The organism is Rhodococcus sp. NPDC057014, from assembly GCF_042673295.1.
In the GTDB taxonomy this organism is placed as follows: domain Bacteria; phylum Actinomycetota; class Actinomycetes; order Mycobacteriales; family Mycobacteriaceae; genus Rhodococcus_F.
This window is the reverse complement of sequence record NZ_JBHUSF010000034.1, coordinates 1-43,674: the sequence shown is the minus strand read 5'-3', so window position 1 is coordinate 43,674 and position 43,674 is coordinate 1. Positions and strand designations below refer to the sequence as shown.

43 protein-coding genes and 1 pseudogene are annotated in these 43,674 nt (G+C 68.6%); 31 read left to right on the top strand and 13 right to left on the bottom strand.

The features are described 5' to 3' along the window. Nucleotides 1-64: 64 nt before the first annotated feature. From lepB to ACFTZB_RS10290, 4 genes are read left to right on the top strand one after another with little or no spacing between them, the layout of a single operon-like run. Complete coding sequence (gene lepB / locus ACFTZB_RS10305; RefSeq protein ID WP_378431421.1) at nt 65-847, top strand: signal peptidase I; 783 nt, start codon at nt 65-67, stop codon at nt 845-847. Further along, a complete protein-coding gene (locus tag ACFTZB_RS10300) occupies nt 844-1,524 on the top strand; it encodes a ribonuclease HII (protein WP_378431415.1) in 681 nt (226 codons plus the stop codon). Before lepB ends, ACFTZB_RS10300 begins: the two co-directional genes overlap by 4 nt. Nucleotides 1,525-1,561: 37 nt before the next feature. Continuing rightward, nucleotides 1,562-1,879, top strand: coding sequence for a DUF2469 domain-containing protein (locus tag ACFTZB_RS10295; RefSeq protein WP_005240496.1), 318 nt, complete (start codon nt 1,562-1,564; stop codon nt 1,877-1,879). 49 nt (nt 1,880-1,928) lie between these two features. Beyond that, on the top strand, nt 1,929-2,972 hold the full coding sequence (locus tag ACFTZB_RS10290) for a patatin-like phospholipase family protein (RefSeq protein ID WP_378431414.1): 1,044 nt from the start codon (nt 1,929-1,931) through the stop codon (nt 2,970-2,972). 51 nt (nt 2,973-3,023) lie between these two features. Here ACFTZB_RS10290 and ACFTZB_RS10285 read toward each other — a convergent pair whose 3' ends face one another. Both ACFTZB_RS10285 and ACFTZB_RS10280 read right to left on the bottom strand, forming a co-directional pair. Further along, a complete protein-coding gene (locus tag ACFTZB_RS10285; protein ID WP_378431412.1) occupies nt 3,024-4,358 on the bottom strand; it encodes an MFS transporter in 1,335 nt (444 codons plus the stop codon). Next, a pseudogene (locus ACFTZB_RS10280) lies at nt 4,355-6,072 on the bottom strand (amidohydrolase). Before ACFTZB_RS10280 ends, ACFTZB_RS10285 begins: the two are co-directional and overlap by 4 nt. A gap of 222 nt (nt 6,073-6,294) precedes the next feature. Between ACFTZB_RS10280 and ACFTZB_RS10275 the strand changes: the two are divergent. The 6 genes from ACFTZB_RS10275 (at nt 6,295) to ACFTZB_RS10250 (ending at nt 12,439) form a co-directional block, all read left to right on the top strand. After that, nucleotides 6,295-7,197: an Lrp/AsnC family transcriptional regulator gene (locus tag ACFTZB_RS10275; protein ID WP_378431410.1), complete on the top strand. Its 903-nt coding sequence runs from the start codon at nt 6,295-6,297 to the stop codon at nt 7,195-7,197. A 52-nt stretch (nt 7,198-7,249) separates the two neighbouring features. Continuing rightward, nucleotides 7,250-8,122 (top strand): LLM class F420-dependent oxidoreductase, encoded by an 873-nt coding sequence (locus ACFTZB_RS10270; protein ID WP_378431409.1) that lies wholly within the window; start codon nt 7,250-7,252, stop codon nt 8,120-8,122. A 209-nt stretch (nt 8,123-8,331) separates the two neighbouring features. Further along, nucleotides 8,332-8,688 (top strand): YraN family protein, encoded by a 357-nt coding sequence (locus ACFTZB_RS10265; protein WP_378431408.1) that lies wholly within the window; start codon nt 8,332-8,334, stop codon nt 8,686-8,688. After that, nucleotides 8,688-10,196, top strand: coding sequence for a YifB family Mg chelatase-like AAA ATPase (locus tag ACFTZB_RS10260; RefSeq protein ID WP_378431407.1), 1,509 nt, complete (start codon nt 8,688-8,690; stop codon nt 10,194-10,196). The genes ACFTZB_RS10265 and ACFTZB_RS10260 overlap by 1 nt, the downstream gene beginning before the upstream one ends. After that, a complete protein-coding gene (gene dprA, locus ACFTZB_RS10255) occupies nt 10,193-11,347 on the top strand; it encodes a DNA-processing protein DprA (protein ID WP_378431406.1) in 1,155 nt (384 codons plus the stop codon). Before ACFTZB_RS10260 ends, dprA begins: the two co-directional genes overlap by 4 nt. A gap of 312 nt (nt 11,348-11,659) precedes the next feature. Continuing rightward, nucleotides 11,660-12,439, top strand: a complete 780-nt coding sequence (locus ACFTZB_RS10250) for a siderophore-interacting protein (protein WP_378431404.1) — start codon at nt 11,660-11,662, stop codon at nt 12,437-12,439. Between the two features lie 26 nt (nt 12,440-12,465). Here the strand turns inward: ACFTZB_RS10250 and ACFTZB_RS10245 are convergent, their stop codons facing one another. Beyond that, nucleotides 12,466-13,635 carry a multidrug effflux MFS transporter gene (locus ACFTZB_RS10245; protein ID WP_378431419.1) on the bottom strand — a complete coding sequence of 390 codons (1,170 nt, stop codon included), beginning with the start codon at nt 13,633-13,635 and terminating at the stop codon, nt 12,466-12,468. 85 nt (nt 13,636-13,720) lie between these two features. Between ACFTZB_RS10245 and ACFTZB_RS10240 the strand changes: the two genes are divergently transcribed. Both ACFTZB_RS10240 and ACFTZB_RS10235 read left to right on the top strand, forming a co-directional pair. Further along, nucleotides 13,721-14,647, top strand: a complete 927-nt coding sequence (locus ACFTZB_RS10240; RefSeq protein WP_378431403.1) for a tyrosine recombinase XerC — start codon at nt 13,721-13,723, stop codon at nt 14,645-14,647. A gap of 125 nt (nt 14,648-14,772) precedes the next feature. Further along, entirely contained in the window at nt 14,773-15,798 is a 1,026-nt protein-coding gene (locus ACFTZB_RS10235; RefSeq protein WP_378431417.1) for a MinD/ParA family protein, read from the top strand. A gap of 54 nt (nt 15,799-15,852) precedes the next feature. Here ACFTZB_RS10235 and ACFTZB_RS10230 read toward each other — a convergent pair whose 3' ends face one another. Further along, the gene (locus ACFTZB_RS10230; RefSeq protein WP_378431402.1) at nt 15,853-16,380 is read right to left on the bottom strand and encodes a M23 family metallopeptidase; all 528 of its coding nucleotides are present in this window, start codon (nt 16,378-16,380) and stop codon (nt 15,853-15,855) included. 316 nt (nt 16,381-16,696) lie between these two features. On the opposite strand from ACFTZB_RS10230, the gene rpsB reads away from it, so the two are divergent. The 6 genes from rpsB (at nt 16,697) to ACFTZB_RS10200 (ending at nt 21,713) form a co-directional block, all read left to right on the top strand. Next, nucleotides 16,697-17,563, top strand: coding sequence for a 30S ribosomal protein S2 (gene rpsB, locus ACFTZB_RS10225; RefSeq protein WP_015890299.1), 867 nt, complete (start codon nt 16,697-16,699; stop codon nt 17,561-17,563). Between the two features lie 112 nt (nt 17,564-17,675). Next, nucleotides 17,676-18,500: a translation elongation factor Ts gene (tsf, locus tag ACFTZB_RS10220; RefSeq protein WP_072937822.1), complete on the top strand. Its 825-nt coding sequence runs from the start codon at nt 17,676-17,678 to the stop codon at nt 18,498-18,500. A gap of 178 nt (nt 18,501-18,678) precedes the next feature. After that, complete coding sequence (pyrH, locus tag ACFTZB_RS10215) at nt 18,679-19,407, top strand: UMP kinase (protein WP_015890300.1); 729 nt, start codon at nt 18,679-18,681, stop codon at nt 19,405-19,407. Between the two features lie 81 nt (nt 19,408-19,488). Further along, nucleotides 19,489-20,046 (top strand): ribosome recycling factor, encoded by a 558-nt coding sequence (frr, locus tag ACFTZB_RS10210; protein ID WP_015890301.1) that lies wholly within the window; start codon nt 19,489-19,491, stop codon nt 20,044-20,046. Nucleotides 20,047-20,074: 28 nt separating this feature from the next. Then, nucleotides 20,075-21,001: a phosphatidate cytidylyltransferase gene (locus ACFTZB_RS10205; RefSeq protein ID WP_378431401.1), complete on the top strand. Its 927-nt coding sequence runs from the start codon at nt 20,075-20,077 to the stop codon at nt 20,999-21,001. Nucleotides 21,002-21,011: 10 nt separating this feature from the next. Beyond that, entirely contained in the window at nt 21,012-21,713 is a 702-nt protein-coding gene (locus tag ACFTZB_RS10200) for a class I SAM-dependent methyltransferase (protein ID WP_378431400.1), read from the top strand. A 9-nt stretch (nt 21,714-21,722) separates the two neighbouring features. On the opposite strand, the gene ACFTZB_RS10195 is transcribed toward ACFTZB_RS10200, so the two are convergent. Then, nucleotides 21,723-22,574 carry an HpcH/HpaI aldolase/citrate lyase family protein gene (locus ACFTZB_RS10195; protein WP_378431399.1) on the bottom strand — a complete coding sequence of 284 codons (852 nt, stop codon included), beginning with the start codon at nt 22,572-22,574 and terminating at the stop codon, nt 21,723-21,725. 82 nt (nt 22,575-22,656) lie between these two features. Next, a complete protein-coding gene (locus tag ACFTZB_RS10190) occupies nt 22,657-23,070 on the bottom strand; it encodes a lipopolysaccharide assembly LapA domain-containing protein (protein ID WP_378431398.1) in 414 nt (137 codons plus the stop codon). Nucleotides 23,071-23,184: 114 nt separating this feature from the next. Between ACFTZB_RS10190 and rlmN the strand changes: the two genes are divergently transcribed. Next, complete coding sequence (gene rlmN / locus ACFTZB_RS10185; protein ID WP_015890306.1) at nt 23,185-24,294, top strand: 23S rRNA (adenine(2503)-C(2))-methyltransferase RlmN; 1,110 nt, start codon at nt 23,185-23,187, stop codon at nt 24,292-24,294. 81 nt (nt 24,295-24,375) lie between these two features. Here rlmN and ACFTZB_RS10180 read toward each other — a convergent pair whose 3' ends face one another. Beyond that, a complete protein-coding gene (locus ACFTZB_RS10180) occupies nt 24,376-24,645 on the bottom strand; it encodes a DUF2631 domain-containing protein (RefSeq protein ID WP_378431397.1) in 270 nt (89 codons plus the stop codon). 120 nt (nt 24,646-24,765) lie between these two features. Here ACFTZB_RS10180 and dxr point away from each other — a divergent pair, with 120 nt between their 5' ends. The 8 genes from dxr to ACFTZB_RS10140 all read left to right on the top strand — a co-directional run bounded on the left by dxr (nt 24,766) and on the right by ACFTZB_RS10140 (nt 32,522). Next, nucleotides 24,766-25,923: a 1-deoxy-D-xylulose-5-phosphate reductoisomerase gene (gene dxr / locus ACFTZB_RS10175; RefSeq protein ID WP_378431396.1), complete on the top strand. Its 1,158-nt coding sequence runs from the start codon at nt 24,766-24,768 to the stop codon at nt 25,921-25,923. 6 nt (nt 25,924-25,929) lie between these two features. After that, entirely contained in the window at nt 25,930-27,150 is a 1,221-nt protein-coding gene (locus ACFTZB_RS10170) for a M50 family metallopeptidase (RefSeq protein WP_378431394.1), read from the top strand. A gap of 41 nt (nt 27,151-27,191) precedes the next feature. Then, on the top strand, nt 27,192-28,349 hold the full coding sequence (ispG, locus tag ACFTZB_RS10165) for a flavodoxin-dependent (E)-4-hydroxy-3-methylbut-2-enyl-diphosphate synthase (RefSeq protein WP_072937829.1): 1,158 nt from the start codon (nt 27,192-27,194) through the stop codon (nt 28,347-28,349). A gap of 94 nt (nt 28,350-28,443) precedes the next feature. After that, nucleotides 28,444-29,280, top strand: coding sequence for a GNAT family N-acetyltransferase (locus ACFTZB_RS10160; RefSeq protein ID WP_015890310.1), 837 nt, complete (start codon nt 28,444-28,446; stop codon nt 29,278-29,280). A 54-nt stretch (nt 29,281-29,334) separates the two neighbouring features. Beyond that, nucleotides 29,335-31,149, top strand: coding sequence for a penicillin-binding transpeptidase domain-containing protein (locus ACFTZB_RS10155; protein WP_378431416.1), 1,815 nt, complete (start codon nt 29,335-29,337; stop codon nt 31,147-31,149). Nucleotides 31,150-31,307: 158 nt separating this feature from the next. Further along, complete coding sequence (locus tag ACFTZB_RS10150; protein WP_124392798.1) at nt 31,308-31,613, top strand: hypothetical protein; 306 nt, start codon at nt 31,308-31,310, stop codon at nt 31,611-31,613. Between the two features lies 1 nt (nt 31,614). Then, nucleotides 31,615-32,097, top strand: a complete 483-nt coding sequence (locus tag ACFTZB_RS10145) for a GyrI-like domain-containing protein (RefSeq protein ID WP_378431393.1) — start codon at nt 31,615-31,617, stop codon at nt 32,095-32,097. Continuing rightward, on the top strand, nt 32,094-32,522 hold the full coding sequence (locus tag ACFTZB_RS10140; RefSeq protein ID WP_378431392.1) for an AraC family transcriptional regulator: 429 nt from the start codon (nt 32,094-32,096) through the stop codon (nt 32,520-32,522). The genes ACFTZB_RS10145 and ACFTZB_RS10140 overlap by 4 nt, the downstream gene beginning before the upstream one ends. 17 nt (nt 32,523-32,539) lie before the next feature. Here ACFTZB_RS10140 and ACFTZB_RS10135 read toward each other — a convergent pair whose 3' ends face one another. Together ACFTZB_RS10135 and ACFTZB_RS10130 are read right to left on the bottom strand one after the other, a co-directional pair. After that, nucleotides 32,540-33,961 carry an APC family permease gene (locus tag ACFTZB_RS10135; protein ID WP_378431391.1) on the bottom strand — a complete coding sequence of 474 codons (1,422 nt, stop codon included), beginning with the start codon at nt 33,959-33,961 and terminating at the stop codon, nt 32,540-32,542. A 54-nt stretch (nt 33,962-34,015) separates the two neighbouring features. Continuing rightward, a complete protein-coding gene (locus ACFTZB_RS10130; protein ID WP_378431390.1) occupies nt 34,016-34,882 on the bottom strand; it encodes a response regulator transcription factor in 867 nt (288 codons plus the stop codon). Between the two features lie 116 nt (nt 34,883-34,998). On the opposite strand from ACFTZB_RS10130, the gene ACFTZB_RS10125 reads away from it, so the two are divergent. After that, nucleotides 34,999-36,618, top strand: a complete 1,620-nt coding sequence (locus ACFTZB_RS10125) for an AMP-binding protein (RefSeq protein ID WP_378431389.1) — start codon at nt 34,999-35,001, stop codon at nt 36,616-36,618. A 65-nt stretch (nt 36,619-36,683) separates the two neighbouring features. Here ACFTZB_RS10125 and ACFTZB_RS10120 read toward each other — a convergent pair whose 3' ends face one another. The 4 genes from ACFTZB_RS10120 to ACFTZB_RS10105 are packed head-to-tail and all read right to left on the bottom strand — an operon-like array spanning nt 36,684 to nt 40,555. Then, a complete protein-coding gene (locus tag ACFTZB_RS10120) occupies nt 36,684-37,469 on the bottom strand; it encodes an ABC transporter permease (RefSeq protein WP_378431388.1) in 786 nt (261 codons plus the stop codon). Further along, nucleotides 37,444-38,349: a 2-aminoethylphosphonate ABC transporter permease subunit gene (locus ACFTZB_RS10115; protein WP_378431387.1), complete on the bottom strand. Its 906-nt coding sequence runs from the start codon at nt 38,347-38,349 to the stop codon at nt 37,444-37,446. The genes ACFTZB_RS10120 and ACFTZB_RS10115 overlap by 26 nt, the downstream gene beginning before the upstream one ends. Then, nucleotides 38,346-39,515, bottom strand: coding sequence for an ABC transporter ATP-binding protein (locus ACFTZB_RS10110; RefSeq protein WP_378431386.1), 1,170 nt, complete (start codon nt 39,513-39,515; stop codon nt 38,346-38,348). Before ACFTZB_RS10110 ends, ACFTZB_RS10115 begins: the two co-directional genes overlap by 4 nt. A 2-nt stretch (nt 39,516-39,517) precedes the next feature. Continuing rightward, the gene (locus ACFTZB_RS10105) at nt 39,518-40,555 is read right to left on the bottom strand and encodes a 2-aminoethylphosphonate ABC transporter substrate-binding protein (protein WP_378431385.1); all 1,038 of its coding nucleotides are present in this window, start codon (nt 40,553-40,555) and stop codon (nt 39,518-39,520) included. A gap of 184 nt (nt 40,556-40,739) precedes the next feature. On the opposite strand from ACFTZB_RS10105, the gene ACFTZB_RS10100 reads away from it, so the two are divergent. The 3 genes from ACFTZB_RS10100 to ACFTZB_RS10090 form a co-directional block, all read left to right on the top strand. After that, nucleotides 40,740-41,447 (top strand): GntR family transcriptional regulator, encoded by a 708-nt coding sequence (locus tag ACFTZB_RS10100; RefSeq protein WP_378431384.1) that lies wholly within the window; start codon nt 40,740-40,742, stop codon nt 41,445-41,447. 58 nt (nt 41,448-41,505) lie between these two features. Further along, nucleotides 41,506-42,363, top strand: a complete 858-nt coding sequence (gene map / locus ACFTZB_RS10095; RefSeq protein ID WP_378431383.1) for a type I methionyl aminopeptidase — start codon at nt 41,506-41,508, stop codon at nt 42,361-42,363. Then, nucleotides 42,360-43,674: cobyric acid synthase (locus ACFTZB_RS10090; protein ID WP_378431382.1), on the top strand; the 1,315-nt coding region annotated here is incomplete at its 3' end. The genes map and ACFTZB_RS10090, both read left to right, overlap by 4 nt.

Here is a 43,674-nt window from a genome sequence, read left to right as displayed (position 1 = left end):
GCACTGCGTACTCGCAGTGCCGGGCTAATCTGATTTCGTGACAGATTCTTCGAAGGAGCGGGCATTGTCGTCGGAATCCGAGACCACCGGCGATTCGGCCGCCACCTCCGCAGTGAACGGCGGTGCGGCGGAACCCGAGAAGAAGCCCCGCTCCTTCCTCCGCGAGCTGCCGATCCTGATTCTGGTCGCGCTCGTCCTGAGTTTCCTGCTGCAGACGTTCGTCGCCCGCGTCTACCTCATTCCGTCGGAATCGATGGAACCGACGCTGCACGGGTGCGCGGGCTGCACCGGTGACCGCATCGTGGTCGAGAAGATCGGTTACCGCTTCGGGGATCCGCAACCCGGCGACGTCATCGTGTTCCGCGGACCCGATTCGTGGTCACAGGATTTCGTGTCCACCCGTTCCTCCAACGTGGTGATCCGCGGTGCGCAGGAAGTCGGTTCCCTCGTCGGCCTCGTCCCGCCGGACGAGAACGACCTCGTCAAGCGTGTGATCGCCACCGGCGGTCAGACCGTCGAATGTTGCGACGATCAGGGCCGCATCCTGGTGGACGGTCAACCACTCGACGAGCCCTACGTCGTCATGGATTTCCCCTTCGTCCCCGGATCCCAGACCTGCGACACGGCCCTGAAGTCGGCACGCTGCTTCGGCCCCGTCACCGTCCCCGAGGGACACCTGTGGGTGATGGGTGACAACCGCAGCAACTCCGCGGATTCGCGGTACCACGTGGGCGACGACATGCAAGGCACCATCCCGCTCGACAACGTGATCGGCAAGGCGGTTTTCATCGCGTTGCCGCCGTCGCGGATGGGCACGATCAGTTCACCCGATATCCAGGGCAAGTGACTTCCTGGCCTCCACGCATCGTCATTCGCAGGTCGTCCGGTCTGCGGACGATGGAGTCGGCCCTGGTCCGCAGCGGACTCGGGCCGGTGGCCGGTGTCGACGAGGCAGGCCGGGGCGCGTGTGCGGGCCCGCTCGTCGTGGCGGCGTGTGTGCTCGCACCGAAGCCGTACCCGGCGCTGGCGCGGCTCGACGATTCGAAGAAGCTCACCGAACGCACGCGCGAAGAGCTGTTCCCGGCGATCACCCGCCTGGCCGTGGCGTGGAGCGTCGTGTCCTTCCCGGCCGAGGAAGTCGACCGCATGGGGGTCCACGTCGCCAACATCGAGGGCATGCGGCGTGCGGTCGCCGGGCTCTCGACCACCCCCGGCTACGTTCTCACCGACGGCTTCCGCGTGCCGGGGCTCCCGGCTCCGTCGCTGCCGGTGATCGGAGGCGACGCCGCGGCGGCGTGCATCGCGGCGGCGAGCGTCCTGGCCAAGGTGTCGCGGGACCGGGTGATGGTCGCGATGGACGACACGCACCCCGGCTACGGCTTCGCGATCCACAAGGGGTACAACACGCCCGCCCACCTGGCGGCGCTCGAGGAGCTGGGCCCGTGCCCGGAGCACCGCCGCTCGTGGTCGAACGTCGCGGCGCTGCTACACCGAGTGGATAACAGTTCCGGAAGTGCGAGATGATGACAATTCACACCAGAGCAGGAGGACTCCGAGACCGATGAGTGCCGAGGATCTCGAGAAGTACGAAACCGAGATGGAGCTGTCGCTCTACCGCGAGTATCGGGACATCGTCGGTCAGTTCTCCTATGTCGTGGAGACCGAGCGCCGGTTCTATCTGGCCAATTCGGTGGAGTTGCTGCCGCACAACGCGGACGGCGAGATCTACTTCGAGCTGCGCATGTCCGATGCCTGGGTGTGGGACATGTACCGTCCCGCGCGATTCGTGAAGTACGTCCGCGTCATCACGTTCAAGGACGTGAACATCGAGGAACTCGACAAGCCGGACCTGCGTCTCCCCGACAACGGTCTGTCCTGACGGTCCGCGCTGTGCCGTCTGCGGTGTGCCGGCCGCGTACGATCAGCCGATGACCGGACCGAGGCGCGTCGCGCTGGCTCTGGGCAGTGGCGGCGCCCGGGGGTACGCCCACATCGGCGCGATCCAGGTACTCGAGGAGCGCGGATTCGAGATCGTGGGGGTCGCCGGGTCGTCGATGGGCGCCCTCGTGGGCGGCCTGCACGCCGCGGGCACACTCGACGATTTCACCCGGTGGGCGATGGGTCTGACCCAGCTGGACGTCGTGCGGCTGCTCGACCTGTCGGTGTCCGCACCCGGCGCCATCCACGCCGAGAAGATCCTGCACCGGGTCCGGGAGATCCTCGGCGAGATCCGCATCGAAGACCTTCCCATCCCCTATACGGCCGTGGCCACCGATCTCGCTGCCGGCCGGTCGGTGTGGTTCCAGCGCGGCCCCGTCGACGCGGCGATCCGCGCGTCGATCGCCATCCCGGGTGTCATCACGCCGTATGTGCTCAACGGCAGGGTCCTCGCCGACGGTGGCGTACTCGACCCGCTGCCGATGGCTCCGCTCGTCTCGGTGAGCGCCGACCTGACCGTCGGAATCAGCCTGGGTGCCGAGGATCGGGACGGCCGTTCACTGGCCCCGGAGAACGTCAGCGCGGACTCGCGGCCGGTGGACGAGTGGATGGCCCGCTTCCGCCGCAGCGCCGCGCAGCTGCGTGACCTGGACATCGTGCGGTCGGTCGTGGGACGGTTCGGCGCCGCGCACACCGACCCGGACCCGTCGGAGGAGCAGGACGGCCAAGCGGTCGGTGATCAGCCCGGGGTCGAGGGCGATGCGGTGGTTGTCCCGAAGTTCAGCCGGTTCGCGGTGATGAACCGCTCACTCGACGTGATGCAGGCGACCCTGGCCCGGTACCAGCTCGCCGCGTATCCACCGGACGTACAGGTCCGGGTTCCCCGGAACGCGTGCCGCAGCCTCGACTTCCATCGTGCGGCCGAGATGATCGAATTGGGCCGGGTGCTCACCGGGCGTGCGCTCGACGACGCCGGACTCACCTCGACGACGGCCGCCGCGTCTCCGGCCGATTCTGACGGCGAGCCCGGCTGACGGCGGAACGGCCGGTGCGGCGCAGCACCGACCCTTCCCGTCTCGGGGGTGTCAGCTGGTGGTCTGCGCCCGCGCGGCGCCGAGGTCACCCACGGATTCGCCGTCGACGTGGTCGACGTGCTGCGGAGCCACGAGCAGGCAGACGATGCTGACGGCGCACATGCCGATCAGGAGTCCGATCACCGGCCACACGCTGCCGGTGGCCTGGTACATCAGCGTCGAAACCAACGGCGACAGTCCACCGAAGAGCGCGCCCGCACCCTGATAGGCGAGGGAGATGCTGGTGTACCGGGCCTGCGGCCGGAACATCTGCGACAACACCGCCGCGATCGGACCGTACGTCGCGGCCAGGACGAGCCGCATGGCGGCGAAGGTCAGGAAGATCAGGACCACCGAGCCGGACTTCAGCACCAGGAACTGCGGTGCCGCGAGCACCGCGACGGCGAGTAGTCCGTAGATCACCACGCGGATTCGGCCGACTTTGTCACCGAGCCACGCGACGCCGAGTGTGGCGATCAGTTCCACCACCGCCGCGACGCTGAGCGCGTTGAGGATCAGTGTCTCGGACAGTCCGACGTCCGGGTCGGTGGCGTAGGCGGTGATGAACGTGGTCACCAAGTAGTAGCCGCCGACCGCGACGGGCAGGATGCCCATGCCGAGCAGGATCGGGCGCCAGTTGGTGACGATGGCGTACCTCAGTGGGAGCGTGTCGGGTTCGGTGGCCGTCTGCACCTCGGATTCGAAGACCGGCGATTCTTCCACCTTCAGCCGCACCAGCAAGCCGACGCCGATCAGCAGTGCCGAGCACAGGAACGGCAGCCGCCACGCCCAATCGCGCAGTGCGTCGTCTCCGAACGTCGAGAGGACGCTGAAGAAGCCGGTGGCGAGCAGCGCGCCCGCGGGGTTTCCGAGCTGCGCGAATCCGCCGTAGAACGTCTTCTTGTCCTCGGGTGCGTGTTCGACGGCCATCAGGACGGCGCCGCCCCATTCGCCGCCCACCGCGAAGCCCTGCACGAATCGCAGGACCACCAGCAGCAGCGGAGCCCAGAAACCGATCTGCGCGTACGTCGGCAGCGCGCCGATCAGGAATGTGCCCGCGCCCATCAGGGTGAGCGTCACGACCAGTGCGGTTCGCCGGCCGAGCCGGTCGCCGACGTGCCCGAAGACGATGCCGCCCAGGGGGCGGGCGAAGAAGCCCACCGCGTAGGTGGCGAACGCGGCGGCGATGCCGGTCAGGCGGTCGGTGTCGGAGGGGAAGAAGATCTCGCCGAACACCAGTGCCGCCGCCGTGGCGTACACGTAGAAGTCGTACCACTCGATGGTGGTGCCGACGAAGGCCGCGAACCCCGCTTTGCGGGCCTTGGCGATCTGGGTGTCGTGACTCATGGCCGATCCTCGGTGGCTGCAGAGGTCGACACTAGGTCGCTGCGGGTGGAATGCGCCAGTTCGCCGTCGATCCACGTTTCCCGGACCTCGATCTCGGCGATGGTGTGCGGATCGACGGTGAGCGGGTCGGCGCCGAGGACCACGAAATCGGCACGCTTGCCGGGGGAGATGCTGCCCAGTTCGGATTCCCGTCCGAGTGTGCGGGCACCGTTCAGCGTGTGCGCGGTGAGAGCCTGGGCGGCCGTCAGCTGCAATGCGTTCGAGCCGAGTCGATGTCCCTGCCGGGTGACGCGGGTGACGGCGGCCTGGATGGCCTCGAGCGGTCGGGGCTCGGCCACCGGCGCGTCGGAACTGATCGTGACCGGCACGTCGGCTTCGACGAATTCGCCCAGCGGATTGAACCGCTCACCCGGGGTTCCGATGGCGGCGGTCACGCCCTCGCCCCAGTTGTAGTAGTGCTGCGGCTGGTTGACGGGGTACACGCCGAGCGCGTGCATTCGCGTGATCTGCTCGGGGGTCGGCAACCCGCAGTGCTCGATGCGGTGGCGGGCGTCGGCGTCGGGACGCGCGTCCTGCGCGGCCTCGATGGCGTCGAGAACCATGTCGATCGCGGTCGGCGACTGCGCGTGCGTCGCCGTTTGCAGACCGGCCGCGTGTGCCTTCGCGATCAGGGCCGCATAGTCGGCGGGCTCGTGGTAGAGCTGCCCGGTCCGGCACGGGTCGCCCACGTATCCGTCGGGGAAGTATGCGGTCCATCCGCCGAGAGTGCCGTCGGCGTAGAACTTGATCCCGCCGAACGCGAGTCGCGAGTTGCCGAACGCGCCGTGCAGTCCGGTGTCGAGCGCGTGATCGAGCAGGTGGCTGAGCAGGTACATGCTCACCCGGGTCTCGAGTCGACCCTGCTCCGCCAGGCGCAGGTACATGTCGAATTCGCGCCGGGTCACCTGGCAGTCGCCGATCGTGGTGACGCCGCCCTCGAGGAATTTCTCCTGCGCAACGGAGAGTTGCCGCAGATGCTCCTCGGGTTCGTCCTCGAGGTGGAAGTTCGGGCCGTGGTGCCCGACTTTGACCCCGTTCACGCCGGTGAGGATGTTGCACGCGGCGTCGGACAGTTCGCCGGTCGGTTCGCCGTCGGCGTCGCGGAAGAACTGGCCACCGGGCGGATCGGGGGTCTCGCGCGTGACGTCGTGGAGTTGCAGCGTGAAGGTGTTGACGACGCCGCCGTGGCCGCTGGCGTTCATCAGGTACACCTCGCGGTCGGTCCCGACCAGGTCGAGTTCCTCCTTCGTGGGGTGCCGGCCCTCGACGAGATTGCGATGCTCGTAGCCGTACCCGCGCACCGGGATCCCGGCCGGCTGGTTCCGGGCCGCCTCCTGCAGCAGCGCGACGATCTCCGGAATGCTGCGCGCCTTCTCCGGGCCGCAGTCCACCCAGCTGAGCATCTGACCGTACATCAGGGGGTGCGCATGCGGGTCGACGAACCCGGGCACGACGGTCGCCCCGGCGAGGTCGATGACGTCGGTGGTCGGGTACCGATCCGCCGCGCCTCCTCATGACATTCCGCGACGGTGCCGACGGCGGCGAACCGATTGCCGAAGACGAGAAAGGCCTCGGCGCCCTCGGTGTCTGCGTCCACGGTGCGGAGCGTGCCACCGGTGAAGACGGTGGCGGTGGCGTCGAGGGGAGACGCCTCGTGGTGAAACAGCTTGCGCATGGGGATCCTTCGAGGTGGTGGTGTGGGTCACGTTCCGATTGCGAGGGAAATTACGCCCTGACCAGGGCCTGCGCAATACACCAAAGTTGCAGACTGCGCGGTCTGCAACGGATGTGTTCGGGAATCGAAGCATATTCGCACCAATTCGCTGTTTTGCAGGATTCATGCGATTCTTCTCCTCTGCCGTCGGTGCAGAAAGAAGTTGGGGAAATTCGGGGCATTATGGGTGTCGAACTGGATTCCAGGCTCATCGCGGCGTTGCAGGCGAACGGTCGAGCGACCTACCGGGAACTCGCCGCGACCGTCGGCGCGCCGCGCGCCGCCGTGTCCGCGCGCGTCCAGGCGTTGCTCGACTCGGGCACGGTCAGCGTCGTCGCCGTCGCCCATCCCGAGTTGCTGGGCATCACGGCGATGGCGCACGTGTCCGTCGCCGTCTCGGGTCCGGTGGGCCCCGTGGCGGAGGCGCTCTGCGCGGTGGAGGCCGCCGTCTACATCTCCGCCGTCAGCGGGCAGTACAACATCATCGCCGAACTGCGCGTCCCCGGCAGGCAGGACCTCTACGACGCCATCGCCGCCATCCGTACGGTGAGCGGTGTCCGCACCGTCAACACGCTGTTCTATGCCGAGGTCATCAGGGGAATCTTCATGCCCAAGAGCGCATTACGGGCCGACGTGCGACTGGACTCGAAAGACGTCGCGCTCATCGAGTTGCTGGAGCGGAAGGGCCGGATGCCGTTTCTGGAACTGGCCGAGCGGACCGGTCTCTCACCCAGCGCTGCGCGGAATCGGGTCAACCATCTGATCGACAGCACCGCACTGCGCGTCGGTGCGGTCGTGAAGCGCCGCGGCGGCGGCCGGACCCTCGCCATGGGCATCGGTGTCAACCTCGGATCGCGGGACCGGGAAGCGTGCGCGCAGATCGAGGCGTTGCCGGGTATCGAATTCCTGGCGCGATCGCTCGGCAGATTCGACTTGATCGGCACCGTCGCCGCCGATTCGTCGGGCGATCTCTACTCCCTCGCCGAGCACATCCGGACGATCGACGGGGTGATGGCGCTGGAGACCTGGACGCACCTCGAGGTATTCAAGGAGCACTACGCCAGGAGCCTCGACGTGCGCGGATAGGTGCGTCCCGGAACCGGGCACTCCGGCCGGGCAACTGTGAGACGATCGGCCGATGCGCCTCGGGTTGCACGCCCTCGGAATCGGCACCGGCGCTCGCCGCGCCGTGATCGACGCGGTCGCGGTAGCCGCAGAGAACAGCGGATTCGCCACGCTGTGGGCCGGCGAACACGTCGTGATGGTGGACCGGTCGGCGTCGCGGTACCCGTATGCGGACGACGGAAAGATCGCCGTCCCCGCCGTTGCGGACTGGCTCGACCCCATGATCGGGCTGAGCTTCGCCGCCGCCGCCACTCACACGATCGGCGTCGCCACCGGGATACTGCTGCTGCCCGAACACAATCCCGTGCTCATGGCCAAGCAGGCGGCGACGCTGGATCTGATGAGCGGTGGCAGGCTCACCCTCGGCGTCGGCATCGGCTGGTCCAGGGAAGAATTCGCTGCACTCGGCATTCCGTTCGAGCGCCGCGGCGAGCGCGCAGCCGAATACGTCGCGGCGATGCGCACCCTGTGGAACGACGACGTCGCGACGTTCGACGGCGAGTTCGTCCACTTCGATTCCGTCCGGGTCAACCCGAAACCCGTCCGCGATCGCCGGATCCCGGTCGTGCTCGGCGGCAACAGCGACGCAGCGCTCCGCCGAATCGTGGCATGGGGCGACGGCTGGTACGGATTCAACCTGGACGGCGTCGACGCCGTCGCCGAACGGATCCGGACACTGCAGGCATTCTGCCGGGACAGCGGGCGAAATCCGGCCGAGTTGCACCTGGCCGTCGCCCTGCGCGACGGGGACCCGTCCCACGTCGATGCCCTGGCCGGCGTGGGCGTCGACGAACTCGTCCTCGTCGAATCACCACCCGAGGATCCGGGTGACGCCGCCGAGTGGGTGGCCGGTCTCGCGCACCGCTGGATGCCGGCCGTCGGCTGACCGTTCGAATACCGTATTGACAGCCTTGGCCTGCGTTTTCCTGGTGAGCCTGCGCCGCGGAGTATCGAGTTGTCCACAACCCGTACGTCATCCACAGCCCAAAGTGTCGGCCCAGTTCGCGGAGTTCTTCCGTAATCCGGGTCGGCCACGGTGGTGAGAGAGGCGCGGTTCGCATCGGTGGGCCGCCGCGGGACGGGGTGGAGGCTGCTGTGGCGCACAATCTCGCGCTGGGTGCACATGGAGAGGATCTGGCCGCCCGGTACCTCACCGAGGCGGGCATGGAGATCGTCGACCGCAACTGGCGATCCCGGTACGGCGAGGTCGATCTCATTGCGGCCGAGGGGGACTGGCTCGTCTTCGTCGAGGTGAAGACACGGCGCGGCCTGGGATACGGCACTCCCGCCGAGGCGGTGACGTTCTCCAAACAGCGACGCATCCGCCTGCTGGCGGTGGAATGGCTGCGGGAATCGAACCGGCACTGGTCGCGGGTGCGGTTCGACGTCGTCGCCATCATGATCGGGCACGGTCCGCAACCCCGGATCGAGCACGTCCGGGACGCGTTCTGATGGCGTTGGGGCGCGCGCATTCGGTGGCTGTGACCGGGGTCGACGGTCAGCTGGTCGAGATCGAGGCCGACATCGGCCGTGGGCTTCCCGCAGTGCATCTGGTCGGGCTGCCCGACACCGCGCTGTCGGAGGCGCGCGACCGGATCAGGGCCGCGGTCGCGAATTCGGGTGAGGAGTGGCCGGATTCGAAGGTGATCCTCGCGTTGTCGCCGGCGACGCTGCCGAAGGTCGGGTCGGTCTACGATCTCGCGCTGGTCGCTGCGGTGCTCGATGCGGCCAAACAGGTGAAGCGGCAGCGACTGCGCGAGACCGTTCTGCTCGGCGAACTCGCGCTGGACGGGCGGCTCCGGTCGGTGCGCGGGATCCTTCCCGCGGTGCTGGCGGCGAAGAATGCGGGATGGGCAACGGTGGTGGTCCCGGTGCAGTCGTTGCCCGAGGCGGGTCTGGTCGGAGGTGTCGAGGTGCTCGGCGCGCACGATCTGAGGGCGGCGATCGCGTGGTTGCGGGAGGAGCGTGAGCTCGAGTACCCCGAGCCGGCACAGTGGGTTGCGCAGCCGGTGCGAGCCGATCTGAGCGAGGTGGTGGGGCAGATGGAGGCGCGCTGGGCCATCGAGGTGGCGGCGGCGGGAGCGCACCACCTCATGCTCACCGGACCACCCGGCGTGGGGAAGACGATGCTGGCGCAACGTCTTCCGGGAGTTCTGCCGCCACTCACCGAGACCGAATCGCTCGAGGTGACGGCAATCCACTCCGTGGCGGGGCTCCTGCCGCCCGAGCGCCCCCTCATCGATGTGCCGCCGTTCATCGCACCCCACCACACCGCGTCGGTGAGTGCGCTCGTCGGCGGCGGCAGCGGTGTCGCGAAACCCGGTGCGGTCAGTCGCGCCCACCGCGGGGTGCTGTTCCTCGACGAGTGCGCCGAGATCGGAACCAAAGTGCTCGAGGCGCTGCGGACGCCACTCGAGGACGGGGAGGTGCGGATCGCGCGACGGGACGGGGTTGCCCGATACCCGGCGCGGTTCCAGCTGATCCTCGCGGCCAATCCGTGCCCGTGCGCGCCCCCGCGGGAGGCGGACTGCGTGTGCGCACCGACCGCCCGGCGACGCTACCTCGGGAAGTTGTCGGGACCACTGATGGACCGCGTGGACCTGCGGGTGCGGATGCAGGCCGTCGCGACAGGGGCGTTCATCGACGACGTCGGCGAGAGCACGGAGGACGTCCGGCAGAGGGTGGCCGAGGCGCGCGCCGCCGCAGGCGAGCGGTGGAGCGACTACGGGTGGCGCACCAACGCGGAGGTGCCGGGCCCGGCGCTGCGGCAGAAGTTCCGGTTGGCGCGCCCGGCGCTGGCGCCGGTGGAGCGAGCACTGCGCAAGGGGCTGATCACGGCCCGAGGGGCCGATCGTGCGTTACGGGTGGCATGGACGGTGAGCGATCTGGCCGGGCTCGCGATGCCGGGCCCCGAGCAGGTGGTCACCGCACTGGGATTTCGTGATCGGAGCTTTCAATGACGGTGGAAAGTCGAAGTGAAACAGGCGATCCGGGTGGATTCCCTGATCCCCGCCGGTTGGCGTGGGCGTATCTGTCGAAGGTGGTGCAGGGGCCGTGCCCGGCGCTGTCCCTTCTCGTGGAGGAGGTGGGGCCGGAGGAGGCCGCGCGGGCGGTACGGGAGCGGGACCTGTCGGACGTGCTGGGGGAGCGCACGGTGGCCCGTGCCCATGTGGACACGGCCGCGGACGATCTGGAGCTGGTGGCAGGGATGGGTGGCCGGCTCGTGACGCCGGACGACGACGAGTGGCCGCAGTGGCGGCTTCTCGGTTTCGGGAATTTGTCGCGGTCGCGGGACGAGGGTCCGCCGCTGGCGTTGTGGGTGCTCGGTTCGCGCCCGGTGGCCGAACTCACCGATCGGGCGATCGCGATCGTGGGGACACGGGCGGCGAGTGGATACGGCGAGCACGTGACGGCGGAGATAGCGGGTGATCTCGCCGTCGACGGGTGGACGATCGTGTCGGGTGCGGCGTTCGGAGTCGACGGCGCCGCGCATCGTGCGGCGCTGGGTGTCGGGGGTCTGACCGTGGCGGTGCTGGCGTGTGGTGTGGATCGTGCGTACCCGGCGGGGCATGCGCGGATGTTGCGGCAGATCGCGCAGAACGGTGCGGTGATCAGTGAGTACGCGCCCGGCACGACTCCCGCGAAACATCGCTTCCTGGCGCGGAACCGGTTGGTGGCGAGCCTGTCCGACGGGGTGGTCGTGGTGGAGGCGGGCTGGCGCAGCGGCGCCCGGAACACGGTGAGCTGGGCTCGCAAGCTGGGGCGCCCGGTGATGGCGGTGCCGGGTCCGGTGACGTCGGCGTCGTCGACCGGGTGCAATCGCATGATTCGGGAGGGTGAGGCGCGGTTGGTCGCGAACGCCGGCGACGTGGTGGAGGAGGCCGGACCGATCGGACTGCGGGAAGGTCCCGAGGTGGTCCGCGATCTCGACGCGCTGTCGGGCGACGCCCTGCTGGTGTACGAGGCGCTGCCCGCCGCCGGACCGCGCGGAGTCCGGGAACTGTCCGAACTGTCCGGGGTCGCGGTGGAGCAGGTCCGTGCCGTGCTCCCGCTGCTGGAGATGGAGGGCTTCGTCGGCTCCGACGACACGGGGTGGTCCCGGCAGCGGTGAGGCGGGGCGGGTCCGGCGCGTTTCGGTTCGGCCTGCGCACACGGCGAGTCGAACCGGCCGATCGGCGACGACGTGGAGTAGAAACGTCTCAGGAACGCGCCTCACACACCGCATGCGATACCCACGGGTGGATCAGCGTCACGTAAGGAGTGAGATATGGGGTCAGCCGAGGACTTGTGGCGGAACTTCGTCGCGCAGGTGTTGAGCCTGTTGATCGCTTCCGGCTCGTAACGACGCCGGCCGCGGCCGGCGGTCTCTCCTGTACCGTAGTTAGGTAACACTAACCAACTTGAGTTCATTGGAGAGATGCCTGTGGCAAAGCCGACTGCAACACTGACCGTGCTCCGCACCGAATGGCTGACGCCGCACATGGTGCGGGTAATCCTCGGCGACCCGGGATTCGACAGCTTCGTTCCCAACGCCTTCACCGACGCGTACGCGAAACTCGAATTCGGAAGCCCCGAAGCGCCGGTGCTGCGCACCTACACGATCCGTTCGGTGGACCCGGCGGCGCGTGAGATCGCCATCGACTTCGTGGTCCACGGCGACGCCGGGGTCGCGGGACCGTGGGCCGCGTCCGCGAGGGCCGGTGACGTCCTGACACTGCGCGGCCCCGGAGGGGCGTTCGCACCGGATCCGGCGGCCGACTGGTACCTGTTCGCCGGCGACGAGACCGCCATCCCCGCCATTTCGGCGTCCGTCGAGAAACTCGACGCGTCGGCGGTGGGACGGGTGATCATCGAGGTCGCAGGCCCGGACGACGAGATCGCCTTCGACGCACCCACGGGTGTCGACGTCACATGGATCCACCGCGGGGACACGGCCGACCAAATCGGGGAAGCGGCGTCGGGAGACAACGCCCCGCTCGTCGCTGCGGTCCGCGACACCGCATGGCTGCCCGGAGACGCGCAGGTGTTCATCCACGGTGAGGCGCAGGCCGTGATGCACAACCTCCGCTCCTACGTGCGCAACGAGCGGGGCGTCCCCGCGCGTTCCGCGTCGATCTCCGGATACTGGCGCCGCGGCCGCACCGAGGAAGGCTTCCGGGTGTGGAAGTCCGAGCTCGCCGCGAGCGAGGGTGCCTCCCGCTGACACGCTGACCCGATGCGGCGGACGCGCTACGAGCTGTGCGTCCGCCGCGTCAGCACCAGCAGCGACAACATGGCCACCGCGCCCGCTGACGGGATCGCGACGGCCATCGGGACGGCGGTGTCGGGTCCGGCGATGCCGACGAGCGGCGAGACCACCGCGGCGAGCCCGAACTGGCCGGCCCCGAGGAGTGCGGACCCGGTGCCGGAAGCTTTCGTCACCTCGCCCTGAGCCAGCGCCGTCGCGTTGCCCATCACGAAACCGATGCTCGACACGGAGACGAACAGTGGGAGCAGGATCGCCCACCAGGGCGGCGAATCGATCGCTGTCGCGGCGACCAGCAGCACGACACCCGCCGCCAGGAGCAGCGTGACCCCGAAACCGAGCAGCTGCCGGGCATGGAACGTGCCCACGAGCCGCGTGTTCACGATCGCGGCGCTCACCATTCCCGCTGCGTTCACCGCGAACACCATCGAGAACTGCCCCGGGCTGAGGCCGAGGACGTTCTGCACGACGAACGGGGACGCGGAGATGTACGAGAAGAGAGCGACGAACCCGAACATGAACGTGAACGCGTAACCCAGGTACACGCGGTTGCCGACGACGTAGTGCAGGTTCCGGACGAGGGCCGTGAGCCCGCCGCCGTGCCGGTGCTGCTCGGGAAGCGTCTCCGGGACGAGAATCAGCACGCCCGCGAACATTGCCACCCCGGCGGCGGTGAGGACCCAGAAGATCCCTCGCCAGCCGACCGGCCCGAGCAGGGCCCCGCCCAGCAGCGGCGCGACCACCGGTGCGACTCCGCCGATGATCATCATGATGCTGAAGAGGCGGGCGGCGCTGTCTCCTCGGGCCCGGTCGGCGATGCAGGCCCGTGCGAGCACGATCGCCGCGCCCCCGCTCAGTCCCTGGAACAATCTTGCGGCGATGAGGGTTTCGACGGTCGGGGCGAGTGCGCAGGCCATCGCGGCGAGCGTCGTCACGACGGTGGCGCCGATCAGCAGGCGCCGCCGTCCGAGACCGTCCGACAGCGGTCCGACCACGAGCTGGCCGATCCCGAGCCCGGCCATGAACGTGGTCAAAGTCAGCTGCACGCTCGGCGCCGACGTGTTCAGGCTCTCCGTCATCAGCGGGAGGCCGGGGAGATACATGTCGGTGGCCAGGGGGGCGATCGCGGACAGTAACGCCAGAACACACAACATCGGGATGGGGATCGTTCGCTGCACAAAGGAACTCTAGCGGCGCGGCTGCTTGATTTATGTCCCGCCCGAGTCGACTGTTGCCTCTATGAGCAGCGACCTTCCGGCCCCGTTGGAGCTGGTACTCGACGAGTACACACGGCATCTCGGGCTCGAGCGCGGCCGATCGCCGCACACCGTGAAGGCGTACGTCGCGGACGCGAAGTCGCTGCTGCAACACTGGTTGTCGGCGTCACCGGACGCGCACCTCGGGGAGCTCGACATCCAGGTGCTGCGGTCGTGGCTGGCAGGCCAGTCCGCGGCCGGCGTCGCCCGGACGACACTCGCCCGGCGGACGTCGTCGGTGCGCAACTTCACAGCCTGGCTGCTGCGAACCCGGCGAATCGCCACAGACCCCGGCGCCCGGCTGGGTGCCGCGAAGGCTCACCGGGCGCTGCCCCCGGTGCTGCGGCAGTCGCAGGCGGCCGACGTGATGGACGCCGCCGAATCGGGCGCGCAGCAGAACGATCCGATCGCACTTCGCGACCGCCTCATCGTGGAACTGCTGTACGCGACCGGAATACGGGTGGGGGAGCTGTGCGGCCTCGACCTCGGATCGGTGGACCGCGAACGACAGCTCCTGCGCGTGATCGGCAAGGGAGACAAGGAGCGCTCGGTGCCGTACGGGAAACCGGCCGCCGCCGCCATCGACCTCTGGTTGCACGTCGGCAGACCCGCGGTCGCGACGGACGGTTCCGGGCAGGCGCTTCTCCTCGGCAAGCGGGGAAAGCGACTGGATCAGCGGCAGGCGCGCAGCGTCGTGCACGACGTGCTGTCCGCGGTCCCCGGCGCGCCGAACCTGAGCCCGCACGGCCTTCGCCACACGGCGGCCACACACCTGCTCGAAGGCGGCGCCGACCTGCGCGTGGTGCAGGAACTGCTCGGGCACGCCAGCCTCGCGACCACCCAGCTCTACACCCACGTGTCCGTGGCGCGGCTCCGCGCGGTGCACGATCAGGCCCACCCGCGGGCCTGACCCGGTTTGGTAGCGTCGCGCCACGAATCTGCCGTTGTTGCTGCACTGTCCCGGGGGAAATAGTGGATCGCGAAGACTTGACTCGACCGCAGCCGTCCTGGCTGGACGACGGTGGCGGCGCCTCGGTGGGTGAACCCGCGGCCGATCCGTGGGGCCCGCCGTCCTTCGACGGTCCCGCCCCTGACCCGGGCCGGCATCAGGTGACCAGTCAGGATCTGGTGGCCGACGCGCTCCTCGCGCGGGCACGCAAGACTCCCACCCGCGGGTGGCGGCGCGGCCTGCACCGGCTCACCGGGGGATCGGTGAATCCGGGGGAGTCGGCGGGCGAGACGCGCGAGGCGGCGCTGCTCGACCGCATCCGGCAGCCGATCCAGGGGGACTATCGAATCGCATTCCTGTCGTTGAAAGGCGGCGTCGGCAAGACGACGACCACGATCGGGCTGGGATCGACGTTCGCGTCGCTGCGCGGCGACTGTGTGATCGCCGTCGACGCCAACCCCGACTTCGGGACACTCGCGCAACGCGTGCCGCTGCAGACGCATTCGACCGTCCGGGATCTGATCGCGGCGGAGCCGGACGTCCGGCGCTACTCCGATGTGCGGGCGCACACGTCGCAGGCGCCGAGCCGCCTCGAGGTGCTCGCCAGCGAACAGGACCCGGCGATCTCCGAGGCCTTCAGTGAGGACGACTATCGGCGGGTCATCGGCATCCTGCAGGTGTACTACAACATCATCCTCACCGACTGCGGCACCGGCATCATGCACTCGGCGATGAACGGCGTGCTGCAACTCGCCAATGCGCTGGTGCTGGTGAGTTCGCCGGCCATCGACGGCGCGCGCAGTGCCGCCGCCACACTGGACTGGTTGCAGCATCACGGTTACGGGCACCTCGTCTCGCGGACGGTCGTGGTCATCAGCGCGGCGAGGCCCGGGTCGAGCACGATCGACATGACGGAACTGACCAATCACTTCCTGCTCCGCTGCAGGGCCGTGAAGGTGGTGCCGTTCGACGAACACCTCGCCGAGGGTTCGGTCGTGGATCTGGACCTGCTGCGTCCCGCGACGCGCAAGGCGTTCGTCGAACTCGCCGCGATGGTCGCGGACGACTTCCCCGAGTCGGCGGGCAGGCACGCCGTCGCCGAGTGGCGCTAGCCGCGACGATCTGTGCCTAGTGGCGCTAGCCGCGACGATGTGGGCCGAGTGGCGCTAGCCGCCGACGGGTTCGAGCCGTATGGGTGCCGCCCGGACGAGGCCGAGCGGGTCGAGGTAGTCGCGGTCGCGGCGCAGACCCCAGTGCAGGCAGGCGGCGACGGGGGCGATGCAGCCCGGGTGCCCGGGTTCGAGTGTGCCGAGGACGGTGCCGCGGCCGACGCGCAGCCCGGGCGTGACCCGGGCGGTCACCGGTTCGTACGTGGTGCGCAGACCTCCCGGGTGGTCGACGGAGACGACGGGTTTGCCCGCGACCGTGCCGGCGAACACCACCACGCCCGCGCCCGCGGACAGCACGGCCTCGTCGGGCACGCCTCCGAGATCCACGCCGCGATGGCCGGGAAGCCAGTCGTGCTCCGGGTTGTCGAACGCCCGCACCACCCGCGGCCGCGGGTGCAGAGGCCAGTCGAAGTCGCCGTCCGGCGCGGCTTCGGCGGGCGGGGCGAGGAGGACCGCGGCGGTGAGGAGGGTCGTGGCCGTGACCGTAACCGTCAGGACCCGCAGGATCGCCCCGAACTTCGTCATGGCTCGACGATCCCGCACGTCGGGGCAAATATCGGGCGGCGGGCGACAGTGTGGATGGATTTCGATTCGTCCACAGATTCCGCAGAACCCTTGCACGCGCGGCCGGGGTGTGGCAGGGGCGGTTAGGGCGTGGGGCGTGGAGGCCGTACACTGATCGAGCGGTCTGTGCTCGCACAGTCCGACTTCGCGCGTCCGCGCAGTGTACGGATCGTCGGCTGGTCTCGCATTTCGGTGTGAGTCCGACGGTTCACGGGCGCCAGGGCGGAACGTCACCGACGTTCGGCATCAACCGGCAATGAAAGAGAGATACACAGCCATGGCTGTCGTAACAATGAAGCAGCTGCTGGACAGCGGCACGCACTTCGGTCACCAGACGCGTCGCTGGAACCCGAAGATGAAGCGGTTCATCTTCACCGACCGCAACGGCATCTACATCATCGACTTGCAGCAGACGCTGACGTACATCGACAAGGCGTACGAATTCGTCAAGGAGACCGTTGCCCACGGCGGCACCGTCCTCTTCGTCGGCACCAAGAAGCAGGCCCAGGAGTCCATCGCGGCCGAGGCCACTCGCGTCGGGATGCCCTACGTCAACCAGCGTTGGCTCGGTGGCATGCTCACCAACTTCACCACCGTCCACAAGCGTCTTCTCCGTCTCAAGGAGCTCGAGGCGATGGAGCAGACCGGTGGCTTCGAGGGTCGCACCAAGAAGGAAATCCTCATGCTCACGCGTGAGATGACCAAGCTGGACCGCACGCTCGGCGGTATCCGCGACATGGCCAAGGTTCCCTCCGCGGTGTGGGTCGTCGACACCAACAAGGAGCACCTGGCGGTCGCCGAGGCTCGCAAGCTGAACATCCCGGTCATCGCGATCCTGGACACCAACTGCGACCCCGACCTCGTCGACTACCCGATCCCGGGCAACGACGACGCCATCCGCAGCGCCGCCCTGCTCACCAAGGTCGTCGCTTCCGCGGTGGCCGAGGGCGTGCAGGCCCGTGCCGGACTGAGCTCCGACAAGGACGCGAAGCCCGAGGCCGGCGCCGGTGAACCCCTCGCCGAGTGGGAGCAGGAACTGCTCTCGCAGGCAGCGCCCGCAGCAGAGGCCGCTCCCGCAGCTGAGGCACAGGCGGCTCCGGCTGCCGAGGCCCCCGCAGCAGAGGCTCCCTCCACCGAGGCCTGATCCGATGCACACGGCCCTGACCAAGAGATCTTTGGTCAGGGCCGTTTCACGGTCTGCCCCGAGTACTACCCTGACTTACGTCCCAACAGACATATGAGGAGGCTCGCTCACCATGGCGAACTACACCGCCGCTGACGTCAAGCGGCTCCGCGAGCTCACCGGCTCCGGAATGATGGCCTGCAAGAACGCTCTCGCTGAGGCCGAGGGTGACTTCGACAAGGCTGTCGAGCAGCTGCGCATCAAGGGCGCCAAGGACGTGGGCAAGCGTGCCGAGCGCACCACGGCCGAGGGCCTGGTCGTTTCCAAGGACGGCGTCCTGCTCGAGCTCGACTGCGAGACGGACTTCGTCGCGAAGAACGAGGACTTCCTGAAGCTCGCCGAGTCGATCGTCACGGTCGCCGCCGCGGCGAAGCCGGCCGACGTCGACGCCCTCAAGGCGCTCGAGCTCGACGGCAAGACGGTCGACACCGTCATCCAGGAGCAGTCCGCGAAGATCGGTGAGAAGCTCGTCCTGAGCAAGATCGCCTCGTTCGACGGACCGGTCGCGGTCTACCTGCACAAGCGCAGCGCCGACCTGCCGCCCGCCGTCGGCGTCCTCGTCGAGTACACCGGTGAGGGCGACGCCGCTGCGGAGGCCGCTCGCGGCGCCGCCATGCAGGTCGCGGCTCTCAAGGCCAAGTACGTCACGCGTGACGAGGTCCCCGAGGACATCGTCGCCAACGAGCGTCACATCGCCGAGGAGACCGCGCGCGCCGAGGGCAAGCCGGAGCAGGCTCTGCCGAAGATCATCGAAGGCCGCGTCAACGGCTACTTCAAGGACGTCGTGCTGACCGAGCAGTCCTCGGTCCAGGACTCCAAGAAGTCCGTCAAGGCGATCCTCGACGAGGCAGGCGTCACCATCAAGCGCTTCGTTCGCTTCGAGGTCGGTGCTTCGTAGCCGCTCGTGTGAGTCGTATGGCCCCGTCGGACGAGTGCGCTCGCCCGGCGGGGCCTACGTATACCGCCTCCGTCCTGATGAGGCAGGATGAGGATGGCCGTCTGAATGGGCCGGGTAGCCGCGTGGGTGCGCTCGGCCGCTGTCGAAATCGACGAGTGCTGTGGAACTGAGGAGAGCAATGTCCGAACCAGCCAACGAACGTACGGGATTCCATCGAGTCCTTCTCAAACTCGGCGGAGAAATGTTCGGTGGTGGCAAGGTCGGTCTCGACCCCGACGTGGTGACCAAGGTCGCCGAGCAGATCGCCGAGGTCGTGCGATCCGGGGTGCAGGTGGCGGTGGTCATCGGCGGCGGCAACTTCTTCCGTGGCGCGGAACTGCAGCAGCGAGGTCTGGACCGCGCGCGTTCCGACTACATGGGCATGCTCGGCACCGTCATGAATTGCCTTGCTCTGCAGGACTTCCTGGAGAAGGAGGGCATCGACAGCCGGGTGCAGACGGCGATCACCATGGGCCAGGTGGCGGAACCGTACATTCCGCTGCGCGCCCAGCGTCACCTCGAGAAGGGGCGCGTCGTGATCTTCGGCGCCGGCATGGGCATGCCGTACTTCTCGACCGACACGACCGCGGCGCAGCGGGCCCTCGAGATCGGCGCCGAGGTGGTGCTGATGGCCAAGGCCGTCGACGGCGTGTTCACCGCGGACCCGAATCTCGACCCGAACGCCACGATGTACACGCAGATCACGCACCGTGAGGTCATCGAGCAGGAGCTGAAGGTGGCCGACGCGACGGCCTTCAGCCTGTGTATGGACAACCAGATGCCGATCATGGTGTTCAATCTGCTGACCGAGGGGAATATCGCTCGGGCGGTGTCCGGTGAGAAGATCGGAACGCTCGTCAAGTCATGACGCGCGTGCCACGCTCGACACAGGGTTTTCTCGAAACAGAGGCAGTGACGAATCGATGCAGAACGACATGGAGGAACAGCCGTGATTGATGAAGCTCTCTTCGAAGCCGAGGAGAAGATGGAGAAGGCTGTCACGGTGGCCAAGGACGATCTCGGATCGATCCGCACGGGCCGTGCGAATCCTGGCATGTTCAACCGCATCGGCATCGACTACTACGGCGCGTTCACGCCGATCACGCAGCTCGCCAGCATCAATGTGCCGGAGGCGCGACTCGTCGTCGTCAAGCCGTACGAGGCCTCGCAACTGAACGCCATCGAGACGGCGATCCGGAACTCCGATCTGGGCGTGAACCCGTCGAACGACGGAAACCTGATCCGCATCTCCGTTCCCCAGCTCACCGAGGAACGTCGCCGCGAACTGGTCAAGCAGGCCAAGTCCAAGGGCGAGGACGCGAAGGTGTCCGTGCGGAACGTGCGCCGCAAGGCGATGGACGAGCTGTCCCGGATCCAGAAGGACGGCGAGGCCGGCGAGGACGAGGTGGGGCGGGCCGAGAAGGAACTCGACAAGACGACCGCCCGGTACGTCGCGCAGGTCGACGAACTGGTGAAGCACAAGGAAGCCGAGTTACTGGAAGTTTAGTCACGAGACGAGGAGTGGATCGGGGACAGTGACCGTGCCAGCAGAACACGGAACCCCAGGGGGACCCATCTCCGAGGGCGATTCCTCGGAGCCGGTCTCCGAGGGGAAGCCCGCGCCGGAACCGGCCGCGGCCGCGAAGTCCAAGGCCGGGCGCAACCTCCCCGCGGCGATCGGCGTCGGCGTCGGGCTCGGCGTCGCGCTCATCCTGATCCTCGTCTACGTGCCCCTCGTGTGGATCGGGGTGGTCGCGGTCGCGATGGCCGTGGCCACGTGGGAGGTCACGAAGCGGCTCCGCGAGGCAGGCATCAGCGCCCCTCGGATCCCGCTGATCGCCGGGGGTCAGGCGATCCTGTGGCTCGGGTGGCCGTTCGGCCCGGTTGGTGTGCTCAGCGCCTTCGCGGGCACGGTGCTGGTGTGCATGGTCTGGCGCCTGTTCGACCACGGGTTGAAGGCGACACCGCAGAACTTCCTCCGGGACACGGCGATCACCGTGTTCGTGGCCTCCTGGATTCCGTTGCTGGCGTCGTTCGCGGTGCTGATGGTGCTGCAGGACGACGGCGCCGGGCGGGTGCTGTGCCTGATGATCGGCGTGGTCTGCTCCGATGTCGGCGGTTATGCGGCGGGCGTGCTGTTCGGCAAGCATCCGATGGTGCCGGCGATCAGTCCCAAGAAGTCGTGGGAGGGATTCTTCGGCTCGCTGCTGTTCTGCGTGATCGGAAGCCTGCTGACGGTCACGCTGATCCTCGACGAGAACTCGATGATCGGTGTGCTCCTCGGCGTCGTCCTGGTGGTGACCGCCACGCTCGGCGATCTCATCGAATCCCAGGTCAAGCGCGAGCTGCGCATCAAGGACATGGGCACTCTGCTCCCCGGGCACGGCGGGATCATGGACCGTCTCGATTCCCTGCTGCCGTCGGCGTTCGTGACGTGGCTGGTGCTCACGGTCCTCGTGTGACCGCGCTGCCGTGACCATCCCCAGCCCGAACATCTGGCACTGGCCCGAGTGGTACGAGGTGGAGAATCGTGCCCAGGACGTGGACGGGGCGATCTTCCGGCACCTGCGCGGTGCCGTCGGCTGGACGGGCGGCGTCGTCGCCGACGTGGGCTGCGGCTCCGGTTTCCATCTGCCGGTCTTCGCGGAGTCCGCGGCGTCGGTGTTCGGCATCGAACCGCATCCGCCGCTTCGGGAACGGGCCCGCGCCCGGGTGGGGCACCTGCCGAACGTCCGGGTGCTCGACGGTTCCGCGGAGGGCATACCCCTCGGCGATGCGTCCGTCGATGTCGTGCACGCGCGGACCGCGTATTTCTTCGGACCGGGTTGCGGCCGCGGAATCCGCGAGGCGATGCGGGTATTGCGCCCGGGCGGCGCGCTGGTGGTGGTCGATCTCGACGCGACGGCCCATCCGTACGGCGAGTGGATGCGCGCCGACCTGCCGCAGTACCACCCGGCGACCGTGGAGTCGTTCTTCACGGCCCAGGGGGTCGATCTGGTGCGCGTGGAGACCCGATGGCGCTTCCCGAACCGGGAAGCGCTGCGCGCCGTTCTCGGCATCGAGTTCACGAAGAAGACGGCGTCGACGGCGTTCGCGCAGACACCCGGCGTGACTCTCGACGTGCGCTACCGCGTGCACGTCCGCCGAAAGCCCGCCGGGCTGGAGTTGCTCTGACCGGTGTCGTTACCGCGGTGCGATGTGGAAGAGCTTCGCGAGCGCGTTGATCTTCTTGGCCTTCGCCAGCTTGGGGAGGTCGCTGCCGTCCCGCACCCCGGATCCGTCCTCGCCGAGGTCGGCGATCACGTCGCGCGCCCATTCGGCCTCGGCCGGCGACGGGCTCAGCGCGTCGTTGACCGGCGCCGTCTGCGCGATGGTCATGCACAGCTTCCCGGTCATGCCCATCGACAGGGTGAGTGCGGACGCGCGGACCAGCGCGTCGATGTCGGTGCCGAGGGTGGGGCCGTCGATCGGCGGTGCGATCCGGGCGGCCCGGCTGGCGACCGTCAGCCGGGATCGGGGGTAGGCCATCGCCAGCGGTGAGTCGTCCATGCCGGTGTCGCGACGGAAGTCGCCGCTGCCGAACGCCAGGCGGAACGTGGCCTCCGTCCGGGCGATCTCGGGTGCCGCCTCGAGCCCCATCGCGGATTCGACGAGGGCGAGCACCTTCGTGCCCTCGGGGAGCCGCTCGGCTGTCGCGTCGACCTGCATACCGCTCTCGGTCTTGGCGAGCATGACGCCCTCGAGTCCGGGCACCCCGTTCAGCGCTGCCAGGTCGTCCGCCCAGTAGGGGGTGGTGGCGTCGTTGATCCGCACCCACGCGCGGCGGGTCTCGCCGAGCCAGGCGACCACGTCGGCCCGGGCCCGCGGTTTGCGGTCGGGAGTGACGGCGTCCTCGAGGTCGAGGATCACCGCGTCCGCGGCGCTGGTGTGCGCCGCCTCGAATCCTTCGGGTGTGCCGGCGGGAACCAGCAGCCAGGATCGTGCTTGTTCAGCCGCGATGCGCGGTGCCACAGTCGTCTCCATGTCGGCCTTCACAGTCGTGCCGTTCCGGTGATATCCACGACAGTAATTCTGCTCGCAGGGCGGGGCGCAATCCACTTGCGTAACTATTGTTCAGTTAGAAATTACTGTTCAGGCGCCGCTGCCGGTTCGCCGCCCGCCGGATCTGGATGATGCGGACACCGCCCGCAAGGGCCATGATCACCGCGCCCGCGATCGCCGCGAACAGCAGGGTGACGCCCAGCGGGAGCGTGAATTCCCAGGCGAACAGTTCGAGGGTCACACTGTCGAGGTTCTGCAGGATGAACACGAGAAGCAGTACCAGAACGATGATTCCGATCACCAGACCGGTCCAGGTGGCCCCCACCCGGGTGTGCTTGATGCCCTTGCGGCGGGCGACGTCGGGATGCTCGGTGCCCGCCGGTGGCGTGTCGGGGTGTGCCGGGTCCGGTGGCGCCGGTCCGGTGCCGGGACCACGACCGGCCGGGACGTCCGGTGGGAAGTTCGAGGGGTCGTCCGGTGTTGTCGACATGAGTTGATCTTCACCCACCTGGGCGGGTTCCGCATGCGCATCGGGCGGCGAAACAACGTCGATCAGGCATCCGCACGACAACGACCCCCGAATCAATGGGACAATGGAGAAACTATGGCTGTCTCGCTTCCCCTCGTTTTCACCGCGCCCCGGCGTGGGATGCCCCCCAAGCATCTCGCGGACCTCGACTCCACCGAGCGGCGGGAGGCCGTCAAGGAGCTGGGTCTGCCCGGGTTCCGCGCCGACCAGCTGGCCCGGCAGTACTACGCGCGGCTCGAGGCGGATCCGGAGAAGATGACCGACCTTCCCGCCGCTGTGCGCGAGCAGGTGGGCGCGGCGCTGTTCCCGACGCTGCTCACCGCCGTCAAGCACCTGGCCTGCGACGGCGGCGACACCCGCAAGACGCTCTGGAAGGCGAACGACGGGACGCTGCTCGAAAGCGTCCTCATGCGCTACCCCGACCGCGCGACGCTGTGCATCTCCAGTCAGGCCGGGTGCGGGATGGCGTGCCCGTTCTGCGCGACGGGGCAGGGCGGGCTGCAACGCAACCTGTCGACCGCTGAGATCGTCGACCAGGTGCGTGCCGCGGCCGCCGCCCTGCGCGACGGTGACGTCCACGGCGGTCCGGGCCGGCTGTCGAATGTCGTGTTCATGGGCATGGGGGAGCCGCTCGCCAACTACAAGCGCGTGGTCGCGGCCGTCCGCCGCATCACCTCGCCCGCCCCCGACGGCCTCGGGTTGTCGCAACGCTCGGTGACGGTGTCGACCGTGGGATTGGCGCCCGCCATCCGCAAGCTCGCGGACGAGGATCTCAGCGTGACGCTTGCCGTGTCGCTGCACACCCCGGACGACGAACTGCGCGACACCCTGGTCCCCGTGAACAACCGCTGGTCGGTGGCGGAGGTCCTGGACGCCGCCCGCTACTACGCGGACAAGTCCGGCCGCCGGGTCTCCATCGAGTACGCGCTGATCCGGGACGTGAACGATCAGCCGTGGCGCGCCGACATGCTGGGCAAGAAACTGCGCAAGGCGCTCGGTCCGCTGGTGCACGTGAATCTGATCCCGCTGAACCCCACCCCGGGCAGTGAGTGGGACGCGAGCCCGAAGCCGGTGGAGAAGGAATTCGTCCGGCGCGTGCTGGCGCAGGGTGTGTCCTGCACGGTGCGGGACACCCGCGGCCAGGAGATCGCCGCCGCCTGCGGCCAGCTCGCCGCCGAGAACTGAGTATTTCGTCACGCGGGCCGATACGACGAAACCCCTCGTTCCCGAGTGATCGGGGCGAGGGGTTTCGTTCGTGGTCCGGTGCTACCGGGGCTTGCGCCGCAGGACGATGTCGCGGACGAGGATGAGGACCATGATGGCCGCGCACGCGATCAGCCACAGGTCCTCGACCAGGCCGGTGTGGTTGCCGATGATCATGAGCAGCAGGAACACGGCGAAGAACCATCCGAAGAACCGGAACGTCTTCGGCGCCTCACCGCTCCAGCCCCATGCCGCCGACGGGACCTCCGCGGTGTCGATGTGTGCGGCCACGATGGGGTCGCTGGACGAGGGCTCCAACTGGGTACCGGCCACGATCGATCCTCCTGCAGATTCGGTTGCGCTACTCGACATATCGTGACATACGACTGTCCGTCGTATGTAGTGGGGCCATCCGTGGCGGGTGGTCCGCATTTCATCAGGAACAATGGGTGGGTGGATGAAAACAGGCCCACTCGCGTCCTGCTGCTCGGCAGCACAGGTTCGATCGGCACCCAGGCGTTGGAGGTGGTGGCCGCCAACCCGGACAAGTTCACGGTGGTGGGGCTCGCGGCCGGCGGCGGAAACGTCGACCTGCTGGCCCGGCAGATTCGCGAGACGGGTGTGTCGTCCGTCGCCGTCGCGGATCCGAGTGCGGCCGCCGCGCTGGATCGGCCCGGGGTGCTGAGCGGACCGGGCGCCGTCACCGAGCTCGTGCGGACGACGGAAGCGGACGTCGTGCTCAACGCACTGGTCGGTTCGCTGGGTCTGGAGCCGACGCTGGCCGCGCTCGAGTCCGGGTCGCGGCTCGCCCTGGCCAACAAGGAGTCGCTCGTCGCAGGCGGGCCCCTCGTGACGGCGGCCGCGGCGCCGGGACAGATCGTGCCGGTCGACTCCGAGCACTCGGCGCTGGCGCAGTGCCTGCGCGGGGGCAGCGCCGGCGAGGTGGACCGCCTGGTCCTCACCGCCTCGGGTGGGCCGTTCCGCGGCTGGACGGCCGATCGACTGGAATCGGTGACACCCGAGCAGGCCGGCGCCCACCCCACGTGGTCGATGGGGCCGATGAACACGCTGAACTCGGCGACTCTCGTCAACAAGGGGCTCGAACTGATCGAGACGCACCTGCTGTTCGGCGTCGACTACGACCGTATCGACGTCACTGTGCACCCGCAGTCCATCGTGCACTCGATGGTCACGTTCACCGACGGCTCGACGCTCGCGCAGGCCAGCCCACCGGACATGAAGCTCCCGATCGCGCTGGCCCTCGGCTGGCCGCACCGGGTCGCGGGCGCCGCCGCGGCCTGTGACTTCAGCACCGCGTCCACCTGGGATTTCGAGCCACTCGACTCGCAGGTGTTCCCCGCGGTCGACCTCGCGCGCGAGGCGGGCAAGGGTGGGGGATGCCTCACCGCCGTCTACAACGCTGCGAACGAGGTCGCCGCTCAGGCATTCTTGGACGGGATCATCCGGTTCCCGCGCATCGTCCGCACCGTCGCGTCCGTGCTGTCCGAGGCGGACGAGTGGTCGGCGCCACCGGCTACCGTGGAAGACGTACTGGCCGCCGACGGCTGGGCACGTGAGCGAGCACGTCAGCTCGTGAAGCAGGAAGGCTAGAACTGCATGGTGTTCGCAGTGGGCGTTGTTCTCTTCGCCCTCGGGATCGCGTTGTCGATCGCACTTCACGAAGCGGGGCACATGTGGGTGGCGCAGGCCACCGGCATGAAGGTCCGCCGGTACTTCATCGGTTTCGGACCCAAGATCTTCTCCTTCCGCCGCGGTGAGACCGAGTACGGCCTCAAGGCGCTCCCGCTCGGCGGGTTCTGCGACATCGCCGGAATGACGGCGCTGGACGAACTCGAACCGGACGAAGAAGACCGGGCCATGTACAAGAAGCCGACCTGGAAGCGCCTCGCGGTGATGTCCGGCGGCATCGGCATGAACTTCGTCCTCGGGCTCGTGCTGGTGTACGTCCTCGCCGTCGGCTGGGGGCTGCCCGATCTGAACCGGTCCACCGACGCGGTCGTCGGGTCGGTCGGGTGCGCGGCGCCGACCCAGGGGCCCGGCCCCGACTTCGCCCTGTCCGAGTGCACCGGCCCGGGCCCCGCCGAGCAGGCGGGCATCAGGACCGGCGACGTCATCACCGCGGTCGACGGCAAGGACACGCCCACGTTCGCCGACGTGGCCGCCGCGACCCGTTCGCTGTCCGGTCCGGTCGACTTCACGGTCGAGCGGGACGGCGAGGAACAGACGATCGTCGTCCCGGTCCAGCAGGTGCAGCGCTGGGTCCAGGAGAAGGGCGAGACCGAACCGCACGAGGCGACGGTCGGTGCGATCGGCATCGGCGCGACCCCGAGCGTCGTCGAGCACTCGGCCCTCTCCGCGGTTCCCGCGTCGTTCGAGTTCACCGGCGACATGTTCGTGATGACCGCCGAGCGGCTGGTGCAGATGCCGAGCAAGGCCGTCGACCTGTGGCACGCGGTGACCGGCGGCGAACGGGACCCGGAGACCCCGATCTCGGTGTACGGCGCGAGCGTCATCGGCGGTCAGATCGCCGAACAGGGAATTTGGGAAGCGTTCGTGCTGCTCTTGGCGAGCCTGAACTTCTTCCTCGGAATGTTCAACCTGCTGCCGTTGCTGCCGCTCGACGGCGGGCACATGGCGGTCACCGTCTACGAACGGGTCCGGGACTGGTTCCGCACCAGGCGCGGACTTCCCGGCGGCGGACCCGTCGACTACATGAAGCTCCTGCCCGTCACCTATGTGGTGATCGTCATAGGCGGCGCATACATGCTCCTCACACTGACCGCGGACATCGTCAACCCGATCAAGCTCTTCCAGTGAACGCTAAACTCGGACTTGAAGCTACGAAAGAAGGCACCCACGTGACCAGCCCTGTCGGATTGGGTATGCCCGAAGGCCCGGCCGCCGTTCTCGCACCTCGCCGCAAGACTCGCCAGCTCCAGGTCGGATCTGTCGGTGTCGGCAGCGACTTCCCGGTTTCCGTGCAGTCGATGTGCACAACCAAGACCCACGACGTCAACGCCACGCTGCAGCAGATCGCCGAACTCACGGCATCCGGTTGCGACATCGTGCGCGTCGCCTGCCCGCGGCAGGAGGACGCCGACGCGCTCGCGACCATCGCGAAGAAGAGCCAGATCCCGGTCATCGCCGACATCCATTTCCAGCCGCGATACATCTTCGCGGCCATCGAGGCGGGCTGCGCGGCCGTCCGCGTGAACCCCGGCAACATCAAGGAGTTCGACGGACGCGTCAAGGAGGTCGCGAAGGCGGCAGGAGACGCCGGCATCCCGATCCGCATCGGCGTCAACGCCGGATCCCTCGACCCGCGGCTGATGCAGAAGTACGGCAAGGCCACTCCGGAGGCGCTCGTCGAGTCCGCGCTGTGGGAGGCGGGACTGTTCGAGGAACACGGGTTCGGCGACATCAAGATCTCGGTGAAGCACAACGACCCGGTGATCATGGTCGAGGCCTACCGGCAGCTGGCGGCGCAGTGCGACTACCCGCTGCACCTGGGTGTGACCGAGGCCGGTCCCGCGTTCCAGGGCACGATCAAGTCGGCGGTGGCGTTCGGCGCACTGCTGGCCGACGGCATCGGCGACACCATCCGGGTGTCGCTGTCCGCCCCGCCCGCCGAGGAGATCAAGGTCGGCACGCAGATCCTGCAGTCGCTGAACCTACGGCCCCGGAAGCTCGAGATCGTGTCCTGCCCGTCGTGCGGGCGCGCCCAGGTCGACGTGTACACGTTGGCAGACGAGGTGACCGCCGGACTCGAGGGCATGGAGATCCCGCTGCGCGTGGCCGTCATGGGGTGCGTCGTCAACGGTCCGGGTGAGGCCCGCGAGGCCGATCTGGGTGTCGCGTCCGGCAACGGCAAGGGCCAGATCTTCGTCAAGGGCAAGGTCATCAAGACGGTGCCGGAAGCGCAGATCGTCGAAACGTTGATCGAGGAAGCGATGCGGATCGCCGAGGAGATGGAGGGCGATGCGACGTCCGGATCTCCCGTGGTGACGGTCAGCTGACACGGCGCCCGCAGCGGCCGACGAAACGTCTCCCGTTTCCGGCGAGTTCGTGGCAATCTGGTGGGCAGGTCCACTAGCTGACAAGGTTGGGTAGATGCTCAAGCTCCTCGGTGCCAAACAGTTGAGCAGTCGGGACGCAGCACACGTGCTCCGCGTTCTCGACGCCGATCCTGTCGCCGCCTGCATGGTTGCCGCTCGCGTCGAAGAGGGCGGTATCGATCCCCGGATGATCCACGGGGAGTTGTGGAGTCGGGGCGGGCCGCTCGAATCGTTGTGCTTCTCGGGCGCGAATTTCGTGCCGCTGCGGGGCAGCATCGACGACATGCGGGCGTTCGCCGACCGCGCCTGTCGCACGCCGCGCATGTGCTCGTCGCTGGTCGGGCGGGCCGAGTTGACGTTGCCGCTGTGGGAGATGCTCGAGCTGGATTGGGGGCCTGCCCGCGAGGTCCGGCCCGACCAGCCGCTGCTGGCGTTGGCGAGTACCCCGCAGTGCCGACCGGATCCGTTGGTCCGGCAGGTGCGGATGCACGAACTCGAGCAGTACCTGCCTGCCGCCGTCGCGATGTTCATCGAGGAGGTCGGCATCGATCCCCGGGCCAACGACGGCGGTCGAGGGTACCGGCGCCGCGTCGCCAATCTCATCGCCGCCGGCCGGGCGTGGGCGCGATTCGAGGACGATCAGGTGGTGTTCAAGGCCGAGGTCGGTTCGGTGTCCGCGCGGGTCGGGCAGATCCAGGGCGTCTGGGTGCACCCGATGTACCGCGGACACGGGTTCGGTGCGGCGGGCACCGCGACGGTCGCGGAGGCCGTCATCGCGGAGGGCCGCATCGCCAGTCTCTACGTCAACAGCTTCAACACGGTCGCCCGCAGCGCGTACGCACGCATCGGCTTCCGGCAGGTCGCGACGTTCGCCACAATTCTGCTGGACTGACGCGCTGGCCCGCCTACCGTGTCGGCGGTGCCCGCCGACATAGCATGGGCGGCGATGAAACTGCGGCCACACCCTCGCTCCCGCGTCGTCCAGTCGATCGCCCTGTGCGGCGCCGCTGTGCTGACGGCGGGTCTCGCCGCGTGCACGCCGAGACCGGACGGTCCGGAACCGGCGGCGCAGGCGTTTCTCACGGCGTTCGCCGAGCAGGATTCGGAGCAGGCCGCCGACCTGTCGGACCGCCCGGACGTCGCGCGCCAGGCCCTCGAGTCCGCGTGGACGTCGCTGCAGGCCGAGTCGCTCGACGCCCGGACGACGGACGTCGACGTCAGCGGTGACACGGCCACCGTCGGGTACACGTACGAATGGCATCTGCCGAAGAACCGGGTCTGGACGTATTCGGGCGAACTGCAGATGGGGCGGCGCGGCGGCGACTGGGCGGTGCGGTGGAGTTCCACCAACGTTCATCCCCGTCTGGGCGACCGTCAGACGATGTCGCTGCGGTCCACCGCCGCGCCCCGGGCGCGGGTCAACGAGCATTCCGGTTCGGACGTCCTCGTCCCCGGTGTGGTGTACCGCGTGAAATTCGATGCGGCGCAGTCGGGCAACGTGATCGGCAGCGCACAGTCCCTCGCGTCGGCGCTCGTCGCGTTCGACACCACGCTCACCGCGCAGTCGATCGCCGAATCTGCGACGGCGGTCAAGGGCGACTACCTCGTCACCCGGTTGCGGTCGGACGACTACGAACAGGTCGCCGGTGTGCTCGGTGCCATTCCCGGCGTGAGCGTGTCCGACGAGGCGGACCTCGTGGCGACCGACCGGAATTTCGCACCGGATCTGGTCGGTCAGGTGAAGAAGACCGTGATCGACGAAGTCGACGGCAAGGCCGGCTGGAGCGTGGTCACGGTCAACCAGAACGGTGTCGACACGGACGTGCTCACCGAGACGGCCCCGCAGACCTCCCCGTCGTTCTCGATCAGCCTGGACCGTCCCATCCAGATCGCCGCGCAGAACGCCGTCAATGCCCGCACCGACCAGACCATGATGGTCGTCATCCAGCCGTCGACCGGCGACGTGCTGGCCGTCGCGCAGAACAAGGCGGCAGACAAGGACGGACCGGTTGCGCTCACCGGCCTGTATCCGCCCGGTTCGACGTTCAAGATCATCACCGCAGGCGCCGCGATCTCCTCGGGCATCGCGACCCCCGACACGATGGTGCCGTGTCCCGGGCGCATCGAGATCGGGGAGCGCAGCGTCCCGAACTACAACGAATTCGCGCTCGGCACCGTGCCCATGGCGACGGCGTTCGCCCGCTCCTGCAACACCTCGTTCGCGAAACTCGCCAGCGAGATGCGCCCCGACGCACTGACGGTCGCGGCATCGCAGTACGGAATCGGACCCGACTACGACGTCGTCGGGCTGCCCACCGACTCGGGTTCGGTGCCGCCCGCCGACGACCTGGTGCAGCGGACCGAGGACGGGTTCGGGCAGGGCAAGGTGGTGGTCAGTCCGTTCGGGATGGCGTTGGCCGCGGCGACCATCGCACACGGTACGACACCCGTGCCGCGGTTGATCGTGGGACGGGAAACCACGATCGAGGGGGAGCACCCGCCGATCAGCCCGGAGATGGTCGACGGGCTGCGCGGCATGATGCGCCTCGTGGTGACGAGCGGCACCGCCGAGCGGATCGAAGATCAGGGTGAGGTGTACGGCAAGACCGGTGAGGCCGAGGTCGAGGGCGGCTCGCACGCCTGGTTCGTCGGATACCGCGGCGACCTGGCGTTCGCGACACTGGTGGTACGCGGCGGCAGTTCCGACAACGCCGTCGCCGTCACCCGCGACATGTTCGCCGCCCTGCCCGAGGGGTACTGACCCGGCCACTGTCCACCGATCGGGGGACAGCGGAATTCATCCTGTTCCGGGGCTGATCGGTGGACAGACTCCACCGTCGGCGCCGTCCATAGTTGGTTGCAGACGGAAGAACCCGCCCAGCCGGGATCGAAAAGCCAACGTGGACAGGAAGTCGGACCATGACCATCAGTGCAGAAGTGAATTGCGTGGAGACAGCGAACCGCACCCGGCGGGTGCTGTTCGTCGGGCGCCCGGGCGCCGGCACCGAGCTGACGCGGTGGGTTGCCTTGCGGCAGTGGGCTTCCGACCGCGGAATCGAATCGATCACCGAATGCGAGGGTGATGTCGTCTGCGCGATCGCGACCGAGGACGTTCTGGACGGACTCTGTTCGCCATCCGATGCGATGGCGATGCAGCTGGCGCGGGCTCGAGGGGTGCCCTGCGTCGGCGTTCGCGACGCACACGTGCTCGAGGACGCGATCTGACATGTCCTTCGAGATCATCGAGCGCGGCGAAACCCTGGTGGCCGGCCTGCCCGTGCGCAGCCCCCAGCGGGCACTGGGAAAACTGAGCGACCCTCGTCTCGACCGCGCCTGGACGAGGGTGCTCCACCACGACGTCGGGGGCCCGCTCGCGTCCACGTACATCGACTTCGCGCCCGACGTCGAGTCGTATTACACCCAGATCGTCGGGTACGAGTGCGCGACGGTGGACGACGCCACGCGCGGCCACGTCATCTCGCGGATCCCGCCCGGCACGTACGCGAAGTTCTCGTCGCGGGGAATGTTCCCCGACGTGATGCTGCGACTGTGGGCGCAGGTCAGCGAGGCGGAGGCGCGCGGCGACATCGAGCGGACGTACACCGGCGACCTCGAGGCGTATCCGCACGCGTACGCCGTCGACCTGTACATCCCGATTCATGTGGACGAGTCCGCCGGACCGTCGAAGGCGCCAGGTGAGAAGCGATGATCGAGATCGTCAAGAGGCAGGCCGAATCGTTTGTGGGCCTGACCATCCCCGAAGGAAAACCCGGGCGTCCCGGGCCGGGTCGGGAACTCGTCGACTTCACGGTGGAGCGGATCAGGGATCGGGGGATCTCCGAGATCTTCGTCGTCTACGTGGCATCCCCGCCGCCCCGCACGTTCACGGTCGTCGTCGGATACCCGTGCGATTCGACCGACAAGATGGAGCCCGGCGACGTCCTGGTCGGTGTGCGGTCCGGGTACTTCGCCCGATTCCGGTGCGAGGACGAATCGGAACCGGACGCGCTGGCCGAGACGTGGAGCGTCGCCGACTACGCGTCGGCGCGCGGCCGGATCGAACGCGCGTTCACCGAGGATCTGGAGGTGCATCATCCCGACGGGTCGGTCGAACTGTTCCTCTCGCTCCATTGAGCGAGAGGACGGGCGGGTCACTCGTGCTCGGCGAGTTTCTCGGGGTCGATCTCCGGTCCGCCCTTCCCGAGTCGCTTGTTCACGATGACGGTCCCGGCCCACAGCACGACACCGATTCCGAGGAGGATGCCCGCGATCTGATACTGCACGGCGGGGCGGTCGGCGAAGGGGGTGACGAGGAAGCCGCACGTGAGGGCGCCGACGATCGGCAGGATGGTCGGTACCCGGAAGTGCTTGTGCTCCACCGGTTGCTTGCGCAGGACGAGCACGGTGATGTTGACGATGGTGAACACGCCCAGCAGCAGCAGCGCCGTCGTGCCGCCCAGTTCGGGAACCTCACCGACGAACGTGATGAGGCCGAACGCGAGGAGCGTCGTGAAGACGATCGCCACGTACGGGGTGCGCCTGGTGGAGTGCACGCGGCCGAGCGGGGGCGGCAGGACGCCCTCCCGGCTCATGCCGTACAGCAGCCGACTCGCCATCAGCATGTTGATCAGCGCCGTGTTGGCGACGGCGAACATGGTGATGAACGCGAAGATCCCGATCGGGAATCCGGGCGCCCCGGCCTGAACGACCTTCAGCAGCGGAGTGTCGCCCTCGCCGAGTTCGCTCACCGGCACCAGCGCGATCGCGGTGATCGACACGAACACGTAGATGCAGCCGGTGATGATGAGACCGGTCAGCAGGACCTTCGGGAAGATGCGGCTCGGTTCCTTGCATTCCTCGGCCATGTTGACCGAGTCCTCGAACCCGACCATCGCGAAGAACGCGAGGGCGGTTCCCGCGACGACCGCGCCGAGCGCGGATCGGTCGCCGGTGTCGAACGTGGTGACCCGCGAGAAGTCGCCGTCACCGACGCCGAGGGCCCACAGCCCGATCATGATGATGATCAGAAGACCGGACAGTTCGACGCAGGTGAGCACGACATTGGTCTTGACGCTCTCGCTGACCCCGCGGAAGTTGACGAGACCCACCAGCGTCATGAACCCGAGACCGAGCAGGGTGATGCCGATGCCGGTGGAGAAGTCGAGGTGGAACGCCTCGACGAAATTGGCCGCGAACGCCCGCGACGCCGTCGACGCGGACGTGATTCCCGAGCACATCACGGCGAACGCCACCATGTACGTGAGGAAGTGCACCCCGAACGCCTTGTGCGTGTACAGCGCGGCGCCCGCGGCCTTCGGGTACTTCGTGACCAACTCCAGGTAACTGAACGCGGTGATGATCGCGACGACGAACGCCACCAGGAACGGCAGCCACACCGCGCCCCCGACCTGATTGGCCACCTTGCCCGTGAGCGCGTAGATGCCGGTGCCGAGGATGTCGCCGACGATGAACAACAGGAGTAACCCCGGGCCCATGACCCGTTTGAGGCTCGGTTGTTCGGGAGAGTTCGAACCCGGTGTGTTCGAACTCGTGGCGTCCGTTGTCGATCCCATGACCCACCGCCTTTCGCTACCGCCTGCGTCCCTCGTTCGAGGAGACCGTGTTCGCTAGGGGAGCAGCCCGAGCCTGCGTGCGGTGACCACCGCCTCGTGCCGCGACCGTGCGTCGAGCTTGCTCATGGCGCTGCGCAGATAACTCTTCACCGTCTCGGGCCCGACCGAGAGTCGCTGTGCGGCTTCACTGTTGGTGCACCCCAGGGCGACGTGGGACAGGACGTCGATCTCACGCGGGGTGAGGCGGACGCCGGGGTCCTCGTCGGCGCCGCTCGTGTCGGGCCGCAGGATCCCCGCCAGCCTCTGCGACAGCCCGCGGAGCCGGGCCTGCAGCGAGGTGTCGGTGACGGTCTGCGCGACACTCCGCAGTTCCGCGTGGATGTCCCGGAGTTCCTCGGTGGTGGCGCCGCCTCCGCCGTTCCCCTCGAGCGTCTTCATCATCTCGAGGCGGCGATCGACCTCGTCCCGGATGGCGATCTCGGTACCGAGGCGCCGCGACGCCGCGACGACGATGTCCGCGGTGCGGTCGCCGATGGGCGCACAATCGCGGATGGCGGCGTACAGCACCGCGCGCGAACTGCCGTGCACCATGACGGGCACTGCCAGGATGGACCGGAGCCCCTCACTGAGGACGGGACGGTCGTAGTGGTGCGTGATGGTCGAGGCTCTGCCGTAGTCGTTGACCGACGCGGGTGTGCGCTGGGCGACCACGCGACCGCCCAGGCCGGACCGCGCCGGGATGGCGAGCCCCTTGAGGTTGTTGGTGCGGGTGCCGACGAACTCGCTGAGATGGAGGGTGTCGTCCTGGACCTCGCCGGCGAACAGGACCGGCGCAACGCCGTGAGCTGCGATGGCGCGCAGCTCACCACGTAGTGCGTCCCCGTCCCGAGGGCGCAGCAGCGACGGTGCACGAGCAACCAAGTCGTCACCCCTTTCCGGGGGTAGTCACAGCGGTCTGTGAGCTAGATCATAACCGTAGTGGGTTCGGGCGACGGCCCGACCTCTTTACCTGGCCATGAGAACACGAGGAGTACCGCATGACCACCGATCCCGCCGCACGCGTGCGTGAACTGCTGGACCAGTACGACACGCCGACGGCGTCCGCCGCGGAACTGCTGTGTGATCGACACCCCGCCGACGACGTGGCGTTCACCGTCGTCGAAGCCGACCTGTCGTCGACGGACCTCACCTACGGCTACCTGCGCGAGCAGTCGTCACGCTTCGCCGCTGCATTGGCGGACCTCGGGGTGGAGCCGGGTGACCACGTCGCGACGCTGATGGGCAAGTCGGCGGAACTGGTGGTCGCGCTGCTCGGGATCTGGCGCCGGGGCGCCGTCCACGTCCCCCTGTTCACCGCGTTCGCGCCGCCGGCGATCGCGTTCCGGCTCGGTGCCAGCAAAGCGAAGGTCGTCGTCTCCGACGCCGGTCAGGTCGAGAAGCTGGCTCCCGGGGAAGACATTCCCGCGGATGCGCCGTGGCAGGTCGTCGTCGTGGGCGGCGGCGCCGGCGCTCTGGATTTCGCGACGCTCGTGGAGTCGCACGACGCCGCGGACGCGAAGGGCGCGGCGGTGACGGTCGGGGGTGCGGGACCCCTCGTCCAGTTGTTCACCAGTGGCACGACCGGAACCCCGAAGGGTGTTCCGGTGCCCTTGCGCGCACTCGCGTCGTTCCACGCCTACCAGGAGTTCGGCCTCGACGTCCGCAAGGACGACGTGTTCTGGAACGCCGCCGACCCCGGCTGGGCGTACGGCCTGTACTACGCGCTGCTCGGCCCGCTCGCCGCGGGCACGCGCAGCATCCTGCTGCACGCCGGGTTCTCCGCGCCCCTCACCTGGCAGGTCATGGAGCGGTTCGGTGTCACCAACTTCGCCGCCGCGCCCACCGTCTACCGCAGCCTGCGCGCCGACCCCACGCCGATCCCCGAGACGGTGAAACTGCGGCGCGCGTCGTCGGCGGGTGAACCCCTCACCCCCGACGTGATCTCGTGGGCCGAGGCCAATCTGAACGTGTTCGTCCGCGACCATTACGGCCAGACCGAACACGGCATGTTCATCGCCAACGCCTGGGCCGACGGGCTGCGGGACGAGGTGCGCGAGGGCTCCATGGGCAAGCCGCTGCCGGGGTGGGCGTGTGCCGTCCTCGAGGACGATTCCGACGCCGTCGCCCCGCCGCGCACCCCGGGGCGGGTCGCCATCGACACTCTGGGCAGCCCGCTGATGTGGTTCACCGGCTACGTCGACGCTCCCGAGAAGACCGCGCAGCGGTTCACCGCAGACGGTCGCTGGTACCTCACCGGAGACGCCGGCCAGACGGACGAGGACGGCTTCTACTTCTTCTCCGCCCGCGACGACGACGTGATCATCATGGCCGGCTACCGGATCGGCCCGTTCGACGTCGAGAGCGTGCTCGTCATGCACGACCACGTCGTCGAGGCGGCGGTCGTCGGGATGCCCGACGAACTGCGCGGTGAAGTGCTCGAGGCGTTCGTCGTCCTGCGCGACGGTGTCGACGGGACCGGCGAACTCGAGGCCGAACTGCAGACGCTGGTGAAGAAGAAGTTCGCCGCACACGCCTACCCGCGCACGGTGCACTTCGTCCCGAGCCTGCCGAAGACCCCCAGCGGCAAGGTGCAGCGGTACCTGCTCCGCCAGAAGTAGAAGGCGGCTCCGCCGCCCGTGCGCGGTTGAGGAGAGTCAGGACTCGTTAACCGCGCACGGGTGCGTCAGCGCCTGCGGAGGCGGCCGACGACCAGCAGGGCGAGGAGGGTGACCGCCAGCAGCAGGGTGGTGTCGGCCGCGGCGAGGAACACCCGGCCGCGGTCGGTGAGACCGAAGATGCTCACCGGCAACGTCTTCCAGGTCGCCGGGTACACCATCACGGTGGCGCCCAGTTCGCCCATAGACAGCGCGATCGACAGGCCGGCCGCGGCACCGAGGGCCGGGAGAAGCAGCGGCAGGGTGATCCGCAGCAGGACGCGGGCGGGGCCGGCGCCGAGGGATTCGGCGGCCTGCCGGTACGCGGGATCGAGCCGGTCCAGTGCCGCCGAGACGGCGCTGAACGTGAACGCCAGCACGAGGATGGTGTGCGCCAGGATCACGATCCACTTGGTACCGCCGAGCAGCAGCGGCCGCGAGTTGAACGCGATCAGCAGTCCGAGACCGATCGCGACGGACGGGATCGCGATCGGCAGGTGGAAGACGGCGTCGGTGACGCGGCGCAACCACGCCGGCGCCTCCCGCGCCGCCAGTGCCGCCCACGTCCCGACCGCGAGTGCCAGAGCACCCGCGATGAACGCCGTCTGCAGGCTGACGGTGAGGCTGGCGAGATTCTCGTCGGTCAGTGCCGCTGCGAAGTTCCGGCCGCCGAGGTCCGAAGGCAGTGGGCCCGTCCAGGATCCGGCGAGGCCGGCGGCGACCACGGTGGCGATCGGCGCCGCGAAGACGACGGTCACCACGAGGCCGAACAGGCTCAGGGCCAGCGCCCTAGATCTTGTCGTCCACAGCAGCACGGCTGCCTCCCGTCAGTGTCGCGAACAGAATTCGGTACGTGCAGTACAGGGCCAGCGACAACGCCACCTGGACCGTGGCGATCACGGCCGCGCCCGGCAGGTCGAACGTGACGATGCCGCGCGTGTAGATCAGGACGGGCAGCGTCACCACGTCCTTGGCGCCGGTGAACAGGACGATGCCGAACTCGTTGAGGGAGAGCAGCAACACCAGCGAGCCACCGGCCAGCAGCGCGGGCCAGGACTCCGGCATCACAACGGTCCGCAGCACCCGCAACGGCGACGCCCCGAGACTGGCGGCGACGTCGAGTTGTTCGCGGGGGATCTGGGTGAACGCGGCGAGCAGAGGGCGGACGACGAACGGGGTGAAGAACGTGATCTCGGCGGCGATCACCCCGAGTGGGGTGCCGACGAAGTTCAGCGGCCCGTCGGCGTGGCCGGAGATCCGCGTGATCAGTGCGTTGACCGCCCCCGCGGTGCCGTAGAGGAACGTGAACGCCAGGGTGATCAGGAACGACGGCAGCGACAGCACCGCGTCGATCAGCCGTCCCAAGACGGTCGATCCGGTGAACGGGACGAACGCCAGCACCAGCGCGAGGAATGTGCCGAGGACCAGGCAGCCGAGCGTCGAGAGTGCGGCGATCTGTACCGTCCGCCACAGCGCCGTCCGGAACAGTTCGGAGCGGAGAACACCGGACCAGGTGTCCAGACCGGAACCGGTGCCGGAGTCGAGGGATTCGGTGAGAACCCGCGCCGTCGGGTAGACGGCGAATCCGAGGACGAGCAGCAGGGGCGGGAGCGTCCAGGCGATGGCGCGCCACCGGACCGGTTCCGGTCGTCGCGGGGCTGTCGCGGCGGGAGGTCGTGCGAGTGTCGCGGTCATGCCGCCGGCACCAGGACGCTGCCGTCCGAGGGGAATTGGACGCCGACGACGGCGCCCGGTGCACGCTGGTCGTGACCGGCGACGTCCGCGTCCACCTGCACTCCGTCGAATTCGTCGATTGCGAGGGTGATCCGCGTGGTCGACCCGCGCCACACCGTCGAGACGATCCGCGCCGCGAACGATCCCTTCGCGCCGGGCGCCGTCAGCGTCACCGCGTGCGGGCGGACGCACAGGAACGCGGGCAGGTCCGACTCCCAGGCGACGTGTCCGATGTCGGGTTGCGGGGCCGTCGCGGTGACGGGGACGCCGCCGATGGATACGAGCGCCGACGTTCCGATCACCCGGGTGACGGTGCACGGCAACAGGTTGGCGCCGCCGAGGAATTCGGCGGTGAAACTGCTGGGCGGCCGCTTCCACAGGTTCTCGGCGGTGTCGACGTCCGCGAGCCGGGAGTTGCGCATGACCGCGATCCGGTCGGCCAGCGCCAGCGCCTCGCCCTGGTCGTGGGTGACGTAGAGCATCGCCGTGTCGGGCAGGGCGGCGCGCAACCGGGTGAGCTCACCGAGCATGCTCTCGCGCAACTGCGCGTCGAGGGCGGCGAGTGGTTCGTCGAGCAACAGGACCGCGGGCCGGATCGCCAGAGCCCGGGCGATCGCGATCCGTTGCTGCTGTCCGCCGGACAGTTCGCGGGGCAGGCGCTTGCCGTAGGCGGCCATGCCGACCATCTCGAGGGCCTCGGTCACCCGCGCGCCGATCTCCGCGCGCGGTACCCGCCGGGCGCGGAGCCCGAACGCGACGTTGTCGGAAACCCGCATGTGCGGGAACAGCGCGTAGGACTGCACGACGACGCCGATTCCTCGCTTCGCGGGCGGAAGGCCGGTGACGTCGCGTGATCCGAGCCGCACCGAACCCGAAGTGGGACGGACGAATCCGGCGAGGGCTTTCAGCGCCGTCGACTTTCCGGAACCGCTCGGCCCGAGGAGGGCGACGGTCTCGCCGCGGGCGACGCGGAGGGTGAAGTCGACGAGGGCGTGGGTGACGCCCCTGCCGCGTCCGTAGGTGACGGTGACCCGGTCGAACGTGATGGCGGGCGCCGAGTAGTCGGTGACGCCGCGGACCGTGGGGGTGTGCGACGGGTGTGTCCGCCCGAGTGGAATTCCCGACACGATCAGCTCCCGGTGGCCTTCTGGTACGCGGCGACGTCCGAATCGAGTTCGATGAGAACGTCGTTCCAGTTCGGCGACCACACCTGGACACCCTGCAGGGCGCGCGCGGGGGCGCTGTCACTCGTGGCGGCGCGGACGTCCTCGCGGACCGACACGCCGCGCGCTTCGTCGGCGACCGTCTTCTGGGACTCCTCGGACAGCAGGAACTCCATCAACTGCCTGCCCTGTTCGCTGCGCGGCGCACCCTTCGCCAGGCCCATCACGTACGGCAGGGCGACGGTGGTGCGGGTGCCGTCGGCGCCGGCGGGGAAGAAGAGGTCGAACGTCGAGCCGTCGTCGGCGATGGAGGTGAGGTTCATCTGGACGTCGCCGTTGGCCACGAGCAGTTCGCCGTTGCTGACCTTCGGCTGCAGCTTGCCCGTCGAGGACGACGGTCCCACGTTGTTGGCCTGGAGCCTCGCGAGGTAGTCGAGTGCGCCGTCCTTGCCCATCAGGTGCTGCAGGAGCAGCAGCACCGCGGTGCCGTCGCCGGCCTGGCCGGGGGTGGAGTACTGGATCTTGCCCTCGAGCCGGTCGGACAGCAGGTCGTCCCAGGTGCGGGGGGCGGGCGACGCCGCAGGGTTGGCGATGAAGGACAGGTAGTTCCCGACGACGGGAACATGGCGGCCCGCGGGGTCCTTTTCGGCAGCGGGGACGGCGGAGGTGTCGACGCCGCTGGGGACGAGCAGTCCCTGGGCGTCGGCCTTCTGGATGAACGGTGGCAGCGTGACGACGACGTCGGCCTGCGGGTTGGACTGTTCCTTCTCGAGGCGGGAGACGACTTCGCCGGATCCGGCTTCCACGAGGTTCACCGCGATGCCGGTTCGGTCGGTGAAGGCGTCGAATCGGGACTGGTACCACCCGGAGAGTCCGTCGGCGCTGTAGACGGTGACGGTGTCGGTGCCCGAGCTTGCGGCGGTACCGGTTCCGCCGCAAGCGGTTCCGAGGGTGAGTACGGTCGCGGCCAGCGCGGCGGCGGCGATCCGTGGGCGAAGACGCATGACGTGTTCCTAACGATGAGGGGGTCGGTGCCGAGGAGCCTGCCTTTTGGTCTAGACCATTGGGCCACCGTCGGGGGAACGGCAGGTGAACAATTGGTATAGACCATTTTTCGGGTACGCTCGGCCGCATGAACGACGACGGCGACGCGTCCGGAGAGCCCACGCTGATCGGCACCGTCACGCGATGACCCGGGCGCCGAACGTCCCCAAGTACTACCGCGTCCGCACCGAACTCGAGACGATCCTCGCCGAACTCGAGGTGGGAGACGCGGTCCCCGCGGAGCGGGAACTGGCCCTGCGGTGCGCGGTGTCCCGCGAGACGGTACGACAGGCCATCCACGAACTGCTGGTCGAAGGACGCGTCGAGCGTCGAGGCCGCGGCACCGTCGTCGCCAGCCCCAAGCTCGTGCAGCCGCTGTCGCTGCGGTCCTACACCGAGGGCGCGGTCAGCCAGGGGCGGGTGCCCGGGCGTGAACTGGTCACGTTCGAGGAACTCGGCGCCGACGCCGACCTCGCCGAGGCGCTCGGCCTCACGATCGGCGCACCGGTGATCCACCTCGAACGGGTCCTGCTCGCCGACGACGAGAAGATCGGGCTCGAGAGCACCCACCTGCCCGCAGGCCGCTTCGGGGAGTTGGCGCGCGACTTCGACCCGGGCACCTCGCTGTACGCGGCGATTCGCGAGACGGGAGTGGTGTTCGCGTCCGCCACCGAGCGGATCGAGACCGTGCTGGCCTCGCCGCGGGAGGCCGCGCTACTCGACTCGACCACCGCCATGCCGATGCTGCTGCTCCACCGGCTCTCGCTCGACACCGGGGGATCTCCGATCGAACGGGTGCGCTCCCTCTACCGCGGCGACCGGATCGCATTCCTCACGACGCTGCGGGACTGAGAGCCCGCGCGGCGGGTCCCGGGGTGCCCCGGCCAGGTGCGGGTCTAACCTGGTAGCCATGTCTGTCCGCACAGCACTGAGCCCCGGAACCGTGTCTCCCGTCCTCGCCGTACCGGCGGGGATCGAGCGGCCCGAGTACGCGTGGAAGCCCACGGCCAAGGAAGGCAACGAGCCGTGGGTCCAGACCCCGGAGACGATCGAGGCCATGCGGGTGGCGAGCAGGATCGCCGCGCAGGCCCTGCAGGAGGCCGGTAAGGCGGTGGCGCCGGGCGTCACCACCGACGAACTCGACCGCATCGCGCACGAGTACATGATCGATCACGGCGCCTATCCCTCGACGCTCGGCTACAAGGGATTCCCCAAGTCGTGCTGCACGTCGCTGAACGAGGTGATCTGCCACGGCATCCCCGACTCGACGGTGATCCAGGACGGCGACATCGTCAACATCGACGTCACCGCCTACATCGGCGGCGTGCACGGAGACACCAACGCCACGTTCCTCGCCGGCGACGTCGCCGAGGAGAACCGGTTGCTGGTGGAACGGACCCACGAGGCGACGATGCGCGCCATCAAGGCCGTCAAACCGGGCCGGGCGCTCAACGTCGTCGGCCGCGTCATCGAGTCGTACGCGCACCGCTTCGGATACGGCGTGGTCCGCGACTTCACCGGACACGGCATCGGCACCACGTTCCACAACGGCCTCGTCATCCTCCACTACGACGAGCCCTCCGTGGACACGGTCATCGAACCCGGCATGGTGTTCACGATCGAACCGATGATCAACCTCGGTGACATCGGCTGGGACATGTGGGACGACGACTGGACCGTGGTCACCAAGGATCGCAAGTGGACCGCCCAGTTCGAGCACACCATCGTGGTCACCGAGACCGGCACCGAGATCCTGACCCTGCCTTGAGCGAGAGCCGGTGGAGGGGCGCCCTGCTCGTCGCCGGCACCACGTCCGACGCGGGCAAGAGTGTGCTCGTGGCCGGACTGTGCCGCATGCTGGCGCGGCGGGGTGTCCGGGTGGCGCCGTTCAAGGCGCAGAACATGTCGAACAACTCCGTCGTCACGCTGGACGGCGGCGAGATCGGCCGGGCGCAGGCCCTGCAGGCCGCGGCCTGCGGGCTCGAGCCGAGCGTCCGCTTCAATCCGGTGCTGCTGAAACCGGGCAGCGACCGCACGTCGCAACTGGTGGTGCGGGGGCGCGCGGTCACGTCCGTCGGGGCCCGCGACTACATCGAGCACCGGCAGCACCTGCGGGCGGTCGTGGCCGAGGAACTGGAATCGCTGCGCGCCGACTACGACGTCGTGCTGTGTGAGGGAGCGGGGTCTCCCGCCGAGATCAACCTGCGGGCCACGGACCTCGCGAACATGGGACTCGCCCGCGCGGCGGACCTGCCGGTGCTCGTCGTCGGCGACATCGACCGTGGCGGGGTGCTGGCTCACCTGTTCGGCACGGTGGCGGTCCTCGCACCGGAGGACCAGGCGTTGATCGCGGGTTTCGTGATCAACAAGTTCCGCGGCGACGTGTCGTTGCTGGCGCCGGGTGTGGAGCAATTGACGGCGATGACGGGTCGCCCGACGCTCGGGGTGATTCCCTTCGCCGAGGACCTGTGGCTCGATGCGGAGGATTCGCTGGGTGTGGTGGGGGACGCCCCGGTCGGGCGTCCGGCGCCGCCGGTCGGCGACGACTGGCTGCGGGTGGCCGCGATCCGCCTGCCCCGCATCTCCAATTCGACGGACGTCGAGGCGCTCGCGTGCGAACCGGGGGTGTCGGTGCGCTGGGTCACCGATCCGTCGCGGCTCGAGGACGCCGACCTGATCGTGCTGCCCGGCAGCAAGTCGACCGTGTCGGATCTGGAGTGGTTGCGCCGCACCGGCATCGCGGACGCGATCGCCGTGCATGCGAAACGCGGCGGCCCCGTTCTCGGGGTGTGCGGTGGCTACCAGATGCTCGGGTCCGTCATCGTCGACGACGTCGAATCCGGCCGCGGCGCGGTGCCCGGACTGGGCCTGCTCGACCTCGAGGTGGAGTTCGCCCCGGACAAGGTGCTCGCGCAGGTCCGCGGCGACGCCCACGGAGTTCCGGTGTCCGGGTACGAGATCCATCACGGGCGGGTGCGCCGCAACGGTGATCCGCCGCTGCTCCACGCGAGCAGCGGCGCCGCGGTGGGCAGTATCCGCGGCGCCGTGTACGGCACGCACTGGCACGGGGTGCTCGAGA

Bases quoted from the DNA above. Each gene is read 5' to 3' on its own strand.
- ACFTZB_RS10260 (WP_378431407.1), top strand. From the start codon at position 8,688: ATGGCGTTGGGGCGCGCGCATTCGGTGGCTGTGACCGGGGTCGACGGT.
- ACFTZB_RS10230 (WP_378431402.1), bottom strand. From the start codon at position 16,380: ATGACGAAGTTCGGGGCGATCCTGCGGGTCCTGACGGTTACGGTCACG.
- ACFTZB_RS10285 (WP_378431412.1), bottom strand. From the start codon at position 4,358: ATGAGTCACGACACCCAGATCGCCAAGGCCCGCAAAGCGGGGTTCGCG.
- ACFTZB_RS10125 (WP_378431389.1), top strand. From the start codon at position 34,999: ATGACCACCGATCCCGCCGCACGCGTGCGTGAACTGCTGGACCAGTAC.
- rlmN (WP_015890306.1), top strand. From the start codon at position 23,185: ATGGCTGTCTCGCTTCCCCTCGTTTTCACCGCGCCCCGGCGTGGGATG.
- ACFTZB_RS10290 (WP_378431414.1), top strand. From the start codon at position 1,929: ATGACCGGACCGAGGCGCGTCGCGCTGGCTCTGGGCAGTGGCGGCGCC.
- map (WP_378431383.1), top strand. From the start codon at position 41,506: ATGTCTGTCCGCACAGCACTGAGCCCCGGAACCGTGTCTCCCGTCCTC.
- ACFTZB_RS10145 (WP_378431393.1), top strand. From the start codon at position 31,615: ATGTCCTTCGAGATCATCGAGCGCGGCGAAACCCTGGTGGCCGGCCTG.
- ACFTZB_RS10170 (WP_378431394.1), top strand. From the start codon at position 25,930: ATGGTGTTCGCAGTGGGCGTTGTTCTCTTCGCCCTCGGGATCGCGTTG.
- ACFTZB_RS10245 (WP_378431419.1), bottom strand. From the start codon at position 13,635: ATGTTGTGTGTTCTGGCGTTACTGTCCGCGATCGCCCCCCTGGCCACC.
- ACFTZB_RS10270 (WP_378431409.1), top strand. From the start codon at position 7,250: ATGCGCCTCGGGTTGCACGCCCTCGGAATCGGCACCGGCGCTCGCCGC.
- ACFTZB_RS10275 (WP_378431410.1), top strand. From the start codon at position 6,295: ATGGGTGTCGAACTGGATTCCAGGCTCATCGCGGCGTTGCAGGCGAAC.
- ACFTZB_RS10150 (WP_124392798.1), top strand. From the start codon at position 31,308: ATGACCATCAGTGCAGAAGTGAATTGCGTGGAGACAGCGAACCGCACC.
- ACFTZB_RS10135 (WP_378431391.1), bottom strand. From the start codon at position 33,961: ATGGGATCGACAACGGACGCCACGAGTTCGAACACACCGGGTTCGAAC.
- tsf (WP_072937822.1), top strand. From the start codon at position 17,676: ATGGCGAACTACACCGCCGCTGACGTCAAGCGGCTCCGCGAGCTCACC.
- ACFTZB_RS10240 (WP_378431403.1), top strand. From the start codon at position 13,721: ATGAGCAGCGACCTTCCGGCCCCGTTGGAGCTGGTACTCGACGAGTAC.
- ACFTZB_RS10160 (WP_015890310.1), top strand. From the start codon at position 28,444: ATGCTCAAGCTCCTCGGTGCCAAACAGTTGAGCAGTCGGGACGCAGCA.
- ACFTZB_RS10140 (WP_378431392.1), top strand. From the start codon at position 32,094: ATGATCGAGATCGTCAAGAGGCAGGCCGAATCGTTTGTGGGCCTGACC.
- ACFTZB_RS10155 (WP_378431416.1), top strand. From the start codon at position 29,335: ATGAAACTGCGGCCACACCCTCGCTCCCGCGTCGTCCAGTCGATCGCC.
- ACFTZB_RS10190 (WP_378431398.1), bottom strand. From the start codon at position 23,070: ATGTCGACAACACCGGACGACCCCTCGAACTTCCCACCGGACGTCCCG.
- pyrH (WP_015890300.1), top strand. From the start codon at position 18,679: ATGTCCGAACCAGCCAACGAACGTACGGGATTCCATCGAGTCCTTCTC.
- ACFTZB_RS10100 (WP_378431384.1), top strand. From the start codon at position 40,740: ATGACCCGGGCGCCGAACGTCCCCAAGTACTACCGCGTCCGCACCGAA.
- rpsB (WP_015890299.1), top strand. From the start codon at position 16,697: ATGGCTGTCGTAACAATGAAGCAGCTGCTGGACAGCGGCACGCACTTC.
- ACFTZB_RS10115 (WP_378431387.1), bottom strand. From the start codon at position 38,349: ATGACCGCGACACTCGCACGACCTCCCGCCGCGACAGCCCCGCGACGA.
- dprA (WP_378431406.1), top strand. From the start codon at position 10,193: ATGACGGTGGAAAGTCGAAGTGAAACAGGCGATCCGGGTGGATTCCCT.
- ACFTZB_RS10105 (WP_378431385.1), bottom strand. From the start codon at position 40,555: ATGCGTCTTCGCCCACGGATCGCCGCCGCCGCGCTGGCCGCGACCGTA.
- ACFTZB_RS10295 (WP_005240496.1), top strand. From the start codon at position 1,562: ATGAGTGCCGAGGATCTCGAGAAGTACGAAACCGAGATGGAGCTGTCG.